We start from the raw sequence: 57,671 nt of genomic DNA, 5'->3' as shown, positions 1-57,671 counted from the left end.
TTATCGATGTCGCAGATACCGAGAATGTACCCTACTCGACCAGCGGGATGCAGTTCGCTTCGATTGCCTACAACGGCCTTCCCCATACCTCGCTGACCGTTTATGATTTTTTCGGGCAGGACCTTTATAACACGGCAGGCTTCAAAGCAGCCTACACCATCGGCTCCGGTGATTCCTTCCAGACGATTCTGAAGGCCGGCTACAGCAACCAACGCGATGTCGGTTGTTTCAGCAGCGACGGCGGCGGAGAAGTGGAATCGGATGTTTACGACCTGTCGATCCAGTTCAAGATCGGAGATTTCTCGCTCGAGCCCGGTTTTTTTGGGGTAGCCGGCGACGAAGCGAAAAACAATTACCACGTTCCCTTCCGTACAAACTTCACGGTCGATCCACTGATGATGTGGTACCCGCGTGTCTTCGGGGGCGGCAGCGATTCATTCTATCTCAAAAGCACATACAAATGGCGAAACACCAGTTTCTATATGCTCTACGTACTCACGAAAACCGCCGAATTCATCGATCATGGATCTTTGGACCAGGAAATCGATCTCGTTGTCGGCCAAAAGCTGTGGACACACTGGAGCGTTGCGATCAAGGGCGCCTATGGTGTCCGGGATGTAGGTATCGGCAGCGACTGGCATGAAAGTGACTTGAGGCTTTTCATCGCGTACAATTTCTGATTCGGCGCCTTCGCCACACTGGTACATGGCGAACTGAAGGATTAAGGCTTCCGGCCGGGCGGCCCGAGGACTTCGATCTCTATTGGAGCCTTCCCCACGATATGCGTGGAACAGCTCAGGCATGGGTCGTAGATCCGGATGCCGTGCTCGATGCGGTTGAGGAACCCCTCGGTGATTTCCGTTCCGTTGCTGTAAGCCAGGGCAATCTGCCGAATCGTCCGGTTCATGGCCAGGTTGTTGTGGCCGGTGGCCACCACCAGGTTGACATGCTGCAGCAGGCCGTTTTCGTCCACATGGTATTCGTGAAAGAGCGTTCCTCTTGGAGCCTCGATGGCCCCGATTCCCACTCTCTGATTCACTCCCGCCTGGCTGCGCACGGGAAGCCGCGTGAGATCGGCGTCTCCCAGCATCTCTGCGATCTTTTCCAGGCAAAAGAGGATTTCAATGAGCCGCGCGTAATGATAGTGAAAGCTTCCCGTGACCGGCTTTCCTGCTTTGCCGAACCTCCGGAACTGGCGCAGCTCGCGGTCGGCGCGAGGCGTCCCCGCAAAATCGCAAACGTTCAACCGCGCAAGCGGCCCCACCCGGTATTGCCCTGCTTCCACCCCGCGAGGTTTGTAATAGGGAAACTTGAGATAGCTCCAGGGTTCCACGGCTTCGGCGAAAAGGTCCCCGTAGCGCTCCGGCAGCACACCGTCTTCCAGTATTTTGCCCTCCTCGTCCATCACCCGCAAGAGTCCGTCATAGTGTTCCAGGCCGCCCTGGGGGGTCACCAGTCCGACGAAAAGGCTGGGGAAGTCGCCGTAACGCCCTATTTCCTCCCCTAACCGGTCGTACCGCTCCTTCAGAAGGTCCAGGGTGAGTTCCACGATGTCGAAGGCTTCGGGAAGCATTTGCTGGATGGGGTTGAGGGCTTCGGGATCGAGAGGGGAGCGGACGCCTCCCGGTACGGCAAAGTTCGGATGGACGCTCTTGCCTCCCAGAACGCGGATGATTTCCTGGCCTACATGCCTCAGGCGAATCCCGTTTCGCACCACTTCCGGGTGAGTCTGCATGAGTCCCATGACATTGCGCCTGGCCGGATCGCTTTCCATGCCGAGGATCAGGTCCGGGGCGCTCAGGTGGAAGAAACTCAAAGCATGGCTTTGAAGGATCTGCGCCCAGTGGATCACCCGCCGAAGCTTTTGGGCCGCATCTGGAATCCGGACTCCTAGGAGGACGTCACCGGCCTTGGCCGATGCCAGCATGTGGCTGACCGGGCAGATGCCGCAAATACGGGACGTGAGCTCCGGCATTTCCCAAAACGGACGGCCTTCGCAAAACTTTTCGAAGCCGCGGAATTCCGTCACATGGAACTTCGCATCGACCACCCGCCCTGCTTCGTCCAGGTGAATCGTGATTTTTGCATGGCCTTCGATACGGGTCACGGGATCAATGGTCACGATTTGCGTCATGCTGCACCTCCTGAGGTCACGAACATGGAGCGATGCTCACCCCGGTGGACAAAAATCCCCAGCAATTCTCATCTTGAAAAACCTCCCCCTTACCCCCTCGAGGGGGGGAAGGTTTGGGGAGTGAGTCGCTCTTGAAATCCCCCATTTACCACGGAGGCACGGAGGACACAGAGAAAAGCAATTATTCTCCATGCCGGGAGTCGGCATGGAGAATCCTGTCTGCCGCCTCCGCGGCAGACAGGATCATCTCTTCACTCTGTGTCCTCCGTGCCTCCGTGGTTCGACTACAGTTTTTTTAAGTAAAAAAACAATAGCTTACAAAAAAATCTTGTCAAAAAAAACAAGAAACCCGGGGTTAGTAGCACAGAGAAATTCCATAAAAATTCCAAAATCATCTCCGTGCCCTCCGTGTCTCCGTGGTGAACAACGGGATATTGGAATCCGCAAACTCCCTTTGCGAAAAAAGAATTCCAGCGGCAACGTTTACCCGAACCGCCGCATGGCTTCGGGAAGAACGAGCGGTTCGCCTCGAACGAGGGCCGTCACGGCCGCAAGGATGCTCTGAGGACCGGGGGGACATCCGGGAAGAAAAACATCCACGGGAACCACCCGGTGCAGGGGCAAAGCGGAAGGAAGGAGCCGGGGGACCCATTCCTTCTCATCGAGCCCTGCCGGATCGAGCCCTGGAAAATCCATTCCTCCGGCATACACGGTTCGCACCATCGCCTCGGAATCCAGGCGGTTGCGAAGGGCGGGCACATTTCCCGTAACGGCGCAGTCCCCCAGGGCCACCACCACCCGGCTCCGCTCGCGCAACGTCCTGGCCAGCGCCAGTTGCTCGACGTTGCCCACCGCTCCCTCAACGAGCACCACATCCACTCCCTCGGGAAAGCGCTTGTGGTCCGCCAGCGGACTGAAGACGAGTCGAACGTGCTTTTCCAGTTCCAGTAAATGCTCGTCCAGGTCCAGAAAGCTCATGTGGCAGCCGGAACACCCGGAGAGCCAGACCGTCGCCAGGCTTACCTTTTCATTTTTGAATTCGGTCATCCTGCCTCCTTTCGCCCTTTCACCAGCGCCAGATGCGCTTCTGACGGCCTTCCAGGATGCGGAGCAGGAAATCCGGCCGCTTCTCCACTCCGCCCGCAATGTTTTCCCGTGCAACGATGGCTCCCGTCGGGCAGACCTGGACGCATTTGCCGCACCCGGTACAGCTGCGGCTGCTCCCCCAGGGCTGATCGAGATCCACGATGATGCGGCTCTGCACTCCACGTCCCATGAAATCCAGGGTATGAGCCCCTTCCACCTCGTCGCAGGCACGCACGCAGCGCCCGCAGAGGATACACCGGTTGTGGTCCAGGACGAACCGGCCGTGGCTGGCGTCCACAGGAAGATCCGGATGCAGCGGTTCGTACCTCACGTGGTCGATGCCGAGCCGGGCCGCCAGGGCCTGCAGCTCACAGCGGCCATTCACCGCGCAGACGGAACAGACGTGGGTGCGTTCAGCCAGGAGCAGTTCCACCAGCATTTTCCGATAGCGGACGAGGCGTTCGGTATGAGTCCGGATGTTCATACCCTCCTGGACAGGGGTCACGCAGGCGGCCAGCAGCCGGGACGTCCCTTCCGCCTCCACCACGCACAGCCTGCAGCCTCCCCGCTCACTCAGTCCGTCCAGGTGGCAGAGGGTCGGAAGGTCCACCCCGTTCTCCCGGATGACCTCGAGCAGGCTCTGCCCTTCACGGGCGCTGATGAGCTGGTTGTTCAACGTGAGCGTCACGACTCCCATGGCATGTCCTTTTTCAGTGAAGATAAAAGAGGGGTATCTTCCCCCGGCTTTGGGGTCAATTTCCCAGGTCACAAACCCCGGCGGGGCAGCGCCGCTCCCGGATGTGGGCTTCGTATTCCTCCCGGAAATGACGGAGGGTGCTCAACACGGGATTGGGAGCCGTCTGCCCCAGTCCGCACAGGGAGGTTTCCTTGAGCAGCATACAGAGATCCTCCAAACGCTCCAGATCTTCGGGGACAGCTCTGCCGCCGGTGATGCGATCGAGGAGTCGCACCATCTGCACGGTGCCGCTCCGGCAGGGGGTGCATTTGCCGCAGCTTTCGTCCATGCAGAATTCCATGAAAAACTTGGCCACATCCGGCATGCAGCTGGTGTCGTCCATGATGATGAGCCCTCCTGATCCCATGATGGACCCCAGTGCTTGAAGGTTTTCATAATCCATGGGGGTATCCAGGTGAGCCGCCGGAATGCAGCCTCCGCTCGGCCCACCCGTTTGAGCGGCCTTGAAGGCACGTCCTCCCGGAATGCCGCCCCCGATATCGAAGACGATTTCCCGAAGGGTTATCCCCAGAGGAACCTCGATGAGGCCCGTCCAGGAAACTTTTCCGGCAAGGGCGAAGACTTTGGTCCCCCTGCTCTTTTCGGTTCCGTACCCGGCATACCATGTGCCGCCCCGCTGGATGATGGGGGGAATGTTTCCGAAGGTCTCCACGTTGTTGATGAGGGTCGGCGCGCCCCAGAGGCCCCGCTGGGCGGGATAGGGAGGCCGTGGAACGGGCTGGCCGCGCCGCCCCATGATGGAGGCCATGAGGGCCGTCTCCTCACCGCACACGAAAGCTCCGGCCCCTATGCGGATGTCGATACGGAAATTGAAACGGCTCTCGAAAATGCGATGACCCAGGAGCCCCCGCCGTTCGGCCGCCCGAATGGCCCGTTCCATGCGCTGGGCCGCAAGAGGATATTCCCCGCGCACGTACACGTAGCCCTGCTCGGCTCCCACAGCGTAGGCGGCAAGAGCCATTCCTTCCAGCACCCGGTGCGGGTCCGACTCCATGAGAGTCCGGTCCATGTACGCCCCCGGGTCGCCTTCGTCCCCGTTGGCCACCACGAACTTGCGCTCGCCGGGAGCCTTGCGCATCAGATTCCATTTGACACCCGTGGGATACCCGGCCCCTCCGCGGCCCCGAAGACCGCTTCGCACGACCTCCTCGCACACCTCTTCCGGAGTCATTTCACGCAGGGCATGGGCGAGAGCGCTGTACCCTCCCTCCCCCACATAGCTTTCCAACCGCTCGGGGTCCACCCGCCCGCTTCCCGAAAGGACAATTTTGGTCTGCTTGCTGAAAAAGGGGGAATCCTCCGCGATCCGCCATTCTTCGGGGAGAGTCGTGGAGCCGGGGGCTGCGTGTGCTTCGACCAGACGGGCAGCCTTTTCCGGGGTCATGCGTTCATAGAGCGTTTCCTCACCGTTTTCCGCGATCACCCGAACGAGAGGTCCACGGCTGCACGGCCCCATACAGCCCGCACCCACCACTTCCACTGAAGCCTCGAAATTCCGCGCCGCGACAGCCTGCTTGAGGGCCTGCTGCACGGCGCCGCCCCCGGCGGAAAGGCAGGGGGTTCCGGCGCAGCACAGGAATCGGCATCGAAAGGCCTGCTGCCGGCTGCGCTCGGCTTCCGCCATGGTTTGAAGTTCCGTACGGTTCATTGTTTCTCCTCACCTTCAGAGGGGTTCGACGCCGTCTGCGGCAAAGGGGTTTCCGCCCCGCCCAGCACCGCTTCCACACGGGCCACGGCGTTTTCGGGAGATTGCCGGCCGAGGATGTCTCCATCCAGCACCACCACCGGGGCCAACCCGCAGCTTCCCAGGCAGCGTGTCGTGGTGAGGGTAAGCTCCCCACCGGCCGTGGTCTCGCCAGCCTTGACGCCGAAACGCTTTTCCAGAGCTGCAAGGATTTCGGCCGATCGCCCCACGTAACAGGCGGTTCCCAGGCAGACGATACAGTGGTGACGCCCTTTGGGGGCCAATGAAAAGAAGTGATAAAAGGTCGCCACCCCATAGACCCAGCTCAGAGGAAGCTGCAGCCGTCGCGCGACATAAGTCAGCACGTCTTCGCGCAGATAGCCGAAGCTTTCCTGGGCTGCCGTCAGCACTTCGATGAGCGCATCCTGCTGAAACTGGTGGCGTTTCATGACTCGGTCGATGACCTTGAAGCGCGAGTCGCCGCTTTCGTGGGGGCTGGAAAGATTGGAAGACTGAGAAGGTGGTGCATTGAGCGCAGCCATGGATGTTATCCCTTCACTCCGGACAGGGAAACTGTCCTCGAAGATTGTCACATTGACCACGGAGACACGGAGATTTCATTTGAAAGTCTTTCTCTGTGGCCTCCGTATCTCCCGTGGTTCAGATAAAATCCGACAATCTCAAGTTATCTGCGTCTCCATCCACTCCAAACGGGAATCCCCTGGGCGTCCCGAAGCGTCAGCACCTCGTCGCCTTTTTTGACTTCGGCGGCAATCAGGGCGGGCTTTCCCTCAAAGGTAATCCGCGAACCTTTTACTTCGATCTTGTCTTTCGGTTCGATCTTCACGTCTTGATTTTCGAGGTACCAGGCGGGTCCGAGATGCACGGAAATCGTCTCTTTATCGGTCTTCACGACGGCATGGAGGCCGTAACCCATGCCCTTCATGGGCGTGATCTTGTCAACGGAAACAACCTCGCCGCTGATGGTTTCCACGGTCTGAGGGTTGTACATCCTGGCGTAAGGCGCTCCAGGTCCCCAGCCGCCTCCGCCTTTCCACATGCCATGGTGCTGCGCCAATGTGTCGGTTGCGGCAAAGAAACTGAACATTGCCATCACGGCAATCAATGTCATGAACCTTTTCATCGCGTTCCTCCCTGGTTTGAGAATCATGCAAGTCAAGGAATACCCGGTTTCCACCCTAGCTTCTTTACTCGATGTCATCCCTCCTTTCCACCGGCCCACTCGCCGGCTGCACCTATTGAGTCCGCCTGTTTGCTATGCCAGGCCCAGGAGAAAGAGCCCCGGCGACGCTTAAAACATCACGGCAACCCAGGCGATGAAGAGAACGACAACCCAGGCGCAACACAATGCCCAAAGCGCTTTTTGCCAGTATTCCCCCAAATAGCTCTTCGTGGAATTGACCACCCACGTCCAGTTGAGCCACACATGCAGGACCAATAGCCCCAGCATGAAGAGGGAAAGGTACAGATGGATATCCCCCCACTGGTGCCGGTGCAGTCCCATGAAATACTTCGAGGCTTCGGGTCCTTTGCCGGTAGGAATGACAAAAGCGAGCAACAGTCCAATGGCGGTAATGGAACAGAGGTCCACAAAGAGCAGTGCATCTAACAGGTACTTCCAGTCGTTTTTCTTCATAGTCGGATTCCATACCTTTCCTTCATGTTTTGTTACAGTGCACCTTATCGCCTGAATATCAACCCCGGAAACCGCGCCATGTTGCGGCATTCAGCCTGCGGGATAGTACAACCTTGAAAAAAAGATACCCTCCCATGAGCAAAAATACGGCATCGCGAATCAGGTAGGCCGCCGTCGCAGGGTCTCCCTTTGTACTGGTGCTGAAGCACCCGCAGTGGACATCCAATCCGCGGGCCAGGTTGAAGAGGAGAGCGCCAAAGAAGGTCAACAACAGGACATTGACCAGAGTGACGGCCCCGGGAAGCCACAATCCGATGATGAGGCAAAGGCCCAACAGGAGCTCCAGCCAGGGGAGTATGATGGCCGTGACATTGATGAGAGAATCGGGAAGGATCTGATACTTGTAGATCGCTTGTGCGAAGTCGGCGGGATGATAAATCTTGTCCGCGCTCGCGATGAGGAAAATCACACCCAGGACCAACCGGGCCCAGAATTCAGGCGTTTTTTTCAAAAGGCCGCTGAAAACAGGAACAGCGTTCGAAATGAACGCCATGCTGCGCGCCTGGGAACCATGCGAGGAGCTCTCGCGTGTATGCTCCATTTTTCCTCCTCGAACCGGATCGAGTCATGCTCGCAATGGTTGATATACTGTAAACGGTTAAGACCTTGACTTCTGTAAGTTTTGTAGAAGCGTCTTCCAGGCGCGATTTTTTTGGGAGCAGGCTATTTTCGTCGCGGCTGGAAGACGCTCCTACAGTGTCATCAAGAAGTCAGGATCTCATCCGCACGGAATATAATTACACTTTTATATGAAAAAAGGCTCATAGTTCATAGCTCATGGCTCATAATAATATCGCTTTTCAAGAGCGTTTCTCGCTTTCCCTATTGCTTTGCATATCTTTACCTTTTTTTCATTTTTCGCTGTGATCGTTCCGGTCATGGAAGTTGATCATCAAAAGTTTCAATTTTATTTTATCCGTGTAAAAAGCATAACACGGGCCGGCTGTGATGGCCAGCGTGGCCGGAGCAATTCCCCGGCTTTCCCTGGAAAGACAGCCCATATCAAAACTTTGAAATGCACCGGGCAATGCCCGGCAAAAAAATTATACCCCATATCCGAAAATGGTAAAAGGGCACTTGAAACCTCTGATTGTTTGAACCCATCCCGATTCCTATTTCCCAAGCCAGCTTCGAATTTCTTCCTTGCTTGGGACTTTTCCCGAGACCTTCACTTTTCCGTCGATGACCACCGCCGGCGTGCTGAAGACTCCCTGCCTGGCGATTTCCGCCAGGTCCGCCGCATACTCCACCACGGCATCCGAACCCACACCCTTGATAAATTGGCAAGCATCAATACATTCCTTATATTGATGTTCGTCAATTTATTTTGTCTGTTTTTTTGAGATGCATCGAAAGTATCTTGTAATCGTTATAATTTTAGATCAGTCATCCTGCAGGGAATGTTTTCGGACGGGCTGATTTCAGGAAGGCGGGAATCCCTTTTACGGAGCCGGAAGTCGACTCTATAAATTTATTGATGAAAATATATTATTTAAATCCGGACAACACAGGGGATTGATCGTGAAGGCGGAAATCGAAAAGATCCTCCGGGCAGACAACACCGCCTGCAAACGCAAAACCGTGGAAGCAACTCGATCTCAGAGGCTGTCTGAAAATTCCTTTGCTTGGGAGCTGAACCTGCTTCGATTCCCCCTTGAGGGGAGCAGGGGGGTGTAAGGTTCAGAAAACATTCCACGGCCGCCTCAAGGCTTCGGTCGCACTCTTCGCGTTTCAGGCGGCATCTTTCAATGAAATATCATCCACTTTGCCGCTGCCTCTCACCGTGAAGCCGTTCACTTTCAGAATCTTGAGTCCCGGCTGCGCCCTTTCCAGGTCGGCCTGCAGGTCCCTGACGAAGGTGCGCCACGCGCCGTCCGCAGCGCGCTTTCCCAGACCGAACTGAACGATTTTGCCTTCGCCCAGCGGATCGCGGTTGACGGGGCTGTAACGCAGAGACCGATAGCCCTGGTCCGTTTCAACATCGACGGCAACAACGAAAGAGTCGTCAAAACTCATGCTCCATTCCAGGACAAACCGGCTCGCATTGGACCACTTGGAATAGTCTTCGGATCTCAACCTGAAGGCATTTTTCATGCCCGAACCGCTCAACTGCACCACCCGGCTCTGCCGCCCGGAATCGTAGATATTGGTGATTTCCGCGCCCTTTGGAGTCAGATCCACAACTTCCCACCCCTCGATGCCGCCGTCTTCTCCATCCTCGTAGAGCGTTGAAGGGATGATATCCGGTTGAGTGGAAACGAGAAGATTGTCGATATTCAGGACCTGCATTCCCTGCTGGATGGCAAAGACGTGCTCCCCCTTTTGCAGGTAGAAAGCATGAGGCTCGCCGGAATCGCCCTCACGCACCCGGTCCCAGATCCAGCCCCCCTCCCCACCCACTGCCGTGGTCCATTCGAATTCTTCGCCATAATCCATGAAGACCCGGAACCGGTTTTCACCTGCACGAGCGCACATGAGCCGCACCAGGACAAAGTAATAGCCCGAATAGGGCGCATTGAATTTGAACTCCGCGACCCCGCTCACAGCCGCCTTCCCGACGACATTCGCTTTAGCACCGGGAATGCGCACGTACCTGCCCCCGGAAGCCATCTCATTTTTCACCCTAACGGCAGGCGAAACCAGTTCCCCCCTTTCGGCCTCGCAGTATACTTTCACTGGCTTTCCGACAGTGATGTTCACGGTGGCCACATTGGAACAAGATTTGCCGTCACTTACCTTGAAGGCGAATGAATCGCTGCCTTTGGCGCCTGTAGCAGGAGTGTAAAGAAAGGAGCCCGTGGAGGCATTCTTGAGTATTACCCGCCCCTTGCCGGCACTCCGGACGATTTGAAACGAGAGGGGATCGCCGTCGGGATCCACGCCTTTGAGAACCCCTTCGATTTCGACACCGGAGCGGGTACTCAGCGTCATTCCCGTGGCAATGGGCGCACCGCCCCCGGCAGCGTCCCCGGAAGGTACGGTATATGAAATTTCTTTCGAAAAATCGCTTTCATTCCTAGATCGATCGTAGGCCGTGGCTGCGAAGTAATAGGTCTTTCCCTCTTTCAGGCCGGAAACCACGCACTTCGTTTTGAGCCCCGCATCCACCACCGAAGTATAGTTCCCGCTCGACACCCCATAATAGACCTTGTACCCCGCCAGAGTCGGCTCCGTATTGGCATTCCAGGCGAGCTTCACCTGTGCGGCCTCGATCGGAACAGAGGTGAGGAGCAAAATGATGGATGAAACCAAAAGACTGAAGCGGAATCCAGCAAAACGAGGATGCGCAAACCGGGGGGCAACGAAAAAACACCTACACATTACGGCACCTCCTGAGTGCCCGTCCACCTCCTTCTCCCCTTCGACCGGGTCGATGGATTTTGGAACAGGCACTCGATACAAATGATCAGAGCCGCATGAGATACAGCCCTTCTGGAGATGCCGTATCTCCTCGGCAACCCTGCCGCCCTACCCCGTCAAACCGGAGCTTAGGCCAGTGGCTTTGCGTCCCGCCCTTTCGAGCGGTTTGCCTTTTTCGGGAGAATTTTTAATCCCTGCTCATTTCCTTGTGATGCGTCGGCATTCGATCCAAAAAACATGAGCGAATTTATGGAATCCGCCCCCGATCGATTTGATAAACATTGTGTTATATCTCTTAATTTATTAATAGTATTAAAATAAATAGATTTAATATTGCCGCATTAAAAATTTTTATTTATTATCAACAGCAAATATACAAACGGAATCTTTTGCAACCCCCCTTAATAATCTTCACCACAGAGGGCACGGAGAGAGGGTCGGACTTGGAGATCGGGAGATCATGGAACGGCATGAATAACTTTGGTGATCCAACAAAAGAACTGTACTCATCCCCTTTTACGATTTTTTGTGGTATATATTTAAAGCTACAAACAAGAACATCCGATATACAAAGCAACTGCGTCAGAGAATGAATTTTTCAGCGGAATAAAGAAGCGGCCCATGCGATGAAAAGAACCGTCATTGGCGAACGGGATTTTTTGACTCGATAAGAGGCGGATGGGAAACGGAAAATGAGAAACTGGTATTGCATTTATGTCAAGCGAGGGCATGAGGATGCTGTCAGTACCAAGCTCACCGACCTGCAGCAGATCGAAGTGCTCAATCCCAAGATTCGCAGGAAAAAGTTTCTCAGATCCAAATGGAGGGATGTTCAGGAACCTTTATTCCCTTCCTATATCTTTTGCAAACTGGAACCGGAGCGGCATTTCCACCTCGTCAGGTACACGCGCGGAGTCAGGCGGCTGGTCGGCAACCGGGCCGGCGTCCCCTATGAAGTCCCCATGGACATCATAGATTTCATGGAAGACCACATGCGGGACGGCTTCATCGTTTTCGATCAACCCAAATTGCAGGCCGGAGACAAGGTCCGCGTTCAAGACGGACCCTTCTTGGGACTCGACGGCGAAGTTCTCTTTGAAATGAAGCCAAACGAAAGGGTCATGGTGCTGTTGACCAACCTGGAACTTCACGCCAGGGTGGAGCTGCCGAGACAACTGGTCGCGAAAATATGACGCGGCAGCCCGGTTTTTTTCGATATTTTTAAACTGTACAATGGGTTTCCGTCCGGTGCTTAGTACCCCAACGCACTAATTACGCGGCCATTTGCACGGATTTTGGAGCGAACTTGGCCACGAGCTTTGTTTTCGTATAGGTCCACTTTATGGGTTTTGGATGTCTGTTGAGCTCATCAAAGTAACCCATAAGCATTTGTGAAAGCTCCTTTTTGTCGTTGAAGTCGTTGGGAGTGAGTACATCCCTTGTAACCTTACTGAAGATGATCTCAACCTGATCGAGCCAACTGGCATATGTGGGAAGCCAGTAGATACGAACATTAAAAGAAAGGTTGAGAGAAGCAATCCATTTGCCCAGTTGTTTGGGTGCATGCGTAGAGCCATTGTCCAGAATGAGATCAATAACCTTGAATCCCTTGACAATGGCTGAAGAAAAGAAACTCAGAAGAAAGGTTTTGAACTCCGCGAAGCGCTTGCGAGCGAAGGTACGGGCGAAGGTGATTCCATTGGCGACGATAAGAGCACAAAACAGCTGTAATGCTCCCATCCGTTTGTATCGGGATGCCACGTGAACGGGGTGTTCGGCTATGGCGGGTTTGGTCTCGTGAAGAGGTCTTCTTGCTTGAATGGAGGTCTTCTCATCGATACAAACGGAAGCTTCACCCTGCTGGAACAACTGGGGAGCGTTCTCATAGAGATCCAGGACTGGAGACGCTTTCTCAACGAATTTTGGATCAGGAGATTTTTGCCATAGATGATATTGCCAGGGTTTGATCTTGTCCTGTTTCAGCCAAAGACGAATAGTGCTCGGGGCAATGTGGCTGACGATTCCTTTTTCTTTGGCGACTTGACAAAGCTTCTCTCCAGACCAGCGTTGCCATGGCTTGCCATGATCACACGGTTTCGAACAGGCCAACAAGGTGATCTGAGCCCTCACGGCAGAAGGATGCTTTCTTGGGGCTCCGGGTCGGGGGTGGTTTTTGAGGCTACCTTCATTGACCCATCTGTTGCGGAACTTCTTAACGGTGGATGGCCTGCATCCGACTTCATCAGCGATCTGCCGGATGCTCCATTCCGGGTGCTCATGCGATAGGAGGAGGATACGAGCCCTTACAACCTCCGCATAGGGTTTTGTGTAGCTCACTCTCAGATGTTTCAATACTTTCCGTTTCTCTGGAGGAATGTAGATGCAGTATTTGTGTTGAGGTCCAGGCATGGTTGTACTCCTCTCCTGTTTGTTGCCTTCTTATTTAATTTTAACATGCCTGGAACCTCTTAGGTTCTGTTGACATTTGGGTTCTAATTAATAGATGTCAACAGCACTACTACAAGATGAAACATGGTTGAAGATCCTCCAATTCCTTCGCTCCTGTGTGGATGTTTACGTAGGAGAAGAAGGTGATTGCCGTCTTTTCATTGAGGCACTCCTTTGGATTACACGAAGTGGTGCTCAGTGGAGACTGCTCCCGGAGAAATTCGGTAACTGGAACAGTGTCTATAAACGATTCGCCCGCTGGTGTAACAAGGGTATCTTCTCCAGAATGCACGAGCACTTCATAGATGATCCCGATATGGAGAACTTCATGTTTGACAGCACCATTGTTCGTGCCCATCCCTGTGCTGCCGGAGCCCTCAAAAGATCCGGTGGACAAGAGACACAGGCTCTCGGGCGCAGCCGAGGAGGTTTTTCCACCAAGATCCACGTAGCGGTAGATGGCTTGGGAAATCCCCTGAGGTTCATTCTCACTCCCGGTCAGAAGAGTGACATCGAACAGGGACCGGCTCTTATCGAGGGCTTCACCTTCGCTCATGCACTGGGAGACAAGGGCTATGATTCGGATGCCTTCGTCCAGGCGATCACCCAATCTGGAGCTACTGCTGTGATTCCACCCCGGTCCAATCGCAAAGAGCCCCGCGAATACGACCAATGCCGCTACCGCGAACGACATCTGATCGAGTGCTTTATGAGCAAGATCAAACATTTCAGACGCATTTTCTCCAGATTCGACAAGCTCGACAGAAGCTTCTTGGGCTTTCTTGGCTTTGTCGCAGCTCTCATCTGGTTGAGGTGAAATGTCAACAGAACCTAGGGTTGAACAAATCTGGTTGCGTAATTATCGCGCTGGAGTACTTAGCCAGTGCCGGCAAAAATGATGGGATCAAAATCAGGAATTTCCTGATTGGCAGGAAGAACACAGTAAGCTAGTGTTGATGGATTCATAAAAAGTCGTCACCCCGGTGAAAACCGGGATCCATGGGTTGTGTAAGCCACTAAAAACACTGGATTCCGGCTTTCGCCGGAATGACGAAATTACACCTTTCGGAACTTTTTGCGAAACCATCAGTGTTCGGCAGCTTTCTCAATTGCAGCGTTTGCAGAAATTGTACGGGAGACATTGTACAGTTAATGGCGGTAGCCTGTCCTGAAGCCAAACCCGGTTCTGCGAAAATCTGCATAATCTGCGGATAAAAACAGGATAAAAAAAGCCCGATTGCCCCCCTTCGATTTTCAGCATCCCAGGCCAAATTGGAAAGTGAAAATGCTCTTACCCACGTTAAGAAGCATATTAAATGGCAAGGAGGACAATCCTTCTTTGGAGACGGCAATCGCCGGAACGACCGATCCCCTTCTCGGCATTTATAACGAAGCACAGTTTCAAGAGATGCTGCACCTTGAAACGAGGCGATCCGAACGCTCATCCAGGCCCTTCCTGCTGATGCGCATCACTCCGGCAGAGGGCCTCGATGAGAGGGAATCTTTAGACCTTTTCAAAAAAATCGCTTTTGTCCTCGGCAAGGTCACACGAGATACAGACATCAAGGGCTGGTACAAAAACGAAAAATCCATCGGAGTCATTTTCACAGAGATTCGTCAAGCTCCGGAACATGCCATTGAGTCGCGCATTCATCAGAAGATACACAGCAACCTCCTGAAGCTGCTCAATTTCAATCAGGCAAGCAAAGTCAAGATCGAATTCGAAGCATACCCGAAAGTTCCCAATGCTTCGCCATTCAAAGCCCGCCAGGAAAGCAAAAGGGCCAATCTCTCCCTGGTCGGAGAAAACGGGGAAGAGGGGGGGCTAACAGAGACTCAACACTTTGCGGGCGAAACGAGTCATGTTCAGGGTTCCCTGGGTAAAACCACCGCTGAAGGAAAAATCGAGCACGGCTTCACGAAGCAGAGACTCCTGCTGCTTGCCGGAGATATGAGCCTGATCTTTTCATCCACTGTCCTGGGCTCATGGCTACGGTTCGGTGTCCCCTTCGAAACATCGGCACTCCAATGGGGAACGCTGATGCTTGCAATGTTTTTCTACCCTTGTATGCTGTACATTTTTGACATGTATAACGTCAGCCGGTCCTTTCGATGCTACGACGGCATCGTGAGAATCCTGTCGGCTTCGATCTTGGCGACACTCGTCTGCGGACTCGCATTCTACATCATTCCCGAAGCGTCGTATGCGGGGCGTGGGCTCTTTTTGGCACAGGCTTCCATTCTGACCCTGCTGCTGGTATCTTGGCGGATCCTTTTTTCGTCCCTCTGGCAGGGGACCCGATCGAGGCTCAGGGCACTGGTGGTTGGCGCCGGGGAATGCGGCCAGGCCATTTGCAGGCTTTTGAACAGTCCCCTCTCACCTTACGAAGTCCGCGGAATTCTGGATGACGATCCGTCCAATCAAGGGAAAAAAATCGAATGCGCCATGGTTCTCGGCCCCACGGAACAGATCGGCACCATCATGGGGCAGGTCTGGGCCAAAGCGGCCATCCTTGCCACGCCGCGAAACGGCAACAAGGAATTGATCCGTCAGATTCTCGATGCCCGTTTGGGCGGCGTTGAAGTCCTTGAAATGCCTGGAATCTATGAACGGCTGACGGGCCGCGTCCCCGTGCAATACATCCAGGATGAATGGCTCCTCTACGCCGATGGTTTCTACCTGCTTTCCAAAGAATATGTTCAAAAGATCAAGCGCCTTTTGGATCTCATTTTTTCGAGCCTGATCCTCGTCCTCTCCACCCCCTTATTGGCGCTGACGGCCGCCTTGATTCGTCTGGACTCTTCCGGGCCGGTCTTCTACCGCCAGGCCCGGGTCGGAAAGTTCGGCAGTATTTTCTCCATCGTCAAGTTCCGGTCCATGTTCGAAAACGCCGAAGCCAAGGGAGTCAAATGGGCATCCAGGCGGGACCCGCGGGTCACCCGCGTGGGCCGATGGATCCGGCTTCTCAGGATCGATGAAATTCCACAGCTCTGGAACGTCTTCAAGGGTGAAATGAGCCTCATAGGCCCCCGCCCCGAACGCCCCGAATTCGTAAAGGAACTGGACAAGATGATCCCCTATTACTCGGTCCGCCATTGCGTGACACCAGGCGTCACCGGCTGGGCGCAGGTGAACTATCCTTACGGGGCGTCCGTGGAAGATTCGCTCCATAAACTGGAGTATGACCTCTACTACATCAAGAACATGTCCATCCTGCTGGACCTGAAAATCGCCCTCAAGACCGTGGGAGTCATTCTCCTGGGCGACGGGGCCCGCTGAGCCCATGATGATTCTCTCCATCGACGTGGAGGACTACTTCATGGTGGCAGCCCTTTCGAAAGTCGTGAAGCGGGCGGACTGGGGCCGGTACCCCCTGCGGGTGGAACAAAACACCCGCAGGGTGCTCGACATCCTCGACAAAGCCGCCTCCAGGTCTCACGCACCTGGCGCCTCCAGCCCCCTTCAAAGCGCCACTTTTTTTTGCCTGGGGTGGGTGGGCGAGCGTTGCCCGGCCCTGATCCGGGAAATCCATTCCCGAGGTCATGAAGTGGCCTGTCACGGCTACGACCACCAGATGATCACGGCAATGACTCCAGGCGAATTCCGGCAGGACATCCGAAAGGCCAAAGCCATCCTGGAAGACATCACGGGGCGGCAAGTCGTGGGATACCGGGCCCCCAGCTATTCCATCACCCGGAAAAACCTCTGGGCGCTGGAAATCCTGGCTGAAGAGGGTTTCCTCTACGACTCCAGCGTCTTCCCGGTGCACCACGACCTCTACGGCATGCCCCATGCGCCGCGCGTTCCCTTTGTTTTCTCGTGCAATGGAGGGGGAACGCCGGAATTCTTGCCGCTCCCCGAAAGCATTGGGGCACCCGGTCCATGCAGCTCGCCCCTCAGCACCGGCGCTGCATGCAATTCTCTTCCCCTCTACAGTACGCCCCCTCCGCATTGTCCGGGTGCATGTCGTGCTCCTTATTCCCCTCTCCCTCAGGGAGAGGGCCAGGATGAGGGGAAAGCGGTTCAACACAAGAGCGCAACACATCCCCCGGGGCCATCCCACACAATGGCAGCAAGGGCAAACAAACCATGGAACCTGCTGGAGTTCCCCCTTTCCACCCTGAGAATATTCGGCCAGAACATCCCCGTCGCAGGAGGAGGCTACTTCCGGGCTTTTCCCCTCTGGTTCACCCGCTGGGCACAAACCCGGACCGTCAGGCAGACCGGTTCCCCTTTCATCTTTTACCTCCACCCATGGGAACTGGACCCCGAACAACCTCGAGTAAAAGGCCTCTCCACCCGGTCCAGTTTTCGCCATTACCTGAACTTACATAAAACGGAAAGCCGCCTCCGGCAATTCCTGCGCGGGCAGACCATAACGTCCCTGCGTGCGGCTCTTTTGAATCGACAGTAATAAGAGCCTGCCCCTCGCCTTTGTAACCCCTTTACAGGATCTTTTTGTAAGAACAACCTTGTAGGAACGATTTTGTAGAAAAGGTTTTGTGGATGATTTTGTGATGTGGACAGTTTTGTGAATGGTTTTGTAGGAGCGGCTTCCAGCCGCGACAGGGTTTTATGACAAACAGAGAAGCTCATCAGAGAAATCTCAGGAAAGGTCGCTTTTCACAACTCGGCTATGCGTACTTTATCACGACAAGCACCAAAACCAGGCTACCGCTCTTCTCCGATCCAATTGCATCAAAGATTATCCTGGACTCTCTTCGGTGGCTGAACGAGCAAGGCAAAATCGAGCTGGTAGCCGCCATGGTCATGCCGGATCACATTCATTTCGTGGCACGGCTTCAAAATCCAGCTCTCCCCTCGCTGATGCACTCCTTTAAAAGTTATACATCCAACAAGATCAACGATCTGTTCAGGAGAGAGGGATCCTTGTGGGAACCTCAGTATTACGATCATGCCATCAGAACCGATGATGAGTTGCTGGATCGTGTGAATTATTGCCTTCAGAATCCTGTGAGAAGAGGGCTGGTCGAACATTTCAAAGAATATCCCCACTGGTATTGTGCTTATGAGGTGTGAGGGTTTGATGATATTCAATCAGTCGAGTCGCAGCTCTCAAGTCGCGGCTGGAAGCCGCTCCTACAAAGATACAATGATCAACCGTTGCGAGCATAAGAATCCCGGAATTTGCAGACTCCCCGAATTTGGGGCAGGCTTTTCAGCTCACCAAAGGTATCTCAATGAGCCCTGCTTCACCTCTTCCAGAACGGCTCTCACCTGAGCAGACTGCCGCGATTCGCGACCTCTGCGAGAAAATGGGCATCGAACTCCTCATCCTGTTCGGCTCCTTCGTCACGGGTGGCATGCATCCTCGCAGCGATGTGGACGTGGCCGTGCAGATGCCGCGGGGAGCGACAGCCCCCAAGCTGGACCTCATTTTCGAACTCGGTGGGATTTTCGAGCCTTTAGACATAGACCTGGTGGTGCTGGGCCCGGAAACAGACCCGTTGCTCCTGCACGAGATTTTCTTCAAAGGGATACTCCTCTACGAAAAAGAGAAAGATCTCTTCCAAATGGGCAAACTGAGAGCTTGGAAGCTTTATCTCGACTCGGCCCCACTTCGGCGGCAACGGGAGGAGTATTTCAGGAACTACCGCAAAAACCTGGCTTTGAAATTAAAGCTTCAAAGCAATGACCTCCCAATCTTCTCGGTTCAAACCCTCAGCCGGACACAGCGCTCCTCCTGGATCGACTATATTGCAAATCACCGGGGGGGAACAGCCTACCATCTTCCCCAATGGAACGAGGTCATTCGAAAAACCTACGGGCATTCGTGCCATTACCTTTTTGCCGGTAAACCCGATTCAGAGCAAGATCGTCCGAACCTGGCAGCATTATCCCCATCAGAGTCACCGGTTGAAAAACCCATCAACCCGCCACCGGACAGCATTTCTTCCGCAGCAAACGCATTCCCGGCGAACCCAACAACTGGCGTTCTCGCCCTGGTGCACATGCGGCATCCCGTTTTTGGAAAGCGACTGGTCTCCCTTCCCTTTCTGGACCTGTCGGGGATCCTCGCCGACGACCAGGAGACGGAACAGCGCCTTATTTGCGAGGCCGTGCACCTGGGCCAAAAACTCGGCGTCGACTGCATCGAACTCCGCCAGACAGAACCGTTCAAGACTGTGCAAACCGCCAGTGCCGCCAGTACCGATGATGCGCCGGCATCTTTTTCCTTGCATCTTGAGAACCATAGCGCCGCACCGCTTCACGTTGCCGCCGGCACCCAAAAAGTCCGCATGCTCCTGGAACTGCCCGATTCCTCCGAAAAGCTCATGAGCTCTTTCAAGTCCAAACTCAGGAGCCAGATCCGCAAGCCCCTGAAAGAAGGGTGCTCCGCAAGAATCGGCGGAGTGGAGCTTCTCAAGGATTTTTATGAAATCTTCCTGGTGAACATGAGAGACCTGGGCTCCCCGGTGCACTCTCCCCGGCTGATGCGGCAGGTTTTGACCGAATTCCAGGACCAGGCCCGCGTGGTTGTCGTATCGAGGAACTCCACCCCCCTGGCAGCCGGCATTGTAGTAGGCTTCCAAAACACCCTGTACAACCCCTGGGCATCTTCCCTAAAAGAATACGGGCATCTCAGCCCGAACATGCTCCTCTATTGGACCATGCTCGAATACGCCTGCGAAAAGGGCTACAAAGCCTTCGATTTCGGCCGCTCCACGCCGGGGGAAGGCACCTACCGCTTCAAGGAACAGTGGGGAGCCCGCCCCTCCCCCTTATATTGGTACACCCTCTCTCTCAATGGAAAGAAAACGGCACAGCCGCTGAACGACAAATCAAAATTCGACAAGGCCATCACATACTGGCAAAAACTTCCGGTCCCCCTCACCCGCTGGATCGGACCTCTCATCCGCAGGCACATTTCCCTCTGAGGACAGTTCCATAAACCCATGCGCATCGGACGAACCCTCCCCCCTGCCGCCGCCCCGCTCGCCTGGAAAGACATCCTCTCGGGAATCCCGGCATTCATGAACGGTGAGCAAGCCCTTCACCGTTTCGAGCGGGAACTGAAGGAGTTTTTCGGCGCCCGGCACTGTTTCCTGGTTTCCTCGGGAAAAACGGCCCTGACCCTCATCCTCCAGGGGCTCCATAAGCTCTACCCCGAGCGCACGGAAGTCGTCATCCCGGCCTACACATGCTACTCGGTCCCATCGGCCGTCACCCGGGCCGGCCTCAAGGTCCGCCCGTGCGACATCGACCCGGAAACATTCGATTACGACTACAGCCAGCTCCCCACGATTCTTTCTTCAACCGGCAACAAGAAAACCGCAGCGCCTCCCCTGGCCATTCTTGCCATCCACCTTTTTGGAATCCCGGCGAACGTGGCAAGAGTTCAGGAGCTGGCAGAGCCTTTGAACATCCCGGTCATCGAAGACGCCGCCCAGGCCATGGGAGGGATAAGTCGAGGCAAAAAACTCGGCACTCTTTCAGACATCTCCTTTTTCAGTCTCGGGCGCGGTAAGGCCCTCTCCACGGTGGAAGGGGGCATCCTCCTCACCGACCGGAACGACCTGGCGGCCGAAATTCAAAAACTTTCGAAAACGCTGCCGCAGTACACCATTTTCGAAGAAGCCGCTCTGATCCTGAAGTCGCTCTTTCTTCGCGTCTTCGCAAACCCCGCCCTCTTCTGGCTGCCGAAATCCATTCCCGCTCTGCAGCTCGGGCGCACCCTTTACGAACCGCATTTCAAGATGCGCCAAATGGGCGGCTTCCAGGCCGGGCTCGCTATACGCTGGATGGAAACCCTGGAACACTTCACCCATGTGCGCCGCCGCAACACGGCTCACTGGTTTCGACTTTTCCAGTCAAACGGGCCAGTACAAGGTGGCGAAAGTTCTCACTCTATCGAACAATTCAACTCCTCCCTCGCTGAAGGCAAAGAACGATATAAATCCCCCCCGGAGAGGGGCAAAGAACGCTTCAATTCCCCCCTCGAGGGGGGCAAGGGGGGTGTACAAGCAAGAATACATCCCCCGTGTCCCCTTCAAAGGGGGACTTCAGGAGGTTACAGACAGGAGGAATGTTTCTGCTGCGATGTACTACTGCCTTCATGTATATCCAACTCAGACTCAGAAAGCCTCATCCGCTTTCCCGTGCGAATCCCCGACATGGAGCAAAGAGAAGCCATCCTGGAGGCAAGCCGCCGGAGAGGCCTCGGCATCATGCCCGGCTACCCCGACGCCGTCACAGCCATCCCGGAGCTTGAAACGGACCCCACCCTCCCCGTAGGCGCCGCCCGAAAAACATCCCGGGAACTCATCACGCTCCCCACACACCCGTACCTTACAGAGGCCGATAGGCACTGCATCACGCAGCTTTTGTCAGAGGCCCTTGAGATGCATACACCCACCCAAAACGCACACTATCGCACACAAGGTGCAGATGGATCAGGCTTTGCAAACGACCACCTCTCTTGAAAAATCAAACGCCCCGGAAAGCCCCCAAAGAGGGCTCCTCTCCCAACTTCAGTTCCCCATTCTGCTGGCTCTTCTGGGAGTCGTCTTCTATCCCGTGTATCCGTCGCTGGCAAACACCTGGCTGAACCATTCGGACAACTCCCACGGGATACTGGTCCCGTTCATAGCGGCATACTTTGCCTGGAGCAAAAAGGACGAACTTCGCAGCGTGCCCCTATCCACCTCATGGTGGGGCTTCGCCGTCCTCGTGTTCTCCCTGGGGTTCTACCTTCTCTCCTATGCCGGTGGAATCGCAGTGGCGGCGCGGCTCATGATCGTAACATCCCTCATGGGCCTGGTGCTTTTCTGCTATGGAAGAGAGATTTTCAAAACCCTCGCGTTCCCGCTCTTCTTCCTGTTTTTCATGGTCCCTGTCCCCGATACGGTTCTTGGCATCGCCGCTCTTCCCCTGCAACTCTTCGCCACCAAGGTCTCGACCTTTCTCATCCAGGCCATAGGAATTCCCGTCTTCCGCGAAGGGAATATGGTCTATTTCGCTCAAACGCAACTGGAAGTGGCTGAAGCCTGCAGCGGCATCCGCTCCATCATGTCCTACACCATGCTGAGCGTCATCCTGGCCTACATGCTGAAGGGATCCTGGCGAAAAAGAGCCATTCTCGTGGCTTCAGCTGTCCCCCTGGCCCTGTTCGCCAATATCGTTCGCGTGACGGGGACCGGCATCCTGGCGCATTTCTATGGGGACAGAGTGGCTCGGGGCTTCCTCCACGAGTTTTCCGGGCTCGCGGTCTTCGCCTTCGGCTTTGTGTTGCTCTTCTCCGAGTACCTCCTGCTTTCGAGGCAAAAACCAGTCGATGAAGCTTCCCCTTCCTCCTGAGAACTGCCACACGCTCCATGGAAGGGCGCAACGTCATCAACAATTGAAGAGGTCGGATCCTCCATGCACATGGAAAAAAGAACGTTTTTCACCTCTCTTTGCGTGCTCATCGTAACCCTGGCGGTCACCCTCGTGATCGCGCGGCGCGGCGAGCCCGTCGTGATCCGGACCAACCTGGAAAACCTGCCCATGTCGATCGATGGCTATCAGGGCATGGAAGACCGCTTTTCCGAATCGGTCTACAAAGAACTAAACGCGGACCGGCATGTTTACCGCCACTATGTCAACGAAACCGGAGAACGGATAGACCTCTACATCGGGTATTACGGGACGGCCAAAGGGGGCCGCACGCCGCACAATCCCTATGGCTGCCTTCCCGGCGCGGGCTGGGGCATCGCTTCTGACGAGGAAATAACCCTGCAGGCAAAAGGCTATCCCTCCAGCGTCACGGTCAATCACATCGTCGCCCAAAAGGGGATGTCCTACGAAACCATTCTCCACTGGTACCAATCGGACGGAGACAAGGTCTTGTCATCGGGATTCCAGCAAAACATCGAACGCTTTGTCGGAAGGGTTTTTCGGAACCGCAACGACGGGGCATTTGTCAGGATTTCGGCCGATGCCGAAGAAAAGGACCTCCAGGAAGTGACCGGACGTATAGAGAACTTCGCTGCAGCGGTTCTGGCCCTCCTGCCCCATTACTGGCCGGAAGAAAGGTAATATCCAATTCAGTAAATTCAGACAGTCTTCCACTCTAACATTACAAAGACTAAACCATGCCTGACGAGAGCTCGCTCACTTTTCATAACCAGCCCTGCCATGAACCACCACCAGACATTAGTGTTGTCGTGCCTTTTTTTAATGAAGAGGACTCACTGCGTCTGCTCTACGATAAATTGGTTTCATCTTTGGAATCATTGCAACGATCCTTTGAGCTCATATTTGTAAACGATGGCAGCACAGACACTTCTGAATCAATAATCGCCGATCTGCAAAAGAACGATAGTCGCATTAACTTTATTAGTTTTCCCGTGAATAGCGGAAAGGCGAAAGCACTTGACTCAGGTTTCAAAGCCTCTCGAGGCCAACTTGTTTTTACTTTGGATGCCGATCTACAGGACGATCCAACAGAATTCCCTCGGTTTATTGAAAAAATTGAGGAAGGATATGATCTAGTCTCGGGTTGGAAAAAAGAGCGCCACGATCCTCTTGAAAAGCGTCTTCCATCAAAACTATTTAATACTGTGACTTCCTGGGTGGCTGGCTTTCGTTTACATGACTTTAACTGTGGCTTCAAGCTTTATCGCCACGAAATTCTCGATGAAATAGAACTTTACGGTGAGTTGCATCGCTACGTTCCTGTACTGGCTTACTGGCGTGGGTTCAGGATTACAGAAATCCCCGTCCGTCATCATGCTCGTCCTTTTGGAAAGTCCAAGTATGGATGGGAAAGATATGTGCGAGGATTTTTTGATCTTTTTACTGTTGCTCTGCTCACACGCTACATTCGAACGCCAATGTATCTTTTCGGCATTCCAGGGCTCATTATACTTTTTATGGGCATCATGATTCTTAGCTTTATTAGCTTTCTACAATTTAGATATGGGTCCATTCTTGGTCATAAGCTAGGGCGTCCAAATCGGCGAACGCCCATTGACTGGTTTTTGACCCCCGGCACTGGGAAGCAATGCTCCTACCATTCTAAAATGGCCCATGTGTGGGCATTTTGCGCCTAGCCATGCCCTGTTTGACACTGTAGCTGCGGGCCATGGGTTTCCTTGTAAGATATTGGAATATATAGTATTTTTCCGTTATTTTCCCGGTTTTTGGCACTGGCAATGAGTTTGAGGTGAGTCCCAGCCTGCTCTGTGCTCAAGCTCTCGAGACGGTCAGGATGTGGGAGCACCTCTCGTCTCTGTTTGACCAAAGAGGTGAAGCGGCCAGTGATCTGCTGCTCTTCGGCAACGCTGATCTTGATCACCTGCTCCGCTTCGGCCCGGGTGGGAGTGCCGCACAGGGCGGGCAGGCGAAGGGCGATACGATTGGCATCCTTGATCTCTCCCGTGCCGTGAAACTTTCCCAGTCCGAAGAGCGACTCGATTGGATCGGAGGTCACTGGCAGACCGATATGATCCAGACCAAGCTTGGCAGCGATTTGGAGTTGGTTTTGCAGGTAGGCGACGAACTCACGACGAACAGGGCTTGAGCCGATGGCCTGGATAAATGGCTCGCACTGGGCTATCGTGGAGTGACTTAGCCCTCGAGCCTTGAAAATCTTCTGGCACTCGAGCAGTGGTACGGCATCGTCTCGGAATCGCTTGATGAAAGCCCTGCATGAGGGCAGCCGGTCCAGACAAGCTCGCAGCTTTGAGAGGGTGGAGCCCTTCCGGGCACCTCCGGCAGGAGAGAGTCTGAGCAGTTGTTCTGCCCATCTGATAAGGCGGTGCACATTCATAAAGCGCGCTTTGGTCTGCACCTTCGGGGGAGCCAGGCACGCGAGCACCGTCTGCTTGAGCTTGCCCGAGACCCGGCCACAGGCAGAAAGGAAGGTTTCGAAGAGCGGATGATCCTGATACCACCACTTGAGCAGATTGGCAATGACATGGGAGATGTCGTCAATGCACGGGCTTGCCAGTCCTTGCGCACCGAGTAGGTGGATGGCTTTCTGCAAATCGGTGCCTCCGTCTTTGAGGTAAGCAGCCGGGCGTCCCGCTGAGGCGATGAGGCGATCGAGGAAGGCCGCAATAGACTCACCCGTCCAGGAATCGGCCACTGATACCGCCATGCAATGGAGATCTTGAAGCCCGGGGGCAACTGGACAGAGTTGATGGTGATGAGCGTTGAGAGCCAGGACAGTCAGAATCTTACCCGTTCCCAGACCAATGCTCATGTCGATCATCCAGATAAGTCCGTTACAAAACGGTGCCTTCGCCACTGGCAGCCCCTGTAGCATCGGGGCGGACCGGATGCGCACCAGAGAGAGCCTGGTCACCCAGTTGATGATGGTCTGTGGACAAGGGACTTTTTTTTAAACCCATGGCTCCCATCATTATGCCCAACACCCGGCTCACGGCCCGGAACCCGATGCGAGCCACCACAAACAGCTGCAGGGCCAAGAAGACCAGATCCACCTTGCTCTGGAGGACAATCACCCGTTCCTGGCTCTCCAGTTGGTGTACACGAGCCCGGCTCTCCTTGAGCTCTTTTTTGAACTTGTCGCGCTCCGCCTTGACTCGGGCCAGCTCTTTGCTCTGGTAGCGGTTCTTCTCAGCTCTGCACGCGGCTTTCTGTTTCCAGTTATCCCGGCTCCTTTTGTATCTGGTCTCCGGACTCATAGCGCACCCGCCCACCGAGATGCGCCGCCGCTGCCACTGAGGATGTGTATTTTGATCATTGTACTTACCTCCCGGATTATGGCTGATAAAATCCAGGTTATCGTACAACTGTGGACACAACCTGTCCAACACTTATGTGGCCCAAATCCCGAGCACTAAAATCAGCCCTCAGAGGCCATTTTTGGACGCCCTAGTCATAAGCCATTAAGTTACCTTGGTGTACTTTCCATTCTATTCGGCTCCCAAACGATTGCGCTGGGTATGCTCGCTGAGATGCTTACAAATCTAAGACAAAGTCTTTACAAGAATAACGTCAGCATAAAAAGTCGAATAGGATTCGACAACCTCAGTGACTCTAATGATGTTTCTATAATTATTCCAGCACACAACGAAAAAGAAAATCTTTTCCCTTTAGCCAAGTTATTACAATCTAACTTGTCAAAGCTTAACTCAACTTATGAAATAATTTTTATTGATGATGGGAGCGATGACGGGACAATTACTTTACTCAATGAATTGTTTCGAGCGAACACCCTCCAACACATGAAGATTGTTCAACTACGTAAGCATTTTGGTCAGGCGTCCGCATTACAGACTGGATTCAATCTTTCCAATGGAAAAATCATCGTGACTATGGATGCCGATCTACAATGCCACCCACAAGATATCCAACGCTTCCTGGAAAAGATTCACGATGGCTATGACCTTGTGATTGGCTGGCGAACTCAGGTACCAACTGTACGAGCACTCGGATCCCACCTATTCAATCGCCTGGCAAGATTCCTATTGAAGGTCGATATTCGGGATATCAACTGCGGGTTTCGAGCATTTCAACGCACTGTTGCAAGAAAAACACATTTTTATGGGGGGTGGCATCGGCTTTTCCCTGCCCTCGCTGCAAAACAAGGTGCTCATTATACCAGCAGTGAAGATCCAGTAGATCTAACCACAGCTCAAAAGTGCTCCCATGGCGTTCAATGCAGTTGATCCCAGGTTGAAGATACAGCTATCCCATGTGCACTCATTCTGGTGCTGTTTATAAAGATTTATAGATGTATGGGGGATCAGAGCCTGGAACATGGACATCCTTCAGGAAGTGTCAAATCGTATTTGGAATGGCTGTGCCCGGACTCTATCGAGGAAGTCCCGAGCGAGCCTGAGGTTGCGCCAAGCTTCGAGAAGTCTGAACGCGATGTTTTTGGCCGATCCCACTCCCGTGGGGAAAGCTCTCCGAAAGAGACTGCCTCTTTGGATGAGCTGAAAAAGAGTGCAGGCGATCTGCAAGAGAAGGTAGAAGATCTTGCAGGCGACATCATTGTTGCTGTAAACATGTTCCAGTTCAAATCCCCCGTTTTTTTGGACATTGAAGCCCTCGTTTTCAATGATCCATCTGCTCCTTCCTCCATCGTTGGCTATTTCGATGGCGCTTGCCTGACTGATTTTGAAATTGGTAACCCACTGGAATCGAGTGGTCCTGATCTGCCCTGTCTTATCCGGTTTGGTCTCAAGGCACCGGAGAACGCAAAGGGAGTGCTCTCTGTTTTCAGTATCGATATAGGGAATATTGTTTACCCACCGGTATTGCTGGTGAATTCTGGCTTCTTTGCCTGTCCGGTACTCGAGGTGACACTCAGGATGGAATCTCTGGAGGGCCTCGAACTGTTGCTCAACGGAGGGGAGGTTATCCTTGTGAACGATCAAGAACTTCCAGCCGTATCGGTTGCACAGGTCAAAGGTGGGGCCGCCGGCAAAGAGGCTATCGAGGCTGATGCACAGGGGAAGCCGGGGGAATCTTTCTTTGAGCCTTTGTGCAAGCCGGTAGAAAGCCTTGAGCTCACAGTCCTGTTTGCCGGGATTCTCCCCGGGGTTCTCGATGAATTCCGTCATAAGGGAGAAGGCGAATCCGTTTGGGGTCACGAGCTTTGCCTCGAGCACCTCGTGGTAGTAGATCGTCTTGGTTCCGTGAGTCCGGGTGAGACAGTACGGGCAATGTCTCTTGTCGAAGGAAATGGTCCCCGTCCCATCGACAGCCACAACATAGTAGATGCCCCGAAGTCTCCAGCGAGAGAGCACCTTCTTTCTGATGAGGGTTTCGGCCATCCCGGTAACGGCCTCTTGAGCCTCTTGCGGAGAGAGCCTGAGGTAGAGATCATTAAGGGTATCACCATGGGGAAAGGAGTCGACACCGAAAAGGATCTCGAACTTTTCCCTGGAGGGCTCATTCTTTCGGAGTTGGTATGTGACCTGTCTTCTGGCTCCGAGTCTCAGCAAGAACATGAGAACTCCTGCAAAGCAAAGAGATGCAAGAGGGTAGTTGATCTTCCTCTGGTCTCTCGGATCGGATGCGCCTCCAAAAATCTTCTGGAAACCACCGAAGAAATGCTCCACCGTCTTGATGAGAATTCCGATCAGAGCTTCCTGCTCCTGCTCAGCGCTGTCCGTGGTAGGATTCATGGTTCGGAAATCAAAAATGAGATTGTTTTTCAATGCGGCCTCCTTCACCCAACGGGAACTCCAGTTGAGCGTGAAGAAATTATTTTCTCTCTTGAGAGGAAGCCCTCTCGTTTTTTGATTTTATCCCGATTTACTGTGCGAAGAAAAATCAATCGTTATTGCTGTCATTATACACAATTAGATATTGTACATCGTGAAAGACAATGTGGAATTTCCAAATATGGCATAACCAGAATTCCACTGGCGCTACTTGACCTGTTAAATGCATTGTTATTCACAGCCTTCAAGACACGGCCCATGCATCTTTTCGGCGCGATAGGCTTAATTTTGGGATCTATAGGTTTATTAATAACTTCATCGTTGACGATGCTTAAGTTTTGTACAGGTGACATTGGTGGACACTATACCCTATTGCTTATTGGTATAACATTTTTGATATTAGGTGTTCAGTGGTTCTCTGTTGGGTTATTAAGTGAGCTTATCAATTATTTTACCATAGACCAATCAGGCGACACTCGAAATTTATACAATAGACTCAATGGTCCTTTAACTTAGTACTCCAGCGCGATAATTACGCAACCAGATTTGTTCAACCCTAGGTTCTGTTGACATTTCACCTCAACCAGATGAGAGCTGCGACAAAGCCAAGAAAGCCCAAGAAGCTTCTGTCGAGCTTGTCGAATCTGGAGAAAATGCGTCTGAAATGTTTGATCTTGCTCATAAAGCACTCGATCAGATGTCGTTCGCGGTAGCGGCATTGGTCGTATTCGCGGGGCTCTTTGCGATTGGACCGGGGTGGAATCACAGCAGTAGCTCCAGATTGGGTGATCGCCTGGACGAAGGCATCCGAATCATAGCCCTTGTCTCCCAGTGCATGAGCGAAGGTGAAGCCCTCGATAAGAGCCGGTCCCTGTTCGATGTCACTCTTCTGACCGGGAGTGAGAATGAACCTCAGGGGATTTCCCAAGCCATCTACCGCTACGTGGATCTTGGTGGAAAAACCTCCTCGGCTGCGCCCGAGAGCCTGTGTCTCTTGTCCACCGGATCTTTTGAGGGCTCCGGCAGCACAGGGATGGGCACGAACAATGGTGCTGTCAAACATGAAGTTCTCCATATCGGGATCATCTATGAAGTGCTCGTGCATTCTGGAGAAGATACCCTTGTTACACCAGCGGGCGAATCGTTTATAGACACTGTTCCAGTTACCGAATTTCTCCGGGAGCAGTCTCCACTGAGCACCACTTCGTGTAATCCAAAGGAGTGCCTCAATGAAAAGACGGCAATCACCTTCTTCTCCTACGTAAACATCCACACAGGAGCGAAGGAATTGGAGGATCTTCAACCATGTTTCATCTTGTAGTAGTGCTGTTGACATCTATTAATTAGAACCCAAATGTCAACAGAACCTAAGAGGTTCCAGGCATGTTAAAATTAAATAAGAAGGCAACAAACAGGAGAGGAGTACAACCATGCCTGGACCTCAACACAAATACTGCATCTACATTCCTCCAGAGAAACGGAAAGTATTGAAACATCTGAGAGTGAGCTACACAAAACCCTATGCGGAGGTTGTAAGGGCTCGTATCCTCCTCCTATCGCATGAGCACCCGGAATGGAGCATCCGGCAGATCGCTGATGAAGTCGGATGCAGGCCATCCACCGTTAAGAAGTTCCGCAACAGATGGGTCAATGAAGGTAGCCTCAAAAACCACCCCCGACCCGGAGCCCCAAGAAAGCATCCTTCTGCCGTGAGGGCTCAGATCACCTTGTTGGCCTGTTCGAAACCGTGTGATCATGGCAAGCCATGGCAACGCTGGTCTGGAGAGAAGCTTTGTCAAGTCGCCAAAGAAAAAGGAATCGTCAGCCACATTGCCCCGAGCACTATTCGTCTTTGGCTGAAACAGGACAAGATCAAACCCTGGCAATATCATCTATGGCAAAAATCTCCTGATCCAAAATTCGTTGAGAAAGCGTCTCCAGTCCTGGATCTCTATGAGAACGCTCCCCAGTTGTTCCAGCAGGGTGAAGCTTCCGTTTGTATCGATGAGAAGACCTCCATTCAAGCAAGAAGACCTCTTCACGAGACCAAACCCGCCATAGCCGAACACCCCGTTCACGTGGCATCCCGATACAAACGGATGGGAGCATTACAGCTGTTTTGTGCTCTTATCGTCGCCAATGGAATCACCTTCGCCCGTACCTTCGCTCGCAAGCGCTTCGCGGAGTTCAAAACCTTTCTTCTGAGTTTCTTTTCTTCAGCCATTGTCAAGGGATTCAAGGTTATTGATCTCATTCTGGACAATGGCTCTACGCATGCACCCAAACAACTGGGCAAATGGATTGCTTCTCTCAACCTTTCTTTTAATGTTCGTATCTACTGGCTTCCCACATATGCCAGTTGGCTCGATCAGGTTGAGATCATCTTCAGTAAGGTTACAAGGGATGTACTCACTCCCAACGACTTCAACGACAAAAAGGAGCTTTCACAAATGCTTATGGGTTACTTTGATGAGCTCAACAGACATCCAAAACCCATAAAGTGGACCTATACGAAAACAAAGCTCGTGGCCAAGTTCGCTCCAAAATCCGTGCAAATGGCCGCGTAATTAGTGCGTTGGGGTACTTAGCTACTAATCTTTTATTAAATCTTCTTCCGTACTTTCGCCGCATGCAATCGTATAAGCATAAGAAACGGTTTTTCGGAACGCTCTGTGTTGTCGTCTCCGCTGCTTTGATTGTCCATCTCATCTGGCGCATCGACATGAAAAGAGCCACCGTCATCTTGAACCAAGCCTCCTATGGTTGGCTCGTAGCTGCGCTTCTCGTAACCTGTTGTAATCCACTGTTCACCGTATGGCGGTGGATGGGAGTGCTGCGAGCACAGAAGGGGATCCAGCTCGGTTTTTCCACTGCATTAAGGGCCAATCTCATGGCCAATGTCCTCAATAGCCTTCTGCCCTCCAAGGCCGGTGATGCAGCCAAAGCCATCTATTTACGCAAGCACGGGGGGCTTGTGCGGGGAATGGGTACGGTTATTCTTGAACGATCTGTAGATTTCATGGTCTTGGGGATTCTCGGAATCACTGGCTATCTGACGAGCGGCGTCACATATGGGTTGATCACTGGATTGGTCCTCCTCGGCGGCATCTCATGCATTTTTCTCACTGTGTTCCTGGTGCCCCTCCATAGGCTTCCCCTTCCCGCTGGCATCCTCGAAAAGGTAGAAACTATCCCGCAAGTCTATAAATCCTGGATCAAGTCGCCCGGCGCCATACTTCAGACAGTCCTCGCCTCTTTGTGCTGCTGGTCCATGGGTGGACTCATTGTATGCTGCCTCGTTTCAGCCTTGAACACCGGGGTGACCTGGGGCTATGTTTATGGAATTTTTCCGACAGCTATCCTGGCTGGTCTGGTACCCCTCACCGTTGGAGGTGTCGGCACACGGGATTCGGCATTTGTCTTCTTTCTTGTGGGCCGCATGCCACTTGAAGAAGCAACTTTAGTGGGTCTCGGTTACACCCTCTTTGCTTATTGGCTCCTCTCACTCATTAGTTTGCCTGCAGTATTTTGGGAACTCGTCTCATACTTCAGACGCAACGATGGATAATTCTGCTCATCTGCACAACAATCACGTTATTCGAACGCATGACAATTCTTCAACGATATTTCTCAAAACTGAACAATTTAATATTATTGATTGTTGTGTTGGCATTTTTATTCCGCATTTGGGGTATATGGAATGTCGATACAACCGATGAATACAATGAAGTCTTAGAAGCGCTCCGAGTATGTTCGGGGCATCTGAACTACGAAAGGTGGATCAAACGTTTCTATTGTTATATACTCGCCTTTGAATATGGCATTTTTTATTTAGTCGGTTGGTTGGCCGGCACCTTCTCAAGTCCTCTAGAGTTTGCGACCAAGATCGTTCGGGATATGCAACCTCTTTTCCTTCTTGGGCGACTCACCAGTGTGCTCGCGGGCACTCTATCGATCGTCACGCTTTTCCGGATCGGGGAAAAGTTCTTCGACAGAACGACAGCACTGACAGCATCTATCCTCCTTACTTTTACAGTTTTTCATATTGACCTCTCTCAGCAGGCGAAGGTCGATGCATTGCTTGGTTTACTCGTTACCATTTCACTTTTTTTCATCATCAAATTGTCCGCTGCGGAGGCGATACATTCAAGAGACCTTGCATATTGTGCTTTCTTTACGGCTCTTGCAATCCAAACCAAGCCCAACTCGATAGCTCTCGTTGCACCTCTCTGCCTTTTATTCGTCACTAAGTTTCAGATTCTTAGAAAAAACTTAGCTAGTTACACGCTAATATTCACTCTTTTTTTTGTAGCAGGCTTAATAATTGGAAATCCTCCCATTTTGTTTGCACCCCACAAATTTGCGAGCGCGTTATTTAATCTAAGCTCAGTATACACAACAGCCGTAAATCTTAAACATTGCGCCAAATCTTCCCGTCTGCCCACAAAGCCGCAGTGGGTAAGCTTTTGGAGGCGAGCGAGAGTGTAAGAACCATAGATTGTTAGTTTTTTTGCAGAACTGTTTGTAGAGCGGATTCCTCCGCCATATTTTAAAGGTATGCCCATCTTTATTACAGCGGAGGAAAGGAAATGCGGTTCTACATTTTTAGAAACTGGTTGCTCAAAAAACTCAACGTGAGCAAACGCCTGCAGAGGATCTGCCTGTGGTACATCATCTCCCTTATGATAACCACTCGAAAGCACTCTCTGGAGCATGCCTCTGCAATTTCTGGAAAGAACAGTTCTCAGTTCAGTCGGTTGCTCAAGGAGCATCCGGATACGACCATCTACACACTCAAGGATCTTTCCAGGCGGCAAGGAAAGAAATACTCCAAGGCTATGAAGACATTGGGAAAACTCCCATGGAAGGTGGCCATGCTGGTTGATCTGACCGGCCAGGGCAGATCCAGCCTGCACTCTGAAAATGTCCAGAGGCACAATCACGGCAAGGGATACTTTGTTGGCCATCAATGGACCAACATCGTGCTGCTGATAAATGACATGATCATTCCTCTGCTTCCGATTGCCTTCCTGAGCAGGAATTACTGCAGACAGAAGAATCTGGAGTACAAGAGCGAGCACAAAAGGGTCATAGACTACCTCCAGTCGCTGGATCTTTCGGAATACATCGAAAACTACAAACCCGAGGAAGTGGTTGTGCTTGCTGACTCCGGCTACGATGATAAGCGAATTCAAAAAGTCATCCTCTCCAGAGGATGGGATTTCATCATGGCTGTAAAGAAAAGAAGATCCGTTAAATCCAATGCTCAGTACCTCAAGACCAGTTCCAAAGAGGGCTGGGGCCAAATCCAGGATTTTTTCAGGGCTCAGCGCAGGCTTGGATGGGAAACTGTTCGTCTCACTGCGAACGGACCAGGAAAAAGGCGGAAGGAGTTCCGCATCAGACATACCATCGTTTGGCTCAAAAATGTTGCACCGGTTCAACTGGTATGCTCGGAAAGAAAGCGTGCTCCCAGAGGAGAGCGCAAATACTTTGCCTGCTCGCACCTTACACTCCAGCCCAGACAGATCCTGATTGGGTACTCTCTGAGGTGGGCGGTGGAACTTTTTCACAAATCCGTAAAGATGCATCTGGGGTTTGAGGATATCGCCGCCACATCCTTTGATTCCGTGATCTCTCATGTACATTGGGTCTACTGTGCCTACATCCTGCTCCATGCACAGCTTCCCGGTGTGCCATCCTCGGCAAGAACCCTGCACGAAAGGCAGAGCTATGTTATGAGAGTTGTTGAGCATAAGGAAAAAGCCAATCTTCTTCAGCGGTTGACTCAGATCAACGGGGTAGAGAAACAGAAAAACCAGTTAAAAGAGGCTCTTGCAGCATGAGTGTCTGATAACTTATTAATTTATAAGGACATATGGCTTATATACCCAATTATAAGCAAGGTTTAAGTAAATGAAGTCCCAAACGACTTGATTGGCTTTATTGCTTATCCATTATATTACTACCGTTCTATGGGAGTTTTGATTTCATTATTAACGGCAGCTGGCCTAGTTGGCGCGATATGCAAACCATCCCAAAGCTCCAACTTACTTATTTTATTTATTGTCTTTTTTTATTTAATAATGGGATCGACAAGAAATCTCGTCGCACCATATTATCTTATACCAGCTTTACCAGCATTATATTTGATTATCGGTAGATTTGTGACGAACACTCTTGAAGTTATTGAATTGAAATACAAACACATTAATCCAATTTGCTATAATATCACCCTTATTCTATTCCTATCATTGAGCTTATTTACCCCTCTACATAATTTGATTAATCATGAATTATCGCTTATGGGCAAGAATACCAGATATATTGCAAAAGATTGGATCGAGCACAACATTCCTTCAGGTGTGAAGATTCTTATGGATTCAGGAAAATCTATCAACTCTTTTGCACCCCCAATTGCCGAGAATGAGATTTCATTGAAGAGAACGATTGTTAATGTCCAAGAGAATCTAAAAAATGGAATAATTCAACATGGTATGGTCGATTCGAACGCATTGATTTATTATGAACTTCTCCTAAAGACCGTTCCAGCAATTTCTTACGACATTACGTCCACCATGTTTGGACTTGAAGTCGAATCGATAGATTATTATGTAGACAACAATTTTGGCTATTTTATTATTTCCGACATGATTAAAAAGAGTAGAACATCACCTTTTTTTCATGAAGCAAATCCAAAAATTGCTAATTTTTATCAACAGATGAATCACGACCCCCGTTTAGAATTAATACACACGGTTAGAAACTCGCGGGTGAATAGGGGTGATGTCTTTTACATCTATAAAATCAACTCATCCTCCAGCTCTCTGGGGAAGGCAGTGGAGCAAGACCTCAAGCAGTTTCCGGGGGCACATTCTAATATAAACGATGGCATGGCGGCCTCTTGGCAACCTCAGGCCTCCTTGTCGGTGCCGGCCTGCCAATAAAGAAAGAGCACAAAGACTTATGAGAGAAAACGTATTTTTTGTTGCAGAGTGCCAATGTCTTTGATCCGGCAGATAATCTCCGGTGCAGCGTGGAATATCGGCGCCCAAGTGAGCAGTCAAGTCATTTCTCTGGTCAGCATGATGTTTTTAGTCCGCTGGCTCAGCCCTGACGACTTCGGCCTCATCGCCATGTGTGTTGTGCTAAAAGGCTTGGCCTTTGTCTTTGCGAATTTAGGCTTATCTGCGGCAATCATACAAAAAAAGGAGATCGATGCGCTTTACCTGTCCACGGCTTTTTGGGCATCTCTGGGAGCGGGCATTGCGGTTACTGTTACAGTCGCGGCTTTAGGCCCGGCTATGGCTTGGTTTTTTCAAAGATCTGAACTATCCGGGATTGTTGCAGTTTCGTCCCTTACTTTTGCTTTTGGCGGCTTGACCACTACCCATCACGCTTTGCTCGAACGGCGCATGGCCTTTCGGTCCCTGTCGTTCATCGACCTCTTTGTGCAATTGGGAGCATCGTTGGTAGGAATTGCGGCAGCAGCCCAGGGGTACGGTTACTGGAGCCTGGTAGGGCGGGAAATAAGTGCGAGTCTTTTGAGCCTCCCGTTCCTCTGGGGTGTCGCTCGCTGGGTACCACGATTCCGCTTCTGTCGTCGGCGGTTCAAAGACCTCTTCAGCTTTTCCATGTACGTTCTGGGGTCCAATCTGGTGAATTTTTTTAACCGCAATGGCGACAACCTGATCATTGGAAAATTTTTGGGGGCATCGGCACTCGGTATCTACGATTTCGCCTACAACCTGATGTTAAAGCCCCTCCAGTACATTTCTTTCACGGTGGGTCGCTCTCTCTTCCCGGCCCTCTCGCAAATTCAAACCGATAAGGCTCAAGTACGCGATATCTATTTAAAATCCATAAAGGTTATTTCCTTGATCACCTTCCCTATGATGGGAGGGATGTGGACCATCTCACCCAATGTTATTCCCTTGGTTTTCGGGGAAAAATGGTTGTCAGCAGTGCCTGTTTTTCAAATCCTTTGCTTAGTTGGCGCACTTCAATCGGTGGGTACCACAGTTGGAACCGTGTTGCTGTCGCAGGACCGCTCGGATCTTGCATTCAAAATGACGATTTTTGTGTCACCTTTTGTCTGGTTCGCGTTCCTGGCAGGCCTCCCATGGGGAATAGTCGGGGTGGCTAAGGCCTATGCCATTGTTTCTCTTTGTTGGTGGCTGGTCAGCCATTCTCTCACAAATCGTATTATCGATCTTTCCATGAAGTCATTTCTTCTCCAACTGGCAAGTCCTGCTTGTGCTTCCGCCATTATGATGGTGGTGGTGAAATATGCTAGCATATATATTGACGGGCAGATGGGCCTCAACGAATTACCGCTTCTGTTGGGTGCAAAGATAAGTCTCGGAGCTTTTGTGTACTGCTCAGTGGCTTCAATAATGCATCGTCGCCAGCTTTCAATTGCTTTTCATGGTCTCTCTGCCAAATTGGCTCTTGCTAGAAAGTAAAGAAATGGCTTTTATAATACAAAAATACACTGAAGGTTACGGTACAGCAGGCGTCAAGGAGCTTGCCATCGCATGTTTTTCCTACTTTTACTCACTTCTTCGCTACAGGGGCAGTACACAAGAACTGGAATTAAGCAAGTATTTTCATTCCATCAGACGATATTATTCAAGTAGTCAAATGGTTTTCCTGTTTTTCCGAGGGCGGAGTGGTCTTTTTGCTGTTCTTCGCGCTCTTGGCATTACTAATGGTGACGAGGTTATCGTTCCTGGCTTCACATGTATTCCAGTTCCCAATGCAGTTGTTTTCACCGGAGGGAAGCCTGTATTCGCAGACATTGAACAGAATAGCGTGAATGTTTCTTTGGCAACGATTGAACCATGCATATCTAAAAATACAAAAGCAATTATAGTACAGCACACATTTGGCGCCCCAGTTGCAGATATTGATCAAATCCTGGCACTCTGTCGAGAGCAGGGAATTGCGCTCATAGAAGACTGCTGCCATGCTCTTGGAATCTCATACAATGGAAAGCTTCTGGGCACATATGGGGATGCAGCATTTTTTAGCACTGAAAGATCGAAGATGATCTCGAGCATTTATGGAGGTATTACCCTCGCAAACACCCCTCACCTTTCTCAGCGTATAGCAGAAATTGTCTCCAGAGAATTTTTTCCTCCAGATAAGAATCACATTCAATCTTTGCTCACCGAGTTTATTGCAAATAACCTTGCAATATGGCCAAGTTTAGGCATCCGATTCCCCATCCTGGGGTATTACGCCAGCCGTGCTATGAGATGGAAGCCACTCAATGACCAAGCAGCCCTGAGATCAATTAAAGCGGATGGATATGATAGGCTCCTTTCAGCTTCGCAAGCGGCTATTAGCCTTTCTCAATTTCGAAGGCTCTCTTCAATACTTAATCACCGAAGAATACTTTCATCTTATTACGATAGGGAAATGAAGCGTCGTGGCTATGCTACTTTAAAAGGATTAAATAATAAACCATTACTCCGTTATCCTTTCATTTTCCACAAGAGAGATGAACTAATCCAGGCTTGTGCAAGTGAGGGGATCACTCTTGGACGTTGGTTTGAATCATGCATACATCCAGCAGCATGTAATATTGAAAAATTAGGTTATAGAAAGGGACAATGTCCAAATGCAGAATGGCTATCAGCACACATTGTAAACTTACCAACCCACCCCGGTATATCTCTGAGACGAGCACGCTATATAATTGATCGAGTGGCTAAAAGGATAACAGGATACATGTAATGATTTCTGAGATCGCACGAGATTTACTTCTTACGATCGTAACGCACATGATGGGCCCTTTTGGCAATCGTTTGCGTTATCTTTATTATCGGAAGCGTTTGGCATTTATTCACCCAACAACAATTTTAGATGTGGGAGTACAAATTATAAACCCACAATCCATTTCCATTGGGGAAAATACACACATCGATAGATACTGCATTTTGATCGGAGGGTCCCCAAAAAATAACGACAATCGTGAATTGAAAGATATTGAGAATCCAAATTTTCAAGAGCCCCTAGGAAAACTTATAATAGGTCGGTGCTGTCACATTGCTCCACAGTGTATTCTATCGGGAATTGGAGGCTTAGTCGTTGGAGATCAAGTTACAATTTCTGCGGCTTCAAAGGTTTATTCTCTATCTCACCACTATAGAAGTTTTTCCAACCCAAAGAATAGAGATTTTTGTTTTGGCTCAGGTGCTCCGCTAAATTTGCAGTGCCTTGTCCGAGGCCCGATAGTAATAGAAAACAATGTAGGTATTGGAGCGAACTCTATCATACTTCCCGGAGTCACTATTGAAGAACAAAGCTTTGTGAGTATAGGGTCAGTTGTCAGGCATCGTGTCTTACAAAATCAAATTGTAGCAGGAAATCCTGCAGTATTTGTGAAGAACCGTTTCAAGGAATCTTGCACCAAATGATAAAAACAGCATCATTTCATGAGAGCACAGTACTCGTAACCGGTGCCGGAGGATTCATTGGCAGTCACTTGGTGGAACGACTGGTGGAAGAAGGGGCAAAGGTGCGTGCACTCGTACACTACAATGCCCGCAACCACTGGGGAAATCTGGAATGGCTCCCAGCGGAGGTTCTCGCCAAAGTGGAAATCATGGCCGGGGATGTGACCGACCCCTTCTCCATGGAGCGCGCCGTGGAAGGATGCGAAACGGTCTTTCACCTGGCTGCGCTGATCGCCATCCCCTATTCCTATGCGGCTCCTCAGAGTTATGTCGCGACCAATGTGCTTGGAACTCTGAATGTGCTCGAGGCCTGCCGCAAGCATAGGGTGAAGAAGGTGGTGCATACGTCCACCAGCGAGTGCTACGGCACCGCACGCTACGCCCCCATCGACGAAATCCACCCTTTACAGGGCCAGTCACCCTATTCGGCCTCCAAGATCGGAGCGGACATGCTCGCCGAAAGCTATTTCCGTTCCTTCGATCTTCCGGTGGCCATTATCCGCCCCTTCAACACGTTCGGTCCGCGCCAGTCGGCACGGGCAGTCATCCCCACTATCATTTCGCAGGTTGCCGCAGGTAGCAATCTGCGTCTTGGCAGCCTTCATCCAACCAGAGATCTCAATTACGTGAGTGACACCGTGGAAGGTTTCATCGAAGTTGCCATCTCCGATGAAACTGTCGGCCAGGTCACCAACATAGGAAGCGGTCGTGAAATCTCCATTGGAGAGCTGGCGCAAACCATCATGAAACTCATGGATAAAACGGTTCCTATCGAAACCGATCTACAGCGCATTCGCCCGGAAGCCAGCGAGGTGGAGCGGTTGTTGTGTGATAATCGTAAGGCCCTTCGACTGACAAATTGGCGCCCAAAGACCACGATCGAGGAGGGCCTTACTAAGACCATCCGCTGGGTGCTTGCCCATCCTGGCGCTTACAAACCGGATCTTTACGCAACATAAAATAATAACTCTTGCCGTACATTTTAGACGAATGAATTCACCCATAAATGTTCGCCCCTTCAAGCGCTAAAGGTCACACCATGCACGCTGTCATTCTGGCCGGAGGCAAAGGCACCCGGCTGAAACCCTACACCACCATTCTTCCCAAGCCCCTGATGCCCATCGGTGATCTGCCCATCCTGGAAGTCGTCTTGCGCCAGCTCAAGGCCAGAGGATTCGAAAAGGTTACTGTGGCAATCGGTTACCTGGCGGAACTCCTGCAGGCTTTCTTCCAGGACGGTGCCCGCCTGGGCCTCCAGATCCGCTACTCCCTGGAAGACACTCCCCTGGGCACGGCCGCACCTCTAAAGCTTATCGGGGACCTTCCCGACCATTTCTTGATGATGAACGGCGACATCCTGACCACCTTGAATTTTCGGGATTTCATGGATTTTCACCTCAACCGTAACACCATCATGACCATCGCCAGTTACCGGCGTACGGTAAAGATCGATTTTGGGGTCATCGAGGCGGACTCCAACGGCTGCGTGGAGAAATATATTGAAAAACCTCCTCTCGACTATCGGGTCAGCATGGGGATTTATGCTTTGCGGGCCGATGCCCTTGCTTACATCCCGGAGAACCGCTATTTCGACCTGCCGGACCTGGTCAAGGCCCTGCTCGCCGCCGGGCAAAAAATCAGCCTCTATCCTTTCGATGGTTACTGGCTGGATATTGGCCGCCCTGACGACTATGCTCTGGCGGTCGAGGAATTCGAAACCAGACGCAGTCTCTTCCTACCTGGAGGACAAAGCTCTTGAACTGGACGCTGCCCCTTTTTGAATGTGATTTCGGTGAAGCGGAAGTGAAGGCCGTGGAACAAGTGATTCGCTCGGGCTGGCTCACCATGGGAACACTCGTGCGCAAATTTGAGGAAGCCTTCGCCGCCCGCGTCGGGTGTCGACATGCCATCGCCGTCAGCAGTTGCACGGCAGCTCTCCATCTGGCACAACTGGCATTGGAAATGGGACCGGAAGATGAAGTGATCTGCCCGGCCCTGACCTTTGTGGCCACGGCCAACGCCATCCGCTATGTGGGAGCCCGGCCGGTTTTCGCAGATGTGAAAAGCCGGGATGAGTGGGTTATCGGAGTGGAGCAGATCCAGACTGTCGAATCGCCGCGCACCAAAGGGGTGTGTGCGGTCCATTACGCAGGATACCCGTGCGCAATGGATGAGATCAGCGCCTATGCCAGAGCGCGGGGACTCAAGGTGATCGAGGACTGCGCCCACGCGCCCCTCACATTATACAAGGGGAAAGCTTTGGGCACTTGGGGAGACATCGGCTGTTTCTCCTTTTTTTCCAACAAGAACTTGAGCACCGGTGAAGGCGGCATGCTCGTCACTGACGACGACGAGATTGCATCCCGTCTCCGCCTGTTGCGCTCCCACGGCATGACGACCCTCACCCTGGATCGCCATCAAGGGCATGCTTTCAGCTACGATGTGGTCGCAGTCGGCTTCAATTACCGACCCACTGAGATCACTGCCGCCTTGGGGCTGGTGCAATTAGAAAAGCTGGAAGGAAAAAACGAGCAACGTCGGACTCTCGTGACGGCGTATCGGAACCAGCTGGCCAAGGAGACGCCTGCCCTGTCGGTGCCATTCGGCTCCTATCCTTTGGAATTCAGCGCATGCCATATCATGCCCGTTTTACTGCCACCTCAAACCGAACGCCGACATGTGATGGAAGGACTGCGTCAGGAGGGTATTCAAAGCAGCATCCATTATCCCCCCATTCACACCTTTCAGGCCTATGCCGGACTGTGTCCCAGCAGATCACTGCCACACACGGAACTCATCGGAGCCCACTGTCTGACACTCCCCCTGTATCCACAGATGATCATCGAGGACGTCGACCGCTGCGTCAAAACCCTCGCGCAGCTTATCGAGGCCTGATCCGTGAACATCGTTTATCTCGGTTGGGGCCATCATATCCATCTCAGGAGGTGGGCTGAATATTTTGCCAAAAGGGGAGAGCGTGTTACTGTGCTCTCATTGACCCCACCGGGGAGCGAGTTGCCGAAAGTACGAATGATCCCCCTGGTTTGTGCTCGACGCCGTGAGGCTTTGCTCAAAGCCGAAATCAGACTTTGGCTGCGATTGCTCCGCGCCGACATCTTCCATGTTCACTGGGCCGGATTTGCTCCGCTGGCGGCGGGGATTGGGCACTGTCCCACAGGCATTACCGCCTGGGGATCTGATATATACAAATATCCAAGCTATTCTGAACAAGTACAGCAATCCATCCGGAACGCCTTGAAATTCGCCAGGTTCGTTACCTGCGATTCGTACGATCTTAAGTCTAGAATCGCTGAAATCTCCGGCCGACAGGACCACGTGCATGTAGTGCAGTGGGGAGTGGACACGGACTTGTTTCGTCCCGGCCTGGACACTACCGCCTGGCGTGAGCGAATCGGCATCCACGGCGCGACGAGAGTCGTCTATTCCCCACGGAGTGTAAATGAAATTTATAATATCGACAAAGTGTTGGAAGCTTTTGCTCGGCTCACATATTTTAGGCCTGACACGGTGCTGATTCAGAAGTATTACAATGCAGATCCTGCCCGCTTGCAAAAACTCCAGGAATTGGCAGCAAGACTGGAGATCGTTGATCGGGTAAAATGGGTCGGTGAGGTGGCCTATGAAGACTTGCCGGCTCTTTACAATCTGGCGGATATCATGGTGACAGTGCCTCACAGCGATGGAACCCCCATGGCGCTACTGGAAGGGATGGCGTGCGGTGTTCCTCCAGTAGTTTCTTCGGTCCCGTCTGTGTTGGAATGGATTGAAGCCGGCCGGAATGGACTGGTTGTCCCGGCTGGAGACTCAGACGGGTTGTTTCAGGCGATGAAGAGACTGTTCAACGAGGAGTCCCTCGGCAGGGAGATGGTTGTTCATAATCTGCGAGTTGTAGAACAGAGAGCCTCGCAGAATGTCTCCATGCAAAAAGCCCATTTAATTTACCGAAGAACCTGCAGTCCCTGAATTTCCCTGTACGCCCCAAACCAACTCGATTCCCGTGCGGGGATGCCTTTGAAGATTTCGGCCTTGCCCTCCCAAATGTCACAGGGGGTTCAACGAGTGGGCAAACATTTGCAGGTAAAACAAAACGAATATGAAACGAATCCTCATCATCGCCTTTCATTTCCCCCCTGACGCCGCAGTGGGAGGGGTGCGGCCGGCGAAGTTTGCCAAATACCTGCCGGAATTTGGTTGGGAACCTTATGTTCTCACCGTGGACCAAAGCGCCTACGAGCGAATCGATACAAGCAGGATGGATTCATCACTGTCAGGCATGATCATCAGGAGGGTTCAGTTGGTCCCCAGCCCTCTGGAATTACTCGAGCGAATTCGCTACGCTGGAAAAAGTCTGACATTGTTTGCCTCTAACCCTTTATTAGAACGGGTTGAGCCAATTATGACCAACCCTCAATTAGATTTGACTACCGGACACTTTTTCAGGCGATCCGAAGGAGGGCTTGCCTGACAGGATAAGCTTTGATTTTGAAGGAGAATTTCAGAATCAAAGAGGAAGCCTCCCCATGAGTGATACCCAGAAACGCCACCGTGCAGTGAGAAATGCTTTGAAAAGAATGTACCCGGGAGACCCCAAGGGTAATCTGGCCCGACACCTGAACACCTTGGCCTCCATGATCGGTGGGATCGTTGGCAGCCAAAGTACGAATCTTCCCGACGTGGCCAGGAAAGCGACGGTCGAGCCATACGCCAACAAGAAGCGCGCCAACCGGGAGAGCCGTGTCAAACGGTTTTCCCGCTGGATAGACAATGAGCGCATCAGCCAGGAAATCTACTTCATGCCCTTTGCTCAGATCCTGATTGCAGCTTTGGCGAGCATGTCTCTCGTTCTGGCCATCGACGGGAGTGCTGTCGGCATGGGATGCACAGCCCTGGTCATCGGCATTGTCTACAAAAAGAGACTGTTTCCCCTGGCGTGGATCGTCAGAGAAGGTAAGAAGGGGCATTTCCCTGAAGAAATCCATCTTGAACTTCTCGATCGTGTTCACTCCCTCCTTCCCGCCGAGGCTCAAATCATCCTGGTAGGGGACGGGGAATTTGATGGTGTTGACTACCAAAAGACTGTCAACCAATGGGGCTGGCAGTATGTATCACGTACAGCTTCAACCATCATGCTCAGCACGGAGGATCACGAGTTCTCCTTTGAGGACATGGCCTGCAACCTCCAGGCGGGAGAAACGCTCGTTGCTCCCCAAGTCTCTTTTTCCAGGGAAGAATATGGCCCTGTTACGGCCATCGCCTGGTGGGGAAATGGCTACAAGGAGCCCATCTTTCTCGTCACCAACATGGAATCCGTCGAAGACGCCTGTAGCGTTTACAAAAAGCGATTTAAAATCGAAACGTTCTTTTCCGATCAGAAAAGCCGTGGTTTCTACCTGCACAAGAGCCATTTATCCGATCCAGCCCGCTTGGGCCGTCTGATGATCGCAGCGTGCCTGGCCTACTACTGGATCATCTGTTTGGGAGTCGAGGCCGTGCGCCAAGGCTGGCACACGATCTTTCACCGAAAGCATCGGTGTGATCTGAGTCTCTTTCAGATTGGACTCAATGCACTTGAGTACCTGATCGAAAAAGGTAGGGCCATCCCTGTTGCCTTCAACTTGGGCTAAGCGGCCATCTCATGGCCGCTCCCCCTGAAAAGTGTAAGCGTCTTGGCAAGTACACCTTCCAAGCTGAAGGCTGCCATGGCAGGATGAGTCCTTGAAGATGACGGACGAGCGCGTACTGGAAGGCAGGGGTAACCTACTGGAGAGAGCGAGTCAACTGCTCCGGGGTGAGCATCTGAGGAAGCAAAGCCAGGTGATCTTCCTCACTGCGGGCAAAGGGAAGCCTCTCAAAGAGATAGCGCAGATACTGGTAAGGTTCCAGGCCGCAGGCTCTGGCTGTCTCAATCAGGCTGTAGAGGGTGGCGGCAGCCTTGGCTCCGTTGGGGTGCCCGTTGAACAGCCAGTTTTTTCGACCGACCACAAAGGGTCGGATGGCATTCTCCGCCATGTTGTTGTCTATGGGAATGCGGCCGTCCTCCAGATAGCGGATGAGTTTGTGCCAGTGGTTGAGGGCATAGCTCAGGGCTTTGCCCAGAAGCCCCTTGGGTGGGGTCTGCGGCAGGCGCCCCTTCATCCAGGCTTTAAACTCCTTGAGGATCGGCTCGGCTTCTTTTTTCCTGAGAGCACGGATTTCGTCAGGAGTAAGCTTGCGCTCCCGAGCCACCTTTTCAATGGCGTAGAGCTTTCGGATGTATTCGAGGGCGACCTCGGCACTCCCGGTCTTCTTCGCCCCCTTTCCCCGGGCATCGATGACTTTGACGAAGTTTCTTCTCACATGCGCCATGCACCCGATGAGCACAATCCTGGACCCCGGCCTGTCGAACTGATCATAGGCCGAGAAAGCATCGGTTTGCAGATACCCCTGGTACCCCTCGAGGATCTCCCTGGGAACATCCCCCGATCTTGTAGGGGCATAGTGGAAGAGGACAACAGGTTTTTGCGGGTCTCCTCCCCTGAAGACCCACATGTAGGAATCCGTGGTGTTGGCACGTCCCGGCTCAAAGAGGACCTGCACGGGAGTCTCGTCGCAATTGATGAGGGCCCCCGATTTGAGCTCCCTCTGAAGCATCTCCATGATCAAGCGGCACCGATCGCCTGCCATCACCATCCAGGAGGCCATAGTGGATCGGGGGATCTCGATTCCGTAACGCTCAAGGATCTTTGAGAGCCGGTAGAGCGGGGTGCCGTCGGCGTATTTTGCGGTAGCCACATAAGCAAGGGTCCCTGCCGTGGCAATCCCCTTGGGGATCATCTCTGGAGGAGGCTCGGCGATTCTGACCGCTCCCCCTTCGCTTTCCACTCCCTCGCAGCCTTTGCACGCGTACTTGGGGCGAATGGTGCGAATGACTTGAACCCTGGCGGGGATGATGTCGAGCTTCTCCGATACTTCCTCGCCGATCCGCGAAAGTGTCGCTCCACAGGCACAGATCTTCTCTTCCTCGACAATATCGTGGATCACTTCCACGCGAGGCAGATGTTCGGGAAGAGGCTTTCTCCTGGGTTTTTGCCGGGTGTGGGCGGGGACTTCGATCTCTTCGGTCACCGGCTTTTCTTCCGCACTCACTTCAGCTTCGTTGAAAAGATGGAGCTGGCGAGGGTCCTCCTCCACAGGGCGTTTTTCAGAACTGCGCCGGAAGAGCTCGTTTTGAAGGAGCCTCAACCGTTCCTCCAGGAATTCGATGCGGGATTCATACCGTTGCTTCTGGTCGAGAAACGCCGCTTCCTGATCTCGGATGATCGTTTTGAGCAGTTCAAAATTATTGGGTAAAAGGGCCTCATTTATAAAAAATATACTACCATAAAAAGGCCTTCTTTAACAGTTCCTTTTGTAATGATTCCGGAGAATAAACCGCTTTTAGAGAAGGGTGGAGTAGTGCAAATCCCGGTGGGGATGGAGGGCGGTGAAATCGAGCCCCTCGAGAAGGAAAGACAGGTCCCTCAGCCCGATCTCCATCACCTGCTCTCTGGTTTCAGGCCAGCGGAACCGTTCCTTCTCCAACCTCTTTTGAAAAAGGCAGAACCCGTTCCTTTGCCAATAGAGGATCTTTACGGTCGATCGACTTCTATTGCAGAAGACGAAAAGATGTCCTGAGAAAGGATCGAGCGAGAGCGTCCCTTCCGCAAGAATCGAGAGTCCGTTGATCTCCTTGCGCATGTCGGTACTGCCCAAAGCAAGATAGACCCGGGTGTGCTGCGGCAGGGCGATCATCGGTCGAGCACCTCGAGGAGATCGCGCAGAGTGTCTGCATCAAAGCCTGCTTCGATCCGGATGGTGTACCGGGAGCCCACGGTGAGACTGAGGGGCTTGGGGAGAGAGCAAACCGGAGCTGCCAGGGGGACCTCCACAAGGCAGAGCGAGTCTGTTCCTTTCGTGCGTTTGTGATAGCCGAAGGTCTTGACGCTCAGTCCATGCCTTCGACAGTATTCGGCCTGCGACAGACCACCTGCTTGCCATTGAGCCAGGTGGTGCTCCCAGAATTTCTGCCTTACTTCATTGTCAGTCGATTGGGTCTTCTTCATTGATCGCCTCCTTCATAAAGTGTGAGGCGATCTTGGTACACTATTGGTTTACCCGAAAGATGGGGTTCCCTGATCGCTTACGAATTAGATAACTACAACCCCCGTGAGCCATATTGGACATAAGTATCATCATTCCATGCTTTAATGAAGCTGCCATATTGCGTCAGACCCTTGGGGCAATCGGCCGATACATGTTGGACTTCAAAGGAAGCTTTGAGATCATCATTGTCGACAATGGCTCAACCGATGGGTCTCTGCAAATCGGCCAAGAATACGGTATCAAAACTCTGTTGGCGCCTTCCATCACCATTGCCGCATTAAGAAACCTAGGTGTGACTCATTCGAGCGGCACCATACTAGCTTTCCTCGATGCTGACGTTGAGATCACCAAGGAATGGGTGCATGCGATCCAAGCATTTGCTGCAAATTATCCGTCGAACGCATCGATTATCACCGGTGCTCCCTACCTCAAACCATCAAATGCTTCTTGGCTGGAGAACCACTGGTTTGTAGGAAGTGAGTTCAGTCAAAAACACATCAACAGTGGCAACATGGTAGTGCCACGGGCTCTCTTTACGCGCCTTTCAGGATTTGACGAGAAGCTCATAACCGGTGAAGATTGGGAATTTTGTCAGCGCGCTACTCGATTCGGCTCAAAACTGGTCATCGATCCCAAATTCAAAACTTATCATTATGGATTTCCTAAATCATTGACACAGTTTATAAAACGAGAGATATGGCATGGATTAGGCGACAGCGGCAGTTGGCAAAAAATCATTCATTCCAGACCTGCCATGCTTGCTCTCGTCAGCATCTCTTGTTGCATCCTATGTCTTGTATTGGGTATTTGGTTTACTGCACCATCTCTTTTTATAGCTGGTTTTTTGGCGATTATATTTCCATCTCTTGCGATGTCGTTCAAACGTAGTCAGACACTCGGTCATATCCCCGGCAATACTCTGATTGCCTCAGTTTATATATTGGCACGGTTTGGTGCATTGGTCAAAAATGCTGTCCGCACAACCAGCAAGAAAAGGTAAAGGGTGCGGCTCTTTTGAAACGACGTTCCGGTCAGATAGAGACAAGTTTTTGATATTGATACCATCTTGATGGAAGGGGCACTCGACAGTAGCTAAGGGATTGGATTGTAAGAACCTTTAGCTAAAGGAGGCCCCCTCCATGACACCAGCATACCAGATCGAGAGGATTTGTGAAGCATTCGATGCGTCCTGTGAGCAGTTTGAATCCATGCTCGGTAAGCTCTCAAGCGAGGAGAACATGGAGATGGAGCATGGGCAGGTGGAAACCCTGATCATGCGCATGGGAATGGAGCTCAAGAGGCGCCTGCTGCAGGGTCACTTCGACATTCGTGGAGCAGTTGAGCCTAAGAGAGACGATGTTGCAGGACCCGATGGACGGATACTCACCCATTGCCGAACAGATTGTGAAGAGAAGCTTATGAGTCTTTTCGGACAAGTAACGGTCAGACGCAAGGGCTACAGCTTACCTGGTGTCAGCAGTCAGTTTCCACTGAATGCCGCTCTCAATCTTCCTCCTGACAAGTACTCCCATGGCCTCAGACGGCGGGTGGCCGAAGAGGTGGCCAACAGCTCTTTTGATCAAACCGTTGAGAGCATCCAAAATACCACGGGAGGCAAGGTGCCCAAGAGACAGACCGAAGAGATTGCCGTATCCGTGGCACAGGATTTCGACTCCTTCTACTCAGGGCGGCAGACAAATGGACCAGAGCAAGCATCGAACATCCTGGCGATGAGTGTGGATCAAAAGGGGGTGGTCATGCGAAAAGAGGATCTTCGCCCTGCCACCCGCAAAGCGGCCGAAGAAGCTAACGAGAGGTGCGGCTCCCGCCTCTCTCCCGGAGAGAAGCCGAACCGAAAGCGCATGGCAACGGTTGCAGCCGTCTACAGCGTTGAGTCCCATAAGCGCACTCCTGAGATGATCATGGGAGTGAAACCGCAGAAGACAGATCGACCACGAGCCGAGAACAAGCGGGTGTGGGCCAGTGTGGAGAAGGAGCCGGAGGAAGTCATCAAGGCCATGCTCGATGAGGCCATAAGGCGTGATCCGGATAGGAAGCGTCCCTGGGTGGTGCTGCTGGATGGAGCTGAAAAGCAGCTTGATCTGGTCCTTTCCATTATCTTCGGGTACCGCTCCGATGTGACCATCATCCTCGATTTCATCCATGTACTCGAGTACGTGTGGAAGGCGGCCTACAGCTTCTGTGCCGTTGGGAGCAAAGAGGCCGAGGAGTGGGTAGCCGAAAGGGCCTTTAAGATCCTTCGGGGAGAGGCCCAAAGCGTTGCTGCCCAGATGCGCCGGAGCGCCATCGAACTGGGCAAGGAGAAGCAAAAGGCGGTGGAAAAGTGTGCCGACTACCTTGAAAAATATTGACATCCTGCTCGACTACCACATCTTCTTAAAAAAGGGTTTTCCCATCGCAACAGGTGTGATCGAGGGAGCCTGCCGCCATCTTATCAAAGATCGGATGGATCTGACTGGTACACGGTGGAGAATGCAAAGAGCAGAGTCTGTGCTCAGGATTCGTTCTCTTAGATCCAGCGGGGATTTTGAGAGCTATTGGTCCTATCACCTCAAGCGGGAACGGGAGCGGAACTACTTTTTATACCCTGTTGATGGGCGAGCATTGCCCGCCGTGATGGAAAATGAGCCCGCTGTAGAGTGCGACCTCCAACAGGCGGCTTGAAACGTCGTTTCAAAAGAGCCGCACCCAAAGGTAAATCACTACAGTTTTTTTATATATTGTATTCTCCTGTATACTCGAACAATGGTCAAAATGAAAAAATTGTTGATGTTTTGTTATTACTTCCCCCCGATCAGTGATGTGGGAGCCATACGTAGCGAACATTTCTCAAAGTATCTGCCTAGGTTTGGCTGGAATCCCACAGTAATCACCGTATCCAACCCTATGAAGGGTTATTGCGAAACAAAAGGCGATCTGCTTCCTGGCATGCCCATCGTCAAGGCGCCAAGCGCCTTCAACCCTATGCCGTTGATTCACCTCTCCAATGCATTGTATGCAGCAACTCGAAGATTTCTTGGTTTGCGTGAGTCATACGCATTTTTCGTGTGGCTGACACAATTATGGATTCCTGATCCATTCATGTTCTGGATACCTGGTGCTGCACGAGCAGCTCAAAGGCTTCCGTTGAATCGCTTTGATGCAATATATGCTTCTTGCTCTCCTCTGAGCGGAGCGGTAGCTGCCGCCTGGATCAAAAAACGCTCAGGACTCCCCCTAATTTTGGACTTCAGAGATCCAATGTCCCGCCGTGTATTGAGAGGCGATGAAACTTTCTCCGATCTAGCACGCTATCGACTTGAAAAGCAGCTCTTGCAATATTGTGATGAACTCATTCTTGTGACGGAGGAAACCAGACAACGCTATTTGACTGCCTATCCTTTTCTGAAAGGGCGTGTTACAGTACTAAGAAATGGATATCATGATTTCTTTAAATTCCGGGGCTCAGCCCATGAAGGCTCGCGTAAGCAGTTTCGCATGATTTATTCCGGCAACTTCTATCATGGAATGGTACCTTCCGAACCTTTTTTTGACGCACTCAAACACATCGTGAAGGAACAGCTGCTTCCGGGAGACCGCATTTTTTTCCACTACGTGGGCGCATCCTCGCACTGGATCAAGAAACTTGTCCAGGAACGGGATTTAACGGATTATGTCCGCATTGATGATCCGGTGCCACGAGAACAACTGAGGCATTATCTCAAAGCTTCGAACGCAGTATTGTTGCGTAACTACACTCCTTGCATCAGCACCAAGCTTTATGAAGGGATTGCGATGGGTAAACCTTTACTCGCAACGGTCGAATCTCGAGAGGTCGAAACAATCATTAAATCTTATTCACCACAGTCCATAGTGGTTTCACCAACGGATATCGAAGGAATCGTGCAGGCAATTTGCGCTTTATACAGGAAATGGGAAGATGGGATCCTCATTGATACTATTTCCACAGAGTTTTTGGAGGAGTATTCCTGGAAAACCAGGACAAAGCGATTGGCAGAGGTTCTCGACACGGTAACTTGTTCGAATGGCAGAGGCCGGTATGTTTAATAAACAAACAACGTCGAACGCCGTCATCGATTGTGAACCTCCGCCAACGACTCTGACACTGCCCGTCGCCATGCTGTACGTATGGACTGTCATTAACGTTGGGCGGCCACAAGATATCTTCCCTTTTGTTGCACAGATTTATCCCGGGCAAGTGGTTGCAGCAATTAGTGCTGGTTCCTACTTCATGTTTCCTGAACCCTCTGTAAAAACAAATGCATCCCCATTCAGCCACATGGAAGCCCGTTTATTTCTATATCTGTCTGCAGTGATGGTGCTGACCACGCCTTTCAGCTATTATCCCAGTTTGAGTTTAGAGTTCATGAAAGCATTTATTTGGAAGTTCGGGCTGTATTTTTTTTTGTTTGTAAAACTAATCAACACTCCGCAGCGTATCGCAGCTTTTCTGTACACCCTTCTCTTTTCTGGCCTCTTAATCGGTACATCTGCGCTTTTGTTTTCCGGCAGTCAGCATAGAGTAAGTATTGGAGGAATGTACGACCCAAATGATCTCGCCATGCTCATGGTGACCTTGCTTCCTTTATGTCTGATACCCTTTTTGGCCAGCCGTAAATGGTATGGAAAAGCATTCGCGGGAATAGCTAGCACGTTAATGCTGGCAGCTCTTCTTGCGACCCAGTCGAGAGGAGGATTTATTGGCCTCATTACAGTCGGAGCATGGTACGGATGCATAGGTATTCCTCGAATTTCACGGATAAAGCTGACCGTGATTTTAAGTGTGGTTACAATACTTTTTGTAAGCATGGCCACAGAACAATATATGGATAGAATGCAAACGATTACTGAAGAAAGTCAAGATGGTGCAGGCCGTCTGCTTATTTGGAAGAGATCCTTGAAAATCGCATTTGACCATCCTTTGCTAGGGGTAGGCCCTGCGGCTTACATGACTGCATATGGTGACTATCTTAATAACGACCGCTTTGATGCTGAACTCTCTGCAGAAGTTAGCGGGGGTAAATGGCAGACCGCTCACAACACCTATTTGCTTATACTTGTAGAGTTAGGGTTTGTGGGCTTCTTGATCTTTTTTATGATCTTACTCCGAACCTATTCTAACTTGAGACACACTCTTTCTGCATCATTACCTTTTTCCAAAAGTCCCAACAATGCTCAAATTTACGCAGCAGCGCTTTCCGGTTCCCTGACTGGTTTTGCGATTTGCGGGATTTTTCTGTCCCAAAGCTATAATGGTTTGATTTACGAATTTTGCTGGCTTTCAGGCGTTCTCGTTCGCCAAAACCAGAGAAAGCCAATGCAAGTCGACCCAAAAATAACTTCAAGGCGCCTATGAGAGTGCTTGTAACCAACGCCGCCAGCCGTGTTGCTTATGTCGTAACGCGGAGTCTAGCTGCTAACTGTATTCCCGTTTACACAACCGATTGGCGTCCCTACGCCATGTGCCGATATTCGCGTTTTGTTCGGGACCATACGGTTTGCCCTTCTCCGTACAGTCAACCACAGGCATTCCTGGATCATATTGTTGAATTCAGTGGACGTAACAAAATCGAGTTATTCATCCCCTGCCACGAGGAAACTTTGCTTATTGCAAAATACCGGGATCAGCTTCCTGCTCGCATCAAAATCATCCTTCCATCTTATGACCAGCTGCTCTTTGCACATGATAAGCAAAGATGGCATAACCACGCACTGCACCTCAATATACTTGTTCCACCTATTTATTCACCGGTTGAATTGCGCCGGAAACTCCCTGAACTCAGTGGAGCGGATTTCCCAATGCTTATCAAGCCACGTCAAGGGGGGGGAGGGTGGGCAGTAACTCAGGTCGATTCTGCTGCAGCACTGAAAGAACACCTTCATCATTCTTTATTTTGCGGCCACCCATGGGAAAGGTTTATTATCCAAAAGAAAATTATTGGTAGAGTCCATTGCGTGGCGATGCTTTTCAATCGAGGTTCCTTGCGAGCTATGGTATCTTATAAGCAACTTCGTTGCTATCCACGCTCCAGGGGGCAAGCAACTTGGCGCATAAGCAATCATCACGAAGCCGCCGAACACTATCTTCGACTCCTTCTGGAAGATCTCTCGTGGCATGGTGTTTGTCAGGCCGATTTCATAGTGGAAGAGAAAACAAACAGGCCATATCTTATCGACATTAATCCTCGCCTTTGGGGATCTCTCTTTCAGGCTATACAATCGGGCGTGAACATCCCCCATTTGATCTTTCAAATCGCCCAACATGGTGATGTATCTCCTATTCTCCATTTCGTGGAAGGGGTCCAAACACATTGGTTGGGTGGAGAAATCGCCGCACTTCTCACAGAGATTCGCAACAAAGATGGTGAAAGAAGTCCATTGGAATACATAAGGTCACTTTTAGCCAATTACAGATCGGATGATTTTTGTTATCAAGATCCGGCTCCATTCTTCGCTTGGCTCTGGGGGCACTTCACGAAATCCTTTAGAAAACTTAGGGTGAACAGTCCGGACACTGACTCATTGAAAGATATCTGGACATGAGGCCAAAGATTATTTACCTTTTTCCAGCCATATCATTTGGCGGGGCTGAACGGATCAACTTGAATTTTCTGGAACATGTCAGACGGGATAGCTTTAACATCCAACCAGTGGTTCTGGTCAGACCATGGGAAAAAGACAATCACATCACCAAACGGCTTGTCGAACTGGATTATAGACTGCTAGAAATACCCGTAGCATTGACCCCGTCTCAACAACAGAAAGATCGCTTTCGCCTTTTGCGCGCACTTCGATTGTTTCTGCAAGAACTATTGCACGACTCAGTTCAGCTGATCCATTCGCATGGGTATTTTGCTGATTTTCTTGCTTTTTTTGCTTCTTGCTCACAAAAAATACCATGTATTTCCACTTGCCATGGATTCATTTCGACAGACGCCAAATTGCGATTTTATAATAAAGTCGATATGCTTTTACTCAATGGATTTGACTGCATCATAGCTGTTTCAGAAGCATTAAGGGTACAACTTATCGGCCACATCATTCATCCAGGGCGAATTGTGACAGTTCCCAACACTCCAGCCATCCCCTCCCCCAAACCTAGACCAGCACAAGATAGACTTCAACACAATGTATTGGATATTGTCGCTAATGACATCCTCTTAGGCTATGTGGGCCGACTTAGCGAAGAAAAGGGGCTCCCCATCCTAATTAGTGCTTTCAGAAGGGTTCAAACTTTGCATGCCCACGTAAAGCTGGTGCTCGTGGGTGACGGACCACTTCGGAAGTCGCTAAAAAAAATGGTAGATGAATTAGGTCTTGCTGACAGTGTTATCTTTGCCGGCTTTCAAGAAAGCGTAGAACCTTGGCTTTATCTTATGGACATTTTTGTTCTGCCTTCCAGGATGGAGGGAACACCTTTATCCCTACTTGAGGCCATGGCAGTTGGACTACCTTGCATCGCAACAGATGTCGGTGGAGTCAGCAAAATCATGACACACGAAAAGGATGGGCTCTTGATAGAATCAGACAGTATCTTTGCCCTTGAAAACGCCATCATGCATCTTATTAAACAGCCAAAACTCAGGACTGAGCTTGGAAAGAACGCAAGGCACACCATTGAAACCAAATTCTCGATCAAGCAATGGGCCAGAGACATCGAAATCCTTTACCATAGCATCATATCTCGCCATACGAATCATTAGGTTCTGTTGACATTTCACCTCAACCAGATGAGAGCTGCGACAAAGCCAAGAAAGCCCAAGAAGCTTCTGTCGAGCTTGTCGAATCTGGAGAAGATGCGTCTGAAATATTTGATCTTGCTCATAAAGCACTCGATCAGATGTCGTTCGCGGTAGCGGCATTGGTCGTATTCACGGGGCTCTTTGCGATTGGACCGGGGTGGAATCACAGCAGTAGCTCCAGATTGGGTGATCGCCTGGACGAAGGCATCCGAATCATAGCCCTTGTCTCCCAGTGCATGAGCGAAGGTGAAACCCTCGATAAGAGCCGGTCCCTGTTCGATGTCACTCTTCTGACCGGGAGTGAGAATGAACCTCAGGGGATTTCCCAAGCCATCTACCGCTACGTGGATCTTGGTGGAAAAACCTCCTCGGCTGCGCCCGAGAGCCTGTGTCTCTTGTCCACCGGATCTTTTGAGGGCTCCGGCAGCACAGGGATGGGCACGAACAATGGTGCTGTCAAACATGAAGTTCTCCATATCGGGATCATCTATGAAGTGCTCGTGCATTCTGGAGAAGACACCCTTGTTACACCAGCGGGCGAATCGTTTATAGACACTGTTCCAGTTACCGAATTTCTCCGGGAGCAGTCTCCACTGAGCACCACTTCGTGTAATCCAAAGGAGTGCCTCAATGAAAAGACGGCAATCACCTTCTTCTCCTACGTAAACATCCACACAGGAGCGAAGGAATTGGAGGATCTTCAACCATGTTTCATCTTGTAGTAGTGCTGTTGACATCTGTTAATGCGAATTAAGGGTTGAGGATCTTTCCCACCCTGTTAACCCTACAACGCGCCCTGGCTCAGCCCCCTTCGAGTTTCTTCTTTCTATGGGAGAGATAAGCGCGGTGATTTCTGATCTCGATCCACTGGACTAAGTACCCCAACGCACTAATTACGCGGCCATTTGCACGGATTTTGGAGCGAACTTGGCCACGAGCTTTGTTTTCGTATAGGTCCACTTTATGGGTTTTGGATGTCTGTTGAGCTCATCAAAGTAACCCATAAGCATTTGTGAAAGCTCCTTTTTGTCGTTGAAGTCGTTGGGAGTGAGTACATCCCTTGTAACCTTACTGAAGATGATCTCAACCTGATCGAGCCAACTGGCATATGTGGGAAGCCAGTAGATACGAACATTAAAAGAAAGGTTGAGAGAAGCAATCCATTTGCCCAGTTGTTTGGGTGCATGCGTAGAGCCATTGTCCAGAATGAGATCAATAACCTTGAATCCCTTGACAATGGCTGAAGAAAAGAAACTCAGAAGAAAGGTTTTGAACTCCGCGAAGCGCTTGCGAGCGAAGGTACGGGCGAAGGTGATTCCATTGGCGACGATAAGAGCACAAAACAGCTGTAATGCTCCCATCCGTTTGTATCGGGATGCCACGTGAACGGGGTGTTCGGCTATGGCGGGTTTGGTCTCGTGAAGAGGTCTTCTTGCTTGAATGGAGGTCTTCTCATCGATACAAACGGAAGCTTCACCCTGCTGGAACAACTGGGGAGCGTTCTCATAGAGATCCAGGACTGGAGACGCTTTCTCAACGAATTTTGGATCAGGAGATTTTTGCCATAGATGATATTGCCAGGGTTTGATCTTGTCCTGTTTCAGCCAAAGACGAATAGTGCTCGGGGCAATGTGGCTGACGATTCCTTTTTCTTTGGCGACTTGACAAAGCTTCTCTCCAGACCAGCGTTGCCATGGCTTGCCATGATCACACGGTTTCGAACAGGCCAACAAGGTGATCTGAGCCCTCACGGCAGAAGGATGCTTTCTTGGGGCTCCGGGTCGGGGGTGGTTTTTGAGGCTACCTTCATTGACCCATCTGTTGCGGAACTTCTTAACGGTGGATGGCCTGCATCCGACTTCATCAGCGATCTGCCGGATGCTCCATTCCGGGTGCTCATGCGATAGGAGGAGGATACGAGCCCTTACAACCTCCGCATAGGGTTTTGTGTAGCTCACTCTCAGATGTTTCAATACTTTCCGTTTCTCTGGAGGAATGTAGATGCAGTATTTGTGTTGAGGTCCAGGCATGGTTGTACTCCTCTCCTGTTTGTTGCCTTCTTATTTAATTTTAACATGCCTGGAACCTCTTAGGTTCTGTTGACATTTGGGTTCTAATTAATAGATGTCAACAGCACTACTACAAGATGAAACATGGTTGAAGATCCTCCAATTCCTTCGCTCCTGTGTGGATGTTTACGTAGGAGAAGAAGGTGATTGCCGTCTTTTCATTGAGGCACTCCTTTGGATTACACGAAGTGGTGCTCAGTGGAGACTGCTCCCGGAGAAATTCGGTAACTGGAACAGTGTCTATAAACGATTCGCCCGCTGGTGTAACAAGGGTATCTTCTCCAGAATGCACGAGCACTTCATAGATGATCCCGATATGGAGAACTTCATGTTTGACAGCACCATTGTTCGTGCCCATCCCTGTGCTGCCGGAGCCCTCAAAAGATCCGGTGGACAAGAGACACAGGCTCTCGGGCGCAGCCGAGGAGGTTTTTCCACCAAGATCCACGTAGCGGTAGATGGCTTGGGAAATCCCCTGAGGTTCATTCTCACTCCCGGTCAGAAGAGTGACATCGAACAGGGACCGGCTCTTATCGAGGGCTTCACCTTCGCTCATGCACTGGGAGACAAGGGCTATGATTCGGATGCCTTCGTCCAGGCGATCACCCAATCTGGAGCTACTGCTGTGATTCCACCCCGGTCCAATCGCAAAGAGCCCCGCGAATACGACCAATGCCGCTACCGCGAACGACATCTGATCGAGTGCTTTATGAGCAAGATCAAACATTTCAGACGCATTTTCTCCAGATTCGACAAGCTCGACAGAAGCTTCTTGGGCTTTCTTGGCTTTGTCGCAGCTCTCATCTGGTTGAGGTGAAATGTCAACAGAACCTAGGGTTGAACAAATCTGGTTGCGTAATTATCGCGCTGGAGTACTAAGCGGATGAGGGCCTCAGCATCG

At 51.5% G+C, this 57,671-nt stretch carries 52 protein-coding genes, 1 pseudogene and 1 riboswitch (1 of these 54 running past the window's edge); of the genes and pseudogenes, 33 read left to right on the top strand and 20 right to left on the bottom strand.

The window, feature by feature from the left end; translation table 11 throughout:
* Positions 1-680, top strand: partial view of an OprD family outer membrane porin gene (locus QMG16_RS16610; protein WP_281796037.1) — the final stretch only. 694 nt of this gene lie to the left of the window's left edge; the window shows 680 of its 1,374 coding nt (coding positions 695-1,374); its start codon lies beyond the left edge, outside the window; it ends in the stop codon at positions 678-680.
* A gap of 41 nt (positions 681-721) precedes the next feature.
* Here QMG16_RS16610 and QMG16_RS16605 read toward each other — a convergent pair whose 3' ends face one another.
* The 10 genes from QMG16_RS16605 to QMG16_RS16560 all read right to left on the bottom strand — a co-directional run bounded on the left by QMG16_RS16605 (position 722) and on the right by QMG16_RS16560 (position 10,699).
* On the bottom strand, positions 722-2,134 hold the full coding sequence (locus QMG16_RS16605; RefSeq protein WP_281796035.1) for a Ni/Fe hydrogenase subunit alpha: 1,413 nt from the start codon (positions 2,132-2,134) through the stop codon (positions 722-724).
* Positions 2,135-2,617: 483 nt separating this feature from the next.
* A complete protein-coding gene (locus tag QMG16_RS16600) occupies positions 2,618-3,181 on the bottom strand; it encodes an NADH-quinone oxidoreductase subunit B family protein (RefSeq protein ID WP_281796033.1) in 564 nt (187 codons plus the stop codon).
* Between the two features lie 19 nt (positions 3,182-3,200).
* The gene (gene hoxU, locus QMG16_RS16595; protein WP_281796031.1) at positions 3,201-3,917 is read right to left on the bottom strand and encodes a bidirectional hydrogenase complex protein HoxU; all 717 of its coding nucleotides are present in this window, start codon (positions 3,915-3,917) and stop codon (positions 3,201-3,203) included.
* Positions 3,918-3,972: 55 nt separating this feature from the next.
* Positions 3,973-5,625 carry a NuoF family protein gene (locus QMG16_RS16590; RefSeq protein ID WP_281796029.1) on the bottom strand — a complete coding sequence of 551 codons (1,653 nt, stop codon included), beginning with the start codon at positions 5,623-5,625 and terminating at the stop codon, positions 3,973-3,975.
* On the bottom strand, positions 5,622-6,203 hold the full coding sequence (gene hoxE / locus QMG16_RS16585; protein ID WP_281796028.1) for a bidirectional hydrogenase complex protein HoxE: 582 nt from the start codon (positions 6,201-6,203) through the stop codon (positions 5,622-5,624). Before hoxE ends, QMG16_RS16590 begins: the two co-directional genes overlap by 4 nt.
* 143 nt (positions 6,204-6,346) lie before the next feature.
* Positions 6,347-6,805: a MamS/MamX family magnetosome protein gene (locus QMG16_RS16580; RefSeq protein ID WP_281796027.1), complete on the bottom strand. Its 459-nt coding sequence runs from the start codon at positions 6,803-6,805 to the stop codon at positions 6,347-6,349.
* Positions 6,806-6,973: 168 nt separating this feature from the next.
* Positions 6,974-7,318, bottom strand: a complete 345-nt coding sequence (locus QMG16_RS16575) for a DUF4405 domain-containing protein (protein ID WP_281796025.1) — start codon at positions 7,316-7,318, stop codon at positions 6,974-6,976.
* A gap of 58 nt (positions 7,319-7,376) precedes the next feature.
* On the bottom strand, positions 7,377-7,919 hold the full coding sequence (locus QMG16_RS16570) for a MauE/DoxX family redox-associated membrane protein (protein ID WP_281796023.1): 543 nt from the start codon (positions 7,917-7,919) through the stop codon (positions 7,377-7,379).
* A gap of 571 nt (positions 7,920-8,490) precedes the next feature.
* Positions 8,491-8,646 (bottom strand): thioredoxin family protein, encoded by a 156-nt coding sequence (locus QMG16_RS16565; RefSeq protein WP_281796020.1) that lies wholly within the window; start codon positions 8,644-8,646, stop codon positions 8,491-8,493.
* 463 nt (positions 8,647-9,109) lie between these two features.
* On the bottom strand, positions 9,110-10,699 hold the full coding sequence (locus QMG16_RS16560) for an Ig-like domain-containing protein (protein ID WP_281796019.1): 1,590 nt from the start codon (positions 10,697-10,699) through the stop codon (positions 9,110-9,112).
* A 129-nt stretch (positions 10,700-10,828) separates the two neighbouring features.
* Positions 10,829-10,919, bottom strand: a riboswitch (cyclic di-GMP riboswitch).
* A 511-nt stretch (positions 10,920-11,430) separates the two neighbouring features.
* Here QMG16_RS16560 and nusG point away from each other — a divergent pair.
* Positions 11,431-11,931 carry a transcription termination/antitermination protein NusG gene (gene nusG, locus QMG16_RS16555; protein WP_281796018.1) on the top strand — a complete coding sequence of 167 codons (501 nt, stop codon included), beginning with the start codon at positions 11,431-11,433 and terminating at the stop codon, positions 11,929-11,931.
* Between the two features lie 79 nt (positions 11,932-12,010).
* Here the strand turns inward: nusG and QMG16_RS16550 are convergent, their stop codons facing one another.
* Positions 12,011-13,147 (bottom strand): IS630 family transposase, encoded by a 1,137-nt coding sequence (locus tag QMG16_RS16550; protein WP_281792982.1) that lies wholly within the window; start codon positions 13,145-13,147, stop codon positions 12,011-12,013.
* Positions 13,148-13,241: 94 nt separating this feature from the next.
* Here QMG16_RS16550 and QMG16_RS16545 point away from each other — a divergent pair, with 94 nt between their 5' ends.
* The 9 genes from QMG16_RS16545 to QMG16_RS16505 all read left to right on the top strand — a co-directional run bounded on the left by QMG16_RS16545 (position 13,242) and on the right by QMG16_RS16505 (position 24,241).
* Positions 13,242-14,003 carry an IS5 family transposase gene (locus QMG16_RS16545; protein ID WP_281792066.1) on the top strand — a complete coding sequence of 254 codons (762 nt, stop codon included), beginning with the start codon at positions 13,242-13,244 and terminating at the stop codon, positions 14,001-14,003.
* 522 nt (positions 14,004-14,525) lie between these two features.
* Positions 14,526-16,466, top strand: a complete 1,941-nt coding sequence (locus QMG16_RS16540; protein WP_281796017.1) for an exopolysaccharide biosynthesis polyprenyl glycosylphosphotransferase — start codon at positions 14,526-14,528, stop codon at positions 16,464-16,466.
* A gap of 4 nt (positions 16,467-16,470) precedes the next feature.
* Positions 16,471-17,601, top strand: coding sequence for a DUF3473 domain-containing protein (locus tag QMG16_RS16535; protein WP_281796015.1), 1,131 nt, complete (start codon positions 16,471-16,473; stop codon positions 17,599-17,601).
* 161 nt (positions 17,602-17,762) lie between these two features.
* Entirely contained in the window at positions 17,763-18,227 is a 465-nt protein-coding gene (locus QMG16_RS16530) for an REP-associated tyrosine transposase (protein ID WP_281796013.1), read from the top strand.
* A 161-nt stretch (positions 18,228-18,388) separates the two neighbouring features.
* Positions 18,389-20,086, top strand: coding sequence for a type VII toxin-antitoxin system MntA family adenylyltransferase antitoxin (mntA, locus tag QMG16_RS16525; RefSeq protein ID WP_281796012.1), 1,698 nt, complete (start codon positions 18,389-18,391; stop codon positions 20,084-20,086).
* 18 nt (positions 20,087-20,104) lie between these two features.
* Positions 20,105-21,631 carry a DegT/DnrJ/EryC1/StrS family aminotransferase gene (locus tag QMG16_RS16520; protein WP_281796011.1) on the top strand — a complete coding sequence of 509 codons (1,527 nt, stop codon included), beginning with the start codon at positions 20,105-20,107 and terminating at the stop codon, positions 21,629-21,631.
* Positions 21,597-22,505 carry an exosortase A gene (gene xrtA, locus QMG16_RS16515; protein ID WP_281796009.1) on the top strand — a complete coding sequence of 303 codons (909 nt, stop codon included), beginning with the start codon at positions 21,597-21,599 and terminating at the stop codon, positions 22,503-22,505. The genes QMG16_RS16520 and xrtA overlap by 35 nt, the downstream gene beginning before the upstream one ends.
* Positions 22,506-22,568: 63 nt before the next feature.
* Positions 22,569-23,225, top strand: coding sequence for an exosortase C-terminal domain/associated protein EpsI (locus QMG16_RS16510; RefSeq protein ID WP_281796008.1), 657 nt, complete (start codon positions 22,569-22,571; stop codon positions 23,223-23,225).
* 56 nt (positions 23,226-23,281) lie between these two features.
* Complete coding sequence (locus QMG16_RS16505) at positions 23,282-24,241, top strand: glycosyltransferase family 2 protein (protein WP_281796006.1); 960 nt, start codon at positions 23,282-23,284, stop codon at positions 24,239-24,241.
* Here QMG16_RS16505 and QMG16_RS16500 read toward each other — a convergent pair.
* Entirely contained in the window at positions 24,238-25,395 is a 1,158-nt protein-coding gene (locus QMG16_RS16500; protein ID WP_281792398.1) for a hypothetical protein, read from the bottom strand. The genes QMG16_RS16505 and QMG16_RS16500 overlap by 4 nt on opposite strands.
* A gap of 22 nt (positions 25,396-25,417) precedes the next feature.
* Positions 25,418-25,972, bottom strand: coding sequence for a hypothetical protein (locus QMG16_RS16495; protein ID WP_281792399.1), 555 nt, complete (start codon positions 25,970-25,972; stop codon positions 25,418-25,420).
* Positions 25,973-26,101: 129 nt separating this feature from the next.
* On the opposite strand from QMG16_RS16495, the gene QMG16_RS16490 reads away from it, so the two are divergent.
* Positions 26,102-26,827: a glycosyltransferase family 2 protein gene (locus tag QMG16_RS16490; RefSeq protein WP_281796004.1), complete on the top strand. Its 726-nt coding sequence runs from the start codon at positions 26,102-26,104 to the stop codon at positions 26,825-26,827.
* Between the two features lie 102 nt (positions 26,828-26,929).
* Here the strand turns inward: QMG16_RS16490 and QMG16_RS16485 are convergent, their stop codons facing one another.
* Together QMG16_RS16485 and QMG16_RS16480 are read right to left on the bottom strand one after the other, a co-directional pair.
* Complete coding sequence (locus tag QMG16_RS16485) at positions 26,930-28,327, bottom strand: hypothetical protein (RefSeq protein WP_281792283.1); 1,398 nt, start codon at positions 28,325-28,327, stop codon at positions 26,930-26,932.
* 580 nt (positions 28,328-28,907) lie between these two features.
* On the bottom strand, positions 28,908-29,669 hold the full coding sequence (locus QMG16_RS16480; protein WP_281792066.1) for an IS5 family transposase: 762 nt from the start codon (positions 29,667-29,669) through the stop codon (positions 28,908-28,910).
* 94 nt (positions 29,670-29,763) lie between these two features.
* Between QMG16_RS16480 and QMG16_RS16475 the strand changes: the two genes are divergently transcribed.
* The 14 genes from QMG16_RS16475 (at position 29,764) to QMG16_RS16410 (ending at position 44,441) form a co-directional block, all read left to right on the top strand.
* Positions 29,764-30,900: an IS630 family transposase gene (locus QMG16_RS16475; protein ID WP_281792982.1), complete on the top strand. Its 1,137-nt coding sequence runs from the start codon at positions 29,764-29,766 to the stop codon at positions 30,898-30,900.
* 62 nt (positions 30,901-30,962) lie between these two features.
* On the top strand, positions 30,963-31,901 hold the full coding sequence (locus QMG16_RS16470; protein WP_281796002.1) for a lysylphosphatidylglycerol synthase transmembrane domain-containing protein: 939 nt from the start codon (positions 30,963-30,965) through the stop codon (positions 31,899-31,901).
* Positions 31,902-31,939: 38 nt separating this feature from the next.
* Positions 31,940-32,821 (top strand): glycosyltransferase family 39 protein, encoded by an 882-nt coding sequence (locus tag QMG16_RS16465; protein WP_281796000.1) that lies wholly within the window; start codon positions 31,940-31,942, stop codon positions 32,819-32,821.
* A gap of 101 nt (positions 32,822-32,922) precedes the next feature.
* Positions 32,923-34,179: a transposase gene (locus tag QMG16_RS16460; RefSeq protein ID WP_281793868.1), complete on the top strand. Its 1,257-nt coding sequence runs from the start codon at positions 32,923-32,925 to the stop codon at positions 34,177-34,179.
* Between the two features lie 87 nt (positions 34,180-34,266).
* Positions 34,267-35,280 (top strand): hypothetical protein, encoded by a 1,014-nt coding sequence (locus QMG16_RS16455; RefSeq protein WP_281795998.1) that lies wholly within the window; start codon positions 34,267-34,269, stop codon positions 35,278-35,280.
* A gap of 54 nt (positions 35,281-35,334) precedes the next feature.
* A complete protein-coding gene (locus QMG16_RS16450) occupies positions 35,335-36,798 on the top strand; it encodes an MOP flippase family protein (RefSeq protein ID WP_281795997.1) in 1,464 nt (487 codons plus the stop codon).
* Positions 36,799-36,802: 4 nt separating this feature from the next.
* A complete protein-coding gene (locus QMG16_RS16445) occupies positions 36,803-38,074 on the top strand; it encodes a DegT/DnrJ/EryC1/StrS family aminotransferase (protein ID WP_281795995.1) in 1,272 nt (423 codons plus the stop codon).
* Complete coding sequence (locus QMG16_RS16440) at positions 38,074-38,757, top strand: acyltransferase (protein ID WP_281795994.1); 684 nt, start codon at positions 38,074-38,076, stop codon at positions 38,755-38,757. The genes QMG16_RS16445 and QMG16_RS16440 overlap by 1 nt, the downstream gene beginning before the upstream one ends.
* Complete coding sequence (locus QMG16_RS16435; protein ID WP_281795991.1) at positions 38,754-39,755, top strand: NAD-dependent 4,6-dehydratase LegB; 1,002 nt, start codon at positions 38,754-38,756, stop codon at positions 39,753-39,755. Before QMG16_RS16440 ends, QMG16_RS16435 begins: the two co-directional genes overlap by 4 nt.
* A gap of 80 nt (positions 39,756-39,835) precedes the next feature.
* A complete protein-coding gene (locus QMG16_RS16430; protein WP_281795990.1) occupies positions 39,836-40,555 on the top strand; it encodes a sugar phosphate nucleotidyltransferase in 720 nt (239 codons plus the stop codon).
* Entirely contained in the window at positions 40,552-41,691 is a 1,140-nt protein-coding gene (locus QMG16_RS16425; protein ID WP_281795989.1) for a DegT/DnrJ/EryC1/StrS family aminotransferase, read from the top strand. The genes QMG16_RS16430 and QMG16_RS16425 overlap by 4 nt, the downstream gene beginning before the upstream one ends.
* A gap of 3 nt (positions 41,692-41,694) precedes the next feature.
* Positions 41,695-42,780, top strand: coding sequence for a glycosyltransferase (locus QMG16_RS16420; RefSeq protein WP_281795988.1), 1,086 nt, complete (start codon positions 41,695-41,697; stop codon positions 42,778-42,780).
* A 130-nt stretch (positions 42,781-42,910) separates the two neighbouring features.
* Positions 42,911-43,282 carry a hypothetical protein gene (locus QMG16_RS16415; RefSeq protein WP_281795985.1) on the top strand — a complete coding sequence of 124 codons (372 nt, stop codon included), beginning with the start codon at positions 42,911-42,913 and terminating at the stop codon, positions 43,280-43,282.
* 55 nt (positions 43,283-43,337) lie between these two features.
* A complete protein-coding gene (locus QMG16_RS16410; protein ID WP_281795983.1) occupies positions 43,338-44,441 on the top strand; it encodes an IS4 family transposase in 1,104 nt (367 codons plus the stop codon).
* Between the two features lie 133 nt (positions 44,442-44,574).
* On the opposite strand, the gene tnpC is transcribed toward QMG16_RS16410, so the two are convergent.
* The 3 genes from tnpC to tnpA all read right to left on the bottom strand — a co-directional run bounded on the left by tnpC (position 44,575) and on the right by tnpA (position 46,898).
* Positions 44,575-46,128 carry an IS66 family transposase gene (gene tnpC, locus QMG16_RS16405; RefSeq protein ID WP_444979689.1) on the bottom strand — a complete coding sequence of 518 codons (1,554 nt, stop codon included), beginning with the start codon at positions 46,126-46,128 and terminating at the stop codon, positions 44,575-44,577.
* A gap of 105 nt (positions 46,129-46,233) precedes the next feature.
* A complete protein-coding gene (gene tnpB / locus QMG16_RS16400; protein ID WP_281795981.1) occupies positions 46,234-46,587 on the bottom strand; it encodes an IS66 family insertion sequence element accessory protein TnpB in 354 nt (117 codons plus the stop codon).
* Positions 46,584-46,898 carry an IS66 family insertion sequence element accessory protein TnpA gene (gene tnpA / locus QMG16_RS16395; protein ID WP_281792282.1) on the bottom strand — a complete coding sequence of 105 codons (315 nt, stop codon included), beginning with the start codon at positions 46,896-46,898 and terminating at the stop codon, positions 46,584-46,586. The genes tnpB and tnpA overlap by 4 nt, the downstream gene beginning before the upstream one ends.
* Positions 46,899-47,011: 113 nt before the next feature.
* Between tnpA and QMG16_RS16390 the strand changes: the two genes are divergently transcribed.
* From QMG16_RS16390 to QMG16_RS16365, 6 genes and pseudogenes are all read left to right on the top strand, one after another.
* Complete coding sequence (locus QMG16_RS16390) at positions 47,012-47,938, top strand: glycosyltransferase (protein ID WP_281795980.1); 927 nt, start codon at positions 47,012-47,014, stop codon at positions 47,936-47,938.
* A gap of 139 nt (positions 47,939-48,077) precedes the next feature.
* Positions 48,078-49,623, top strand: a pseudogene (locus QMG16_RS16385) (ISKra4 family transposase).
* Between the two features lie 90 nt (positions 49,624-49,713).
* Positions 49,714-51,006 (top strand): glycosyltransferase, encoded by a 1,293-nt coding sequence (locus tag QMG16_RS16380; protein WP_281795979.1) that lies wholly within the window; start codon positions 49,714-49,716, stop codon positions 51,004-51,006.
* Positions 50,999-52,315 carry an O-antigen ligase family protein gene (locus QMG16_RS16375; RefSeq protein WP_281795977.1) on the top strand — a complete coding sequence of 439 codons (1,317 nt, stop codon included), beginning with the start codon at positions 50,999-51,001 and terminating at the stop codon, positions 52,313-52,315. The genes QMG16_RS16380 and QMG16_RS16375 overlap by 8 nt, the downstream gene beginning before the upstream one ends.
* Entirely contained in the window at positions 52,312-53,502 is a 1,191-nt protein-coding gene (locus QMG16_RS16370; RefSeq protein ID WP_281795976.1) for a carboxylate--amine ligase, read from the top strand. Before QMG16_RS16375 ends, QMG16_RS16370 begins: the two co-directional genes overlap by 4 nt.
* Entirely contained in the window at positions 53,499-54,662 is a 1,164-nt protein-coding gene (locus QMG16_RS16365; protein ID WP_281795974.1) for a glycosyltransferase, read from the top strand. Before QMG16_RS16370 ends, QMG16_RS16365 begins: the two co-directional genes overlap by 4 nt.
* Before the next feature lie 14 nt (positions 54,663-54,676).
* On the opposite strand, the gene QMG16_RS16360 is transcribed toward QMG16_RS16365, so the two are convergent.
* Both QMG16_RS16360 and QMG16_RS16355 read right to left on the bottom strand, forming a co-directional pair.
* On the bottom strand, positions 54,677-55,438 hold the full coding sequence (locus QMG16_RS16360) for an IS5 family transposase (protein ID WP_281795973.1): 762 nt from the start codon (positions 55,436-55,438) through the stop codon (positions 54,677-54,679).
* Between the two features lie 156 nt (positions 55,439-55,594).
* On the bottom strand, positions 55,595-56,731 hold the full coding sequence (locus QMG16_RS16355; RefSeq protein ID WP_281792982.1) for an IS630 family transposase: 1,137 nt from the start codon (positions 56,729-56,731) through the stop codon (positions 55,595-55,597).
* Between the two features lie 94 nt (positions 56,732-56,825).
* On the opposite strand from QMG16_RS16355, the gene QMG16_RS16350 reads away from it, so the two are divergent.
* Positions 56,826-57,587 carry an IS5 family transposase gene (locus QMG16_RS16350; protein ID WP_281792066.1) on the top strand — a complete coding sequence of 254 codons (762 nt, stop codon included), beginning with the start codon at positions 56,826-56,828 and terminating at the stop codon, positions 57,585-57,587.
* Positions 57,588-57,671: the final 84 nt, after the last annotated feature.

It is taken from the genome of Desulforhabdus amnigena (genome assembly GCF_027925305.1).
Taxonomy (GTDB): domain Bacteria; phylum Desulfobacterota; class Syntrophobacteria; order Syntrophobacterales; family Syntrophobacteraceae; genus Desulforhabdus; species Desulforhabdus amnigena.
This window is presented reverse-complemented; position numbering and strand designations above follow the sequence as displayed.

What these genes read in the sequence shown, in the direction of transcription:
- QMG16_RS16550 (WP_281792982.1), bottom strand. Translation starts at nt 13,147, where the DNA reads ATGCCTGGACCTCAACACAAATACTGCATCTACATTCCTCCAGAGAAA.
- QMG16_RS16560 (WP_281796019.1), bottom strand. Translation starts at nt 10,699, where the DNA reads ATGTGTAGGTGTTTTTTCGTTGCCCCCCGGTTTGCGCATCCTCGTTTT.
- QMG16_RS16530 (WP_281796013.1), top strand. Translation starts at nt 17,763, where the DNA reads ATGACAAACAGAGAAGCTCATCAGAGAAATCTCAGGAAAGGTCGCTTT.
- QMG16_RS16570 (WP_281796023.1), bottom strand. Translation starts at nt 7,919, where the DNA reads ATGGAGCATACACGCGAGAGCTCCTCGCATGGTTCCCAGGCGCGCAGC.
- QMG16_RS16605 (WP_281796035.1), bottom strand. Translation starts at nt 2,134, where the DNA reads ATGACGCAAATCGTGACCATTGATCCCGTGACCCGTATCGAAGGCCAT.
- QMG16_RS16600 (WP_281796033.1), bottom strand. Translation starts at nt 3,181, where the DNA reads ATGACCGAATTCAAAAATGAAAAGGTAAGCCTGGCGACGGTCTGGCTC.
- QMG16_RS16355 (WP_281792982.1), bottom strand. Translation starts at nt 56,731, where the DNA reads ATGCCTGGACCTCAACACAAATACTGCATCTACATTCCTCCAGAGAAA.
- nusG (WP_281796018.1), top strand. Translation starts at nt 11,431, where the DNA reads ATGAGAAACTGGTATTGCATTTATGTCAAGCGAGGGCATGAGGATGCT.
- QMG16_RS16590 (WP_281796029.1), bottom strand. Translation starts at nt 5,625, where the DNA reads ATGAACCGTACGGAACTTCAAACCATGGCGGAAGCCGAGCGCAGCCGG.
- QMG16_RS16350 (WP_281792066.1), top strand. Translation starts at nt 56,826, where the DNA reads ATGTCAACAGCACTACTACAAGATGAAACATGGTTGAAGATCCTCCAA.
- QMG16_RS16380 (WP_281795979.1), top strand. Translation starts at nt 49,714, where the DNA reads ATGAAAAAATTGTTGATGTTTTGTTATTACTTCCCCCCGATCAGTGAT.
- tnpA (WP_281792282.1), bottom strand. Translation starts at nt 46,898, where the DNA reads ATGAAGAAGACCCAATCGACTGACAATGAAGTAAGGCAGAAATTCTGG.
- QMG16_RS16465 (WP_281796000.1), top strand. Translation starts at nt 31,940, where the DNA reads ATGACAATTCTTCAACGATATTTCTCAAAACTGAACAATTTAATATTA.
- QMG16_RS16470 (WP_281796002.1), top strand. Translation starts at nt 30,963, where the DNA reads ATGCAATCGTATAAGCATAAGAAACGGTTTTTCGGAACGCTCTGTGTT.
- QMG16_RS16535 (WP_281796015.1), top strand. Translation starts at nt 16,471, where the DNA reads ATGATGATTCTCTCCATCGACGTGGAGGACTACTTCATGGTGGCAGCC.
- hoxE (WP_281796028.1), bottom strand. Translation starts at nt 6,203, where the DNA reads ATGGCTGCGCTCAATGCACCACCTTCTCAGTCTTCCAATCTTTCCAGC.
- QMG16_RS16510 (WP_281796008.1), top strand. Translation starts at nt 22,569, where the DNA reads ATGCACATGGAAAAAAGAACGTTTTTCACCTCTCTTTGCGTGCTCATC.
- QMG16_RS16505 (WP_281796006.1), top strand. Translation starts at nt 23,282, where the DNA reads ATGCCTGACGAGAGCTCGCTCACTTTTCATAACCAGCCCTGCCATGAA.
- QMG16_RS16370 (WP_281795976.1), top strand. Translation starts at nt 52,312, where the DNA reads ATGAGAGTGCTTGTAACCAACGCCGCCAGCCGTGTTGCTTATGTCGTA.
- QMG16_RS16415 (WP_281795985.1), top strand. Translation starts at nt 42,911, where the DNA reads ATGAAACGAATCCTCATCATCGCCTTTCATTTCCCCCCTGACGCCGCA.
- QMG16_RS16480 (WP_281792066.1), bottom strand. Translation starts at nt 29,669, where the DNA reads ATGTCAACAGCACTACTACAAGATGAAACATGGTTGAAGATCCTCCAA.
- hoxU (WP_281796031.1), bottom strand. Translation starts at nt 3,917, where the DNA reads ATGGGAGTCGTGACGCTCACGTTGAACAACCAGCTCATCAGCGCCCGT.
- QMG16_RS16520 (WP_281796011.1), top strand. Translation starts at nt 20,105, where the DNA reads ATGCGCATCGGACGAACCCTCCCCCCTGCCGCCGCCCCGCTCGCCTGG.
- QMG16_RS16475 (WP_281792982.1), top strand. Translation starts at nt 29,764, where the DNA reads ATGCCTGGACCTCAACACAAATACTGCATCTACATTCCTCCAGAGAAA.
- QMG16_RS16440 (WP_281795994.1), top strand. Translation starts at nt 38,074, where the DNA reads ATGATTTCTGAGATCGCACGAGATTTACTTCTTACGATCGTAACGCAC.
- QMG16_RS16450 (WP_281795997.1), top strand. Translation starts at nt 35,335, where the DNA reads ATGTCTTTGATCCGGCAGATAATCTCCGGTGCAGCGTGGAATATCGGC.
- QMG16_RS16575 (WP_281796025.1), bottom strand. Translation starts at nt 7,318, where the DNA reads ATGAAGAAAAACGACTGGAAGTACCTGTTAGATGCACTGCTCTTTGTG.
- QMG16_RS16365 (WP_281795974.1), top strand. Translation starts at nt 53,499, where the DNA reads ATGAGGCCAAAGATTATTTACCTTTTTCCAGCCATATCATTTGGCGGG.
- QMG16_RS16410 (WP_281795983.1), top strand. Translation starts at nt 43,338, where the DNA reads ATGAGTGATACCCAGAAACGCCACCGTGCAGTGAGAAATGCTTTGAAA.
- QMG16_RS16375 (WP_281795977.1), top strand. Translation starts at nt 50,999, where the DNA reads ATGTTTAATAAACAAACAACGTCGAACGCCGTCATCGATTGTGAACCT.
- mntA (WP_281796012.1), top strand. Translation starts at nt 18,389, where the DNA reads ATGAGCCCTGCTTCACCTCTTCCAGAACGGCTCTCACCTGAGCAGACT.
- QMG16_RS16490 (WP_281796004.1), top strand. Translation starts at nt 26,102, where the DNA reads ATGCTCGCTGAGATGCTTACAAATCTAAGACAAAGTCTTTACAAGAAT.
- QMG16_RS16545 (WP_281792066.1), top strand. Translation starts at nt 13,242, where the DNA reads ATGTCAACAGCACTACTACAAGATGAAACATGGTTGAAGATCCTCCAA.
- tnpB (WP_281795981.1), bottom strand. Translation starts at nt 46,587, where the DNA reads ATGATCGCCCTGCCGCAGCACACCCGGGTCTATCTTGCTTTGGGCAGT.
- QMG16_RS16580 (WP_281796027.1), bottom strand. Translation starts at nt 6,805, where the DNA reads ATGAAAAGGTTCATGACATTGATTGCCGTGATGGCAATGTTCAGTTTC.
- QMG16_RS16435 (WP_281795991.1), top strand. Translation starts at nt 38,754, where the DNA reads ATGATAAAAACAGCATCATTTCATGAGAGCACAGTACTCGTAACCGGT.
- QMG16_RS16360 (WP_281795973.1), bottom strand. Translation starts at nt 55,438, where the DNA reads ATGTCAACAGCACTACTACAAGATGAAACATGGTTGAAGATCCTCCAA.
- QMG16_RS16460 (WP_281793868.1), top strand. Translation starts at nt 32,923, where the DNA reads ATGCGGTTCTACATTTTTAGAAACTGGTTGCTCAAAAAACTCAACGTG.
- QMG16_RS16430 (WP_281795990.1), top strand. Translation starts at nt 39,836, where the DNA reads ATGCACGCTGTCATTCTGGCCGGAGGCAAAGGCACCCGGCTGAAACCC.
- QMG16_RS16445 (WP_281795995.1), top strand. Translation starts at nt 36,803, where the DNA reads ATGGCTTTTATAATACAAAAATACACTGAAGGTTACGGTACAGCAGGC.
- xrtA (WP_281796009.1), top strand. Translation starts at nt 21,597, where the DNA reads ATGGATCAGGCTTTGCAAACGACCACCTCTCTTGAAAAATCAAACGCC.
- QMG16_RS16500 (WP_281792398.1), bottom strand. Translation starts at nt 25,395, where the DNA reads ATGAGCATTGGTCTGGGAACGGGTAAGATTCTGACTGTCCTGGCTCTC.